This is a genomic window from Saccharopolyspora sp. NPDC045941 (genome assembly GCF_056431445.1).
The window spans coordinates 7,017-64,687 of record NZ_JBWKKU010000046.1; the positions used below are offsets into that span (position 1 = coordinate 7,017).

The 57,671-nt window shown below is 71.1% G+C and carries 4 protein-coding genes and 1 pseudogene (1 of these 5 only partly in view); all 5 read right to left on the bottom strand.

Annotated features, from left to right (window positions below; translation table 11 throughout):
• Positions 1–133: 133 nt before the first annotated feature.
• Positions 134–1,471: an aminotransferase class III-fold pyridoxal phosphate-dependent enzyme gene (locus AC07FN_RS30855; protein ID WP_478398765.1), complete on the bottom strand. Its 1,338-nt coding sequence runs from the start codon at positions 1,469–1,471 to the stop codon at positions 134–136.
• A 16-nt stretch (positions 1,472–1,487) separates the two neighbouring features.
• Positions 1,488–28,292 (bottom strand): type I polyketide synthase, encoded by a 26,805-nt coding sequence (locus AC07FN_RS30860; RefSeq protein ID WP_478398766.1) that lies wholly within the window; start codon positions 28,290–28,292, stop codon positions 1,488–1,490.
• A 23-nt stretch (positions 28,293–28,315) separates the two neighbouring features.
• Positions 28,316–43,711, bottom strand: coding sequence for an SDR family NAD(P)-dependent oxidoreductase (locus AC07FN_RS30865; protein WP_478398767.1), 15,396 nt, complete (start codon positions 43,709–43,711; stop codon positions 28,316–28,318).
• A gap of 272 nt (positions 43,712–43,983) precedes the next feature.
• Positions 43,984–48,141 (bottom strand): annotated as a pseudogene (locus tag AC07FN_RS30870) (beta-ketoacyl synthase N-terminal-like domain-containing protein); the annotation flags it as partial.
• Positions 48,142–48,166: 25 nt separating this feature from the next.
• Positions 48,167–57,671, bottom strand: partial view of a type I polyketide synthase gene (locus tag AC07FN_RS30875; protein ID WP_478398774.1) — the 3' portion only. The gene runs 8,639 nt beyond the window's last position; only the last 9,505 of its 18,144 coding nucleotides appear in the window; its start codon lies beyond the right edge, outside the window — the gene reads right to left on this strand; its stop codon occupies positions 48,167–48,169.

A 57,671-nucleotide genomic window follows, 5' to 3' on the forward strand; every position in this document is an offset into this window, starting at 1 on the left:
GGGAGGGGGGGGGGGGGGGGGCGGGGAGGAGGGGGGGGGGGGGAGGACCTTTGGGGGTGGGGGAACCCGATGGGAGAGGCCCACCTTTGGGGGGGGGGGGGGGGGGGCCCCCCCCCCCCCCCCCCCGCGGCCCTCAGACCCAGGCCGACAGCCGGGGCAGCACGGACCGCAGCACCTCCGCGATCTCGTCGAACTCCGGCTGGTCGCAGATCAGCGGCGGCGCCAGGTGGATGTAGGGCTTGTCGTGGTCCCCGCACCGGATGTGCAGGCCCGCTTCGAACAGCTCGCGGCGCAGCCGCCGGTCGATGAGTTGCTCGCACTCCTCCGGCGAGAACGGCTCCTGCGTCGCCTTGTCCTTGATCAGCTCCAGGGAGAACAGGAATCCGGCACCCTGCACGTCGTTGACCACCGGCAGTTTCCGCAGACCCTCCAACGTGTTGCGCAGCGCCGCCTCCTTGTGCAGCACGTGCTCGTAGACGCGCTCCTGCTCCAGGACGTCCATGTTCGCCATGGCCACGGAGGTCGACACCGGGTGGCCGCTGAAGGTGTAGCCGTGGGCGAACATGACGTGCTCCGGCAGGAACGGTTCCAGCAGCCGCTCGGACGCGATCGTCGCGCCGAGCGGCGCGTAGCCGCTGGTGATCCCCTTGGCGCAGCAGATGATGTCGGGCTGGAAGCCGAAGCGGTCACAGCCGAAGAGGTGACCGAGCCTGCCGAAGGAGTCCACGATGTCGTCGGAGATCAGCAGCACGTCGTACTGGTCGCAGATCTCGCGGACGCGGGCGAAGTAGCCCTCCGGCGGCACCACGCAGGCGCTCGGGTGGGGCAGCGGCTCCAGGATCACCGCGGCGACCGACTCCGGGCCCTCCTGCTCGATGGCCGCCCGGATCTCCTCGGCGTCGTACGGGTCGGCCACGTTGCGGCTGACCGGCCCGCGCGGCTCGAAGATCTGGTGCAGCAGCGCGAAACCGCCCATCGCCACGGCCGCGTAGGTGCTGCCGTGGAAGGACCACTCGCGGCTGATCACCTTGTGCTTGCCGGTCCTCCCGGTCAGCGCGAAGTACTGGCGGGCCAGCTTCCACGCGCTGTCGACGGCTTCGCTGCCGCCGCAGGTGAAGAACACGCGGTTGAGGTCGCCGGGCGCCGCGGCGGCGAGCCGCTCGGCGAGCTCCACGGCGGGGCGGGGCGCGTGCTCCATCGCCGGGAAGTAGGCGAGCTCGGCTGCCTGCCGCGCCGCGGTGGCGGCGAGGTCCGGCCGCCCGTACCCCACCTGCACGACGAACGCGCCGGCGACCGCGTCGAGGTAGCGGCGCCCCTGTTCGTCCCAGACGTAGGGCCCCTCACCGCGGGTGATGATGGACACCGGCCCGTCCGTCGGCTCGCCGTAGCCCCGCATGAGGTGATCGCGGGCGGCGAGCCCGAGGCGGCTGTCGGCGGGCTGCGCGGTGGTGGATTCGGAGGTCAGAGTCATCGGCGATCCTTTTCTCTCAGCGGACTTTCGGGCACTCGTCGCGGTGCTCGAAATTCGTGGTGATCCAACCGTCCACGAGCGACGCGGTCTGCTCGGCGTAGCGGTCGATCATGGTGAAGTGGTCTCCCGGCACGAAGAGCACGTGGTCATCGGGCGCGGCGTCGGCGGACAGGTTCCGCGGGAAGTCGGGCGTTTCCCGCTCCGGGTGGACGAACAGCAGCGGTGTGGACACCGGGCCGGGCGTCCAGTCCTCGAACAGCCGCAGGTACGCGCCCATCGCGGTCAGCTGCGCCTGGTCGGTGCGCAGGTTCGGGAGCGTGCCGTCGAGCCGGTGGGCGACCCGGGCCATCTGCGCGAAGCAGCCGCCTCCCGGCGCGGGGCTGTCGAGCAGCACCAGTGCCGCCGGGGCGGCGCCTCGCTGTTCCAGCAATGCGGTGACGGCGTAGGCGAACCAGCCGCCTGACGAATAGCCGACGAGCACGACGGGTTCGCCACCGGCGCAGTCGAGGACCTTGTCGGCCTGCGTCTCGATGGCGGCGGTGAGCGTCGCGGGCAGCGGTTCGTCGTTCTGGTAGCCGGGGGTCGGCAGCACCTGGGCCGGCCGCTGGTCGCGGAACACCGACGCGAACCTGGCGAATTGGTAGGGGCTGGTCGGCGCGACGAGGGACGGGAAGCAGATCAGCCCCGGCCCGGTCCCGCCGCGCGTGAGCGCCACGGGCTCCACGGCCGCGCTCGGGTCTCCCGCTTCGAAGGTCGGGCGCAGCCGCGACATGATCTTCAGCAGCTCGATGCCCTCGTCGAACCGGTCCAGGTCGCCGAGCTGCCGGTAGGAGCGGACGAGTTCGTCGTCGACCGGGCCGGACTCTTCGCCGGAGCGCTGCCGCGGGGCCGGGCTTTCCGGGGTTTCCAGGGATTTCCGGAGGAATTCGGCCAGTTCGGCGGGGGTGGCGTGGTCGAAGACCAGCGTCGTCGGCAGGTGGCGGCCGGTGGCGGTGGCGAGCCGGTTGCGCAGCTCCACCGCGGTGAGGGAGTCGAAACCGAGCTCCAGGAACGGCCGGTCCGCGGTGATCGCCCCGGCGTCCCCGTGGCCCAGGACGACGGCGGCGCGGGAGCAGACCAGCTCCAGCAGGGTTCGGCGCTGCTCGGCCTCGGGCAGGCTCGCGAGCCGTTGGAGGAGCGCTTCGCGCTCCGGGCCGTTGCTGCGGCGAGCGTCCTGGGCACGGCGCCGGATGACCTCGCCGAACAGCGGCGGGAGCGCATCGCCGTGGGAGCGAAGGGCCTTGCCGTCGAGGCGGAGCGGCACGACGTGCGGATCGGGCAGGTCGCGGGCCGCGTCGAAGGCGGCCATGCCGTCACCGGGGCCGAAGGGCAGCACGCCGCCGGCGGCCATGCGGTCCCAGTCGGTGCTGGTGAGGTGCTCCGTCATGCCACTGGTGGTGTCCCAGGGGCCCCAGGCCAGGGACTGGGCGGGAAGTCCGCGGGCGTGGCGGTGCCGGGCGAAGGCGTCGAGGAAGGTGTTGGCGGCGGCGTAGTTGGCCTGGCCGGGGTTGCCGAGGATTCCCGCGGCGGACGAGTAGACGGTGAAGTACGCCAAGTCGTGGTGCCGGGTGGCGTGGTGCAGGTGCCACGTCGAGTCCACTTTGGATTCCAGCACTGCGGCGAGTTGTCCGGCGGTCAGCGCGTGGAGCGCGCTGTCGCGGAGCGCGCCGACGGTGTGGACGACGCCGGTCAGCGGGTGCTCGGCGGGGATGCCGTCGATCAGCTCGGCGAGTTGGCGGGGGTCGGTGGTGTCGCAGGCGGTGATGGTGACCTTCGCGCCCAGGGCGGTCAGCTCGTCGCGGAGGCTCTTGGCGTTGGGTGCGGCTGGGCCTTGGCGGCTGGCGAGGAGGAGGTGTGCGGGGTGTTGTCCGGCGAGGTGGCGGGCGAGGGTGGTGCCGAGTGAGCCGGTGCCGCCGGTGATGAGGATGGTGCCGCGCGGATCTGGTGTGGTGGGGATGGTGAGTGCGAGTTTGCCGGTGTGGCGGGCGTTGCTGAGGTGCCGGAAGGCCTCCGGGGCTCGCCGGATGTCCCACGCGGTCACCGGCAGCGGGCGGATGTGTTCTTGATCGAACAGCGTGGTGAGGTCGCCGAGCATGGTCTGGAGGCGGGCCGGGTCGACTTCGGTGAGGTCGAAGGCGTGGTAGCGCAACCCGGGGTGTTCGGCGGGGTCGCGGGGGTCGGTCTTGCCGAGTTCGACGAAGTGCCCGCCGGGTGTGAGCAGCTTCAGCGAGGCGTCGAGGAGTGCTCCGGTGAGGGAGTTGAGGACGACGTCCACAGCGGGGAACTGGGTTGCGAAGTCCGTGGTGCGGGACGAGGCGATGTGGTCCTCGGGGATGCCGAGTTCTCGTAGGGTTGCCCATTTGGTGGGGTGTGCGGTGGCGTAGATGCCGGCGCCGTAGTGCTGGAGCAGTTGGATGGCGGCCATGCCGACACCGCCTGCTGCGGCGTGCACGAGGACCTTCTGTCCTGGTTGGACCTGGGCCAGGCCGTGCAGCGCGTGATAGGCGGTGAGGAACACCGCGGGCGTGGCGGCGGCCTGGGCGAACGTCCAGTCCCGCGGTACGCGGGCGAGCAGCCGGTGGTCGGTGATCGCGAGCGGGCCCATCGCGCCGGGCAGGATGCCCCACACCCGGTCTCCGACCCGCAGACCGGTGACGTCGCCGGCGATCTCAGCGATGACGCCGGCACCTTCCGCGCCGAGCGGCGGGGTGCCGGGGTACATGCCGAGGGTGTTGAGGACGTCGCGGAAGTTCAGCCCGACGGCCCGCACCGCGACCCGGACCTGACCGGCTTCCAGCGGTCCTGCGACCTGCGGGAACGAGGCGAGGTGCAGGTTGTCGACGCTGCCGCGCTCGGTCACGTCCAGCCGCCACGCACGCCCCTCGGGCGGGGTGAGGACCTCCTGGGCACGGGTCAGACGCGGCACGAGCATCGCGTCACCCCGCACCGCGAGCTGCCACTCGCCGTGACGCAGCGCCATGCCGACGGCCCGCCCCAGCACATCGTCGAGATCGGCGCCGAGGTCGATGTCGACGAGCAGGATGCGATCGGGGTGCTCGTTCTGCGCCACGCGCAGCAGGCCCCACAGCGGGCCGGTGACCAGGTCCGGAACCTCTCCCGGCTGCGCCGCGACCGCGTTCCGGGTCAGCAGGACCAGCCGGGTCGATGCGAATTCCTCGCGGGCCAGCCACGACTGCACCAGATCCACCGCTTGCTGCGCCGTGCGCGCCACCGCGTCCGGAACACCGGAGTCGCGCCGCTCGTCGGTGCGGAAGTCGGCGACCAGCACATCCGGCACCGGCTGACGGCAGAGCTCGTCCAGGTCCGCGCCCGGTTCGATGCGCACCCACTGCGCCGCAGCGGCTTCCTCCGCGAGGCCGTGCGGTAGCCAGGAGAGGCGGAACAGCGGGTCGTGGGCTGGGCCGGTCACCGGGCGCAGGGTCAGCGAGTCGATACCGGCGACGAACCGGCCGCTGTCATCGGCGGTGACGACCTGCAGCGCATCGCCGGTCCGGCGCAGCCGAACCCGGATCCGGGTGGCGCCGCGGTGCGCGCGAACTCCCTTCCAGGAGAAGGGCAACCGGAGACCGGTGTCCCAACCGATCAGGAAGGCGGTGTGCAGAGCGGCGTCGAGCAGCGCCGGGTGAACGACCCAGTCGCCCCGGTGGTCCTCGTCGAGACCGACCTCGGCGTAGATGTCGTCCCCGTGTTGCCACGCGCTGCGCAGCCCTTGGAACGCGGGCCCGTACTCGAAGCCGTGGTCGGCCAGATCGTCGTAGAGACCGACGACGTCGACCGGGGTTGCACCGCGCGGCGGCCAGCTCTCGAAGACCGGTTCCTCGTCGGGGGATTCGCCTTGTGCGACGAGCGTTCCCGTGGCGTGGCAGACCCAGTCGTCGTCGCCGGACCGGGAGTGGATCGTGATGGCGTGGCGGCCCGACTCGTCGCAGGCGACGACGAGGTTCAGGGTGGCCTGATCGTCGCCGGACAGCGTCAACGGGCTCTGCAGGACCAGCTCGTCGACCTCGTGGCCGCCGAGGTACCCGGCCGCGAGCAGCGCCATCTCGGCGAACACCGTGCCGGGGAGGACCACTCGGCCCTGGACCACGTGCTCGGCCAGCCACGGGTGCGTCCGAGCGGAAACCCTGCCGGTGAACAGGATTTCGCCGGTGCCGGGCACGTCGGTGCGGGCCGTGAGCAGCGGATGCCCGGTGGCCGTCAGGCCGAGGTCGTCGGGATCGCCGGCGGACGAGCGCGGCGACAGCCAGAAGTCCTGGTGCTGGAAGGCGTAGGTGGGCAGGTCGATGTGCCGGGGATTCGGGAAGTGCGAGGTCCAGTCGACGGCGACGTGGTGGGTGTGCGCGAGCGCGACGTTGGTGAGCAGCTGGTGCACGCTGTCGTGGTCCCGGCGAAGGGTCGTGATGGTGATCGCGTCGGGGTGGTTGATGTGGTGGGTGAGCGTGGGGTGCGGGCTGGGTTCGAGGTAGACCCGATGTCCGGTGGTGTGGAGCCGGGTGGTGGTGTCGTGGAAGTTCACGGTGGTGGCGAGGTTGGTGTACCAGTAGTCGGCGTCGAGTCCGGTGGTGTCGAGTGCCTCGCCGGTGACGGTGGAGTGGAACGGGATTTCGCTGGTCTTCGGGGTGAGTCCGGCGAGTTGTTCCAGCAGCGGTTGCCGGAGGTCCTCGACGTGGTGGCTGTGGGAGGCGTAGTCCACGGGCAAGATTCGCGACCGGATTCCCCGTTCGCTCAGGGAACGGTGGAGATCGTGGATCGCGTCGGTGTCGCCGGAGAGGACGGTGGCGGCGGGGCTGTTGATCGCGGCGACCGAAACCCGTTCGTCGAGATGGGGCTTGAGGTCATCGACCGGGAGCGCGGCGGAGAGCATGCTGCCGTGTCCGGCGAGGTGGGTGCGGATCAGCTGTGATCGCAAGGCGACGACGCGTGCGGCCTGGTCGAGGTCGAGTGCGCCCGCGATGTGCGCGGCGGCGATTTCTCCTTGCGAGTGCCCGACGACGGCGGCGGGCCGGACCCCGTAGGACTGCCAGACCCTGGCCAGGGACACCATGACGGCGAACAGGGCCGGTTGGATGACATCCACTCGTTCCAAGGCGTCGCCGTCGCGGAGCAGGTCGGCTACGGACCAGTCCTGGTGCCGCGATAGCGCCTGATCGCATTCGGCCATGGCTGCGGCGAAAACGGGGTTGGTGTCGAGCAGTTGGTGGCCCATGCCGGGCCATTGGCCGCCCTGACCGGGGAAGACCATGACGATGCGGTCGGTGCTGCGAGTGGGGATCTGCGTCGGCCGGATGATGCCCGGTGCCTCGGTGCCACTGGCGAGATCGGCCAGGTGTCGCAGCAGGTTCTGGCGGTCCTCGCCGAGCAGGACGGCGCGGTGCGGGAAGTCACTGCGCTTGCTCAGAGCCGCCCCGACATCCACCGGTTCCCAGCCGTCCTGGCCGCTGAGGTGGGCGTGCAGGCGCTTCGCGTGCGCTTCGAGAGCCTCCGGCGTCTTGGCGGAAACCATCCACGGAACCAACGTGCTGCCGGCATCCCGGGTCTCGGCAGAACCGTCTCTTGTGGACTTGCCGAGTGATGGCTGTTCCAGGATGACGTGGGCGTTCGTGCCGGAGACGCCGAAGGACGACACGGCGGCCCGGCGAGGCCGGCCGGCATCCGGCCAGGGCTGAGGTCGCGATAGGAGAGCGACGGTGCCGTCGCTCCAGTCGACGTGCGTCGAAGGCGTCTCGGCGTGCAGCGTGGCGGGCAGTTCGTCGTGGTGGAGCGCCTGGACCATCTTGATGATCCCGGCGACGCCTGCGGCGGCTTGGGTGTGACCGATGTTGGACTTCAGCGACCCCAGCCACAGGGGGCGGTCCTTGGTGTGGTGCCGGCCGTAGGTGGCGAGAAGTGCCTGGGCCTCGATCGGATCGCCGAGAGCCGTCCCGGTTCCGTGCGCTTCGACGGTGTCGATGTCGGCGGGTGCGAGCCCGGCGTTGGCGAGCGCTTGCTGGATGACGCGTTCCTGCGACGGACCGTTGGGCGCGGTCAGGCCGTTGCTGGCGCCGTCCTGGTTGATCGCGCTGCCACGGATCACCGCCAGGACGCGGTGACCGTTGCGTTCGGCGTCGGAGAGCCGTTCCAGCACCACCACGCCAACGCCCTCGGAGAACACCGTGCCGTCCGCGCCGGATCCGAACGCCTTGCACTTGCCGTCCCGCGCCACGCCTTGCTGGCGGCTGAACTCCAGGAAGATGCCGGGCGTGGCCATCACTGTCGCGCCCCCGGCCAGGGCCAGGCCCGACTCGCCCGACCGCAGCGATTGGCACGCCAGGTGCATCGCCACCAGCGACGACGAGCACGCGGTGTCGACCGTGACCGCCGGGCCTTCCAGGCCGAGCGCGTAGGAGATGCGGCCCGACATGACGCTCGCGGTGTTTCCGGTCGCGACGAATCCCTCGAACTGCTCGTGGTCCTGGCGCAGCACGGCCGCGTAGTCCTGCCCGTTGGTGCCGGTGAACACGCCGGCGTTCGCGCCGCGGAGGGAGTCGGGGTCGATCCCGGCGTTCTCGACCGCTTCCCAGGTGGTTTCGAGCAGCAGCCGCTGCTGGGGGTCCATGGCGAGTGCTTCGCGCGGGCTGATGTTGAAGAAGGCCGCGTCGAATCCCGCCGGGTTGTCGAGGAATCCGCCGTGCCGCGAGTACGACTTCCCGACGGCGTCGGGGTCCGGGTCGAAGAGGGCGTCGAGGTTCCAGCCGCGGTTGGTGGGGAACCCGGTGATCGCGTCGGTGCCGGAACTCACCAGTTCCCACAGGTGCTCGGGCGTGTTCACGCCGCCGGGGAAGTGGCATGCCATGCCGACGATCGCGATCGGCTCGTCCGCCGCGGTCGTCCGTGACGCCGCCTGGACGGTCGACTGTGGACTTTCGGGAATCAGCTGGGACAGGACGAACGTCGCCAGCTGGGCGGGCGTCGGGTGGTCGTAGATGAGGGTGGTGGGGAGGGGCACCTGGGTGGTGGCGGTGAGCTGGTTGCGGAGCTGGATCGCGGTGACGGAGTCGTAGCCGAGCTGGTGGAAGGTGTGGTGGGTGGGGATGGCGTTGGGGTCGGAGTGGTTGAGGATCTCGGCGGTGTGGTGGGTGATGTGGTCGAGCAGGTGGGCGTGTCGATGCTGCTGCGGGAGCCCTTCGAGCTCTTGGCGGAGGGTGTTGGTGGGCCGGGTGCTTTCGGCGGCGGGGGCGAAGTGCGCGAGGAGCGGGCTGGGACGGGTGGCGGTGTAGGCGTCGTGGAACCGGTCCCAGTTGACGTCGGTGATGATCTGCGCGGTGTGCCGGTGGGTGAGGGCGGTGTGGAGGCCGTGCAGGGCGGTCTCGGGCGCCATGGGCTGGATGCCGTGGCGGATGCCGGTGTTGTGGATCTCGCCCATGCCCTGGTCGTGCCACAGGCCCCAGTTGATGCTGATCGTGTTGTGGCGGTGGTGTTCGGCGAACGCGGTGAGGTAGGCGTGCGCGGGCGAGTAGTTGCCCTGCCCGGGGGCGCCGAAGGTGGCGGCGATGGAGGAGAACAGGACGATCAGCGGGTCCTGGCGCCGGGTCAGTTCGTGGAGGTGGGCGGTGCTGTCGATGCGGTGGCGGAGGATGTGGGCGATCTGCTCGGGCCGGATGGTGTTGATGGTGGCGTCGTCGAGGGTGCCCGCGGTGTGGAACACCGCCGACAGCGGGAACTCCTCTGGCACGGATTCGAGCAGCTCCGCCACGGCGGCGCGATCGGTGACGTCGCAGCCGGCGATCGTGACGCGGCTGCCCAGTTCGGCCAGTTCCGCCCGGAGCTCGCGAGCGCCGGGCGCGTTCTCGCCGCGACGGCTGGCGAGCACGATGTTCGGTGCGCCCATCCTGGCCAGCCAGCGCGCCACCTGGCTTCCGATGCCGCCCGTGCCGCCGGTGACCAGGGTGGTGCCGGTCGGCTTCCACGGCGCGGTGCCGCTGCTGGGCTTGGGGGTGCGGGCGAGCCTCGCGGTGTGGGTGCCGGTCGGCCGGATGGCGGCTTGGTCCTGGGTCCGGTCGTGGAGGAGCGCGGCGAGCCGGGTGGCAGTGCGGTGGTCGGGCGTGTGGGGGAGGTCGATGAGCCCGCCCCAGCGGTGGGGGTGTTCGAGCGCGGTGACGCGGCCGATCCCCCAGACGGTGCTGTGCGCGGGATGGGTGAGCGGGTCGTGCGGACCGGTGGTGACGGCGCCCCGGGTGAGGCACCACAGCGGAGCGGTGACGTCGAGGTCGCCCAGGGCCTGGACGAGGGCCACGGTGGAGGTGACCGCGCGAACGGCGGTTTCGGCCGTTGTGTCCTCTGTGGATCCCTCGCCGGGGGCGGCGAGGAGCGAGATGATGCCGGCCAGTGGTGCGATGTCCTCGAGTTCACGGCGGATGAGCTCCGCGAAGGAGTCGCGGTCGAGCGGCTCGATGGCGTCGAGGACCAGTTCGTGCGCTTGCGCGCCGTGTGCGTTGATCGCGTCGGTCACGACTTGTGCCGCATCGGGCGGCGTGATGACGAGCCAGGTGCCGGTGAGGGTCGCGGCGGGCGGTTCGGGGAGCGCTTCCCAGGTGATGTCGTAGCGCCAGGTGTGGGCCGTGGTGTCGTGCCGTTGTTGGTCTCGCCAGGCGGCGAGCGCGGGCAGCGCGTCGCGGAGCGGTGTGGTCTCGTCGATGTCGAGGGCGGCGGCGAGTGCGGTCGCGTCGCGGCTCTCGACGGTCTCCCAGAACCCGGTGTCGTCCTGGGCTTCCGCTGCCGTCGCGTGGTCGGCGGCCGGTTCGAGCCAGAAGCGCTCGCGCTGGAAGGGATACGTGGGGAGCGCGACGCGTTCGCGGCCGGGCACGACCGCTTCCCAGACGATGGGTGTGCCGTGCGCCCACAGGTGAGCGGCGTTGGTCAGGAGCGTGTCCGTGCTGGGGTGGTCGCGGTGGAGGCTGGTCGCGGTGACGACATCGGCGGCGGTGGTGTTGATGTGGTGCGTGAGCGTGGGCTGCGGGCTGGGCTCCAGGTAGACGCGGTGCCCGGTGGTGTGGAGCCGGGTGATGGTGTCGTGGAAGTTCACCGTGGTGGCGAGGTTGGTGTACCAGTACTCGGCGCCGAGTCCGGTGGTGTCCAGCACATCGCCGGTGACGGTCGAGTGGAACGGGATTTCGGCTTCGTGGGGGGAGAGCCCGGCGAGTTGCTCCAGGAGCGGCTGCCGGAGGCTCTGGACGTGGTGGCTGTGGGACGCGTAGTCCACGGGCAGCAGCCGCGAACGGACGCCCTCGTCGGTCAGCGTGGCGTGGAGGTGGTGGATGGCGTCGATGTCGCCGGAGAGCACGGTGGCGGTGGGGCTGTTGATCGCGGCCACCGAGACCCGTTCGTCGAGGTAGGGCTTGAGGTCGTCGAGGGACAACGGGGCGGAGAGCATGCCGCCGTGTCCGGCCAGATGAGTGTGGATGAGCTGGGATCGCAGGGCGACGACGCGTGCGGCTTGGTCGAGTTCGAGTGCGCCGGCGATGTGCGCGGCGGCGATTTCTCCTTGGGAGTGACCGACGACGGCCGCCGGCTGAACTCCGAGTGCCTGCCACAGCCGGGCCAGGGAGACCATGACGGCGAACAGCGTCGGTTGGACGATGTCCACGCGTTCCAGGGAAGCCCCGTTGCGGAGCAGGTCGGTGACCGACCAGTCCTGGTACCTCGACAGCGCCTGGTCGCATTCGGCCATGGCGGCGGCGAACACCGGGCTGGTGTCGAGCAGTTGGCGGCCCATGCCGGGCCATTGGCCGCCCTGGCCGGGGAAGACCAGCACCACGCGGTCGGCATCGGCCGCCACGGGGTCCGCGTTGCGCACCAGGCGCGGCGACGATTCGCCACCGGCGAACGCGTGCAGCCGGGTCAGGAACTCGTCGGCGCTGCCGCCGAGCACCACGGCGCGGTATTCGAACGCGGCCCGGGTGGTGGCCAGCGACCACGCCACATCCGATGGATTCCAGTCGTCCTGATCGCGGAGGTAGGTGTGCAGGCGCGCCGCCTGGTCGCCCAGGGCGTCCGGTGTCTTGGCGGAAATCACCCACGGCACCAGCACATCGCCGAGCCCCTCGGTGGTGTCCACGAACACGACCTCACCAGAGACGTCCTTTGTGGACCCCATGGCCGGTTGTTCGAGGATGAGGTGCGCGTTGGTGCCGGAGACGCCGAAGGAGGAGACGGCGGCGCGGCGTGGCCGGTCGTTTTCCGGCCAGGGCTGGGGTTCGGTGAGCAGCGCGAGAGTGCCGCTGCTCCAGTCGATGTGCGCCGATGGTTCGTCGGCGTGCAGCGTGACGGGCAGCTCGTCGTGGTGGAGGGCCTGGATCATCTTGATGACGCCCGCGACGCCTGCCGCTGCTTGGGTGTGCCCGATGTTGGACTTCAGCGATCCCAGCCACAACGGTCGTTCGGCGCTGTGGTGCCGACCGTAGGTCGCCAGCAGCGCCTGGGCCTCGATCGGATCGCCCAGCGACGTCCCCGTGCCGTGTGCTTCGACGGCATCGACGTCGGCGGCCGTGAGCCCGGCGTTGGCCAGCGCCTGCAGGATCACGCGTTCCTGCGACGGGCCGTTCGGCGCACTGAGCCCGTTGCTGGTGCCGTCCTGGTTGACCGCGCTGCCGCGGATCACGGCCAGGACCTGGTGGCCGTTCCGCTCGGCATCGGAGAGGCGTTCCAGCACCACCACGCCCGCTCCTTCGGCCCAGCCGGTGCCGTCGGCGTCCGCGGAGAACGCCTTGCAGCGCCCGTCCTGCGCGAGCCCGCGCTGGCGGCTGAACTCGATGAACATCCCGGGAGTCGCCATGATCGTGGCCCCGCCGGCCAGCGCGAGCGCGGATTCGCCCGATCGCAGCGACTGGCACGCCAGGTGCATCGCCACCAGCGACGACGAGCACGCGGTGTCGACGGTCACCGCCGGTCCCTCCAGGCCCAGCAGGTAGGAGATCCGGCCGGACGCGACGCTGCCCGCGTTGCCGAGGTATCCCTCCGCCTCCGGCGGCGCCTGCCCGGCGAACCGGATCGCGTAGTCCTGGTACATCAGCCCGGTGAAGACACCGGTGGCACTGGTGCGCAGACCGGTCGGGTCGATTCCCGCGCGCTCCAACGCCTCCCAGGTGGTCTCCAGCAGGAGCCGCTGCTGCGGGTCCATGGCCAGCGCTTCGCGCGGGCTGATCCCGAAGAACGCCGGGTCGAACTGGTCGGCGTCGTGCAGGAACCCGCCGTGCCGGACGTACGACTTCCCCGACGCGTCGGGATCCGGGTCGAAGATCGCGTCCAGATCCCAGCCGCGACCGGTGGGGAAACCGGAGATCGCATCGGTCCCCGAGGCCACCAGCTCCCACAGGCGTTCCGGCGAATCCACGCCACCCGGCAGGCGGCAGGCCATGCCGACCACGGCGATCGGTTCGTCGGCGGCCGCGCGTGTCACCACCGCGCGCGAACGGCGGGTGAGCAGCTCGCCGTGCAGGAACGCGGCGAGCGCGCCGGGCGTGGGGTGGTCGAAGACGAGGGTGGTGGGCAGCCGCAGGCCGGTGGCCGCCCCGAGCCGGTTGCGCAGCTCCACCGCGGTGAGCGAGTCGAAGCCGAGCTCGGCGAACGCGCGGTCGGCGGGAATCCCCTCCGGGCTGCCGTGACCGAGCACGGTCGCGACGTTTTCGCGCACCAGAGCCACGAGGACGCGCATGCCGTCCTTTTCGGACATTCCGGCCAGCCGTCCCGCGAGGGAGCGGGAGTTGGTGCCCCGACGCCGGTGCGGAACCAGATCGCTCAGCAGCGGCGGCAGGGTGGACGACCGCGCAAAGGCGCGCAGCGCCCCGGTGTCCAGCCGCAGCGGCACCAAAGCAGGCAGTGCCGTGCCGCAGGCCGCGTCGAACAGCCGCATGCCTTCCTCGGGTTCGAGCGGGAGGACACCCGAGCGGACCAGGCGATCGCGGTCGGCGGCGGACAGGTGCTCGGTCATGCTCTGGCCGGTGTTCCACGTGCCCCACGCCAGGGAGCGGGCCGGAGCGCCGTGGGCGACCCGGTGCTGGGCGAGGGCGTCGAGGAAGGCGTTGGCCGCCGCGTAGTTGGCCTGGCCCGGAGCGCCGAAAACCCCGGCTGCGGACGAGAACAGCACGAACATCGCCAGGTCGTGGTCGCGAGTGGCCTGGTGCAGGTGCCACGCGGCGGTGACCTTCGGGGCCAGGACGGCCGCCAGCTGCTCCGGGCGCAGGGCGTGCACCGGCGCGTCGTCGAGGACACCGGCGGTGTGGATGACGCCGGTGAGGGGGTGCTCGGCCGGGACGTTGCCGAGGAGCTCCCGCACGGCATCGGCGTCGGTGAAGTCGCAGGCTGCGATGCTGACGCTCGCTCCCATGGCCTGCAGCTCGTCGTGGAGTTCGGCGGCTCCCGGTGCGGCTGGGCCCTGCCGGCTCGCCAGGAGCAGGTGCCCGGTGTGCCGTGCGGCGAGGTGTCTGGCGAGGGCGCTGCCGAGGCCGCCGGTGCCGCCCGTGATCAGAATGGTGCCGTTGCCGGGCAGGGCGACGTCGTCCTGCGGATCGATGGACGTCAAGCGCGGAGCGGCAATCGTGGTGCCGCGCAAGGCGATCTGCGGTTCGTCGTGCCGCAACGCGATTGCGATCGCCCGGTGCACCGCGTCGTCGTCACCGAGTCGATCGGTGTCGACGAGCAGGAAGCGGTCCGGGTGCTCGGTCTGCGCTGAGCGCAGCAGCCCCCACAACGCGGCGGCCGCCGGATCAGGAGCTTCGGACTCGTCGACCGCGACCGCGCCGCGGGTGAGCAGCACCAGTCGAGCGGCAGTGGTCTCGGCGCGGCTCAGGAAGTCCTGCACCGCTTCGAGGACCTGCAGGGTCAGCCGTTCCACCAGCTCCGGCGGGGCTTCGCCGTCGCCGGGAGCCCGGTGGTCGAGCAGGACGAGCTCCGGGAGTCCGGCGTTGTCGGCCGTTTCGGCCACGGGCGTCCAGGTGACCTGGAACAGGCCGCCCGGTGCTTCGGTCCGCACGGCGGGCAGCGGGCGCAGCGTCAACGACTCGACGGTCGCCACCAGACGGCCGGTGTCGTCCGCGGTGCTGATCCGGATGGTGTCGGCGCCGGTGCGGGTCATGCGGACACGCGCCGGTGCCGCACCGTGCTGGTGCAGGCGCACACCGGACCAGGAGTAGGGCACTCGGGGCTCGGCGTCCTCGGCCTGGCCGACGAACGCGGTGTGGAGGGCGGCGTCGAGCAGGGCTGGATGGACCGCCCACTCGCCCGCGCCGCGGAGGGCGTCAGCCCCGATCTCGGCGTAGACGCGATCGCCGAGCTGCCAGGCGGTGTGGAGCCCTTGGAACGCCGGGCCGTAGTCGAAGCCGTGCTCGGACACTGCGTCGTAGAGATCGCCGACGTCGATCGGTGTCGCGCCCGGCGGCGGCCACGCGGTGAACACGTCTTCTTCGTCGGCGAGCGCGTTTTCGAGAAGCACGCCCGTGGCATGGCGCGTCCAGGAACCGTCGCTCTCGTCCCTCGAATGCAGGCTCAAGGCGGGCTCGCCGGACGCGATGGTCAGATGCACGGTGAGCCGGCCGTCCACGGGCAGCACGAGCGGAGCGTGGAGGGTGAGCTCCTCGACGCCTTCGCATCCGAGCTGCGCGGCGGCATGCAGCGCCATGTCGAGGAACGCCGTGCCGGGGAGCAGGACCGTCCCATTCACCGCGTGATCGGCCAGCCACGGCTGCGTGTCGAGCGAGAAGCTCCCGGTGAACACGGTCTCCCCGGTGTCCGGCACCTCCGTCCGCGCGGCGAGCAGCGGGTGGCCCGTGCCCGTCAGCCCCAGCTGCGCCGGTTCGCCCGCGGCGCTGGGCACGGTCAGCCAGAAGTCCTCGCGCTGGAACGGATACGTGGGGAGCGCGATGTGCCGCTCGGTGGGCAGGACCTCGGCCCAGGCGATCGGCGTGCCGTGGGTCCAGAGGCGGGCGGCGTTGGCCAGCAGGGTGTCGATGTCGGACCGGTCGCGCTGCAGGGTGTTGGCGGTGATCGCGTCGGGGTGGTCGATGTGGTGGGTGAGCGTGGGGTGTGGGCTCGGTTCGAGGTACACCCGGTGCCCGGCGGCGTTCAGCCGGGTGATGGTGTCGTGGAAGTTCACGGTGGTGGCGAGGTTGGTGTACCAGTACTCGGCGCCGAGTCCGGTGGTGTCCAGCACGTCGCCGGTGACGGTGGAGTGGAACGGGATCTCGCTGGCCTGCGGGGTGAGTCCGGCCAGCTTTTCCAGCAGGTGCTGTTGGAGGGTGTGGACGTGGTGGCTGTGCGAGGCGTAGTCCACCGGTAGCAGCCGCGCGCGAATGCCCTGTTCGATCAGCACCGGGTGGAGACGGCGGATGGCGTCGGTGTCGCCGGAGAGCACGGTCGCGCTCGGGCCGTTGATCGCCGCGACCGAGACCCGCTCCGAGTCGAGGTACGGCTTGAGGTCGTCGACGGACAGTGCGGTGGAGAGCATGCTGCCGTGTCCGGCCAGGTGCGCGTGGATCAGCTGCGACCGCAACGCGATCACCCGGGCGGCCTGGTCGAGGTCGAGCGCGCCCGCGATGTGCGCGGCGGCGATCTCGCCTTGGGAATGGCCGACGACGGCGGCGGGCCGGACCCCGTAGGACTGCCAGACCCGGGCCAGGGACACCATGACGGCGAACAGCGCGGGCTGGATGACGTCCACCCGTTCCAGCTCGTCCCCGCTGCGCAGCAGCTCCGCGACCGACCAGTCCTGGTATCGCGATAGCGCTTGGTCGCACTCGTCGAGGGCGGCGGTGAAAACAGGGCTGGTGTCGAGCAGTTCGCGGCCCATGCCGGGCCATTGGCCGCCCTGGCCGGGGAAGACCAGCACCACGCGGTCCGGGTCCGGTGTCGCGGCCCCGGTACGTCGGACGATCCGGGGGGAGTCGCTGCCGCGGGACATGGTGTGGAGTTCCGCCAGCAGCTCGGCCCGGCCGCGCGCGAGGATCACGGCTCGGTGTTCGAGCGCGGCACGGGTGGTGGCCAGCGACCACGCCACCTTCGACGGGGTCCAGCCGGAATCGAGCGCCAAGCGACCGTGCAGTCGTTCTGCTTGTGCTGCAAGGGCTTCCGGACTTCGGGCGGAGATCACCCACGGAACGATGTCGTCACCGGTGCGATCCACCGTCGTGATCTCGGGCGAACCGGGCCCTGAATTGTCCTGTGTGGACTCCCGTTGTTCGAGGATGAGGTGTGCGTTGGTGCCGGAGACGCCGAAGGCGGAGACGGCGGCGCGGCGTGGCCGCTCGGTTTCCGGCCACGGCTGCGGCTCGGTGAGCAGCGCGAGAGTGCCGCTGCTCCAGTCGATGTGCGGTGAGGGCTCGTCGGCGTGCAGCGTCGCGGGCAGTTCGCGGTGCTGGAGTGCCTGGACCATCTTGATGACGCCCGCAACGCCTGCGGCGGCTTGGGTGTGGCCGGTGTTGGACTTCAGCGAGCCCAACCACAACGGGCGTTCGGTGGTGTGGTGCTGCCCGTAGGTGGCGAGGAGCGCCTGAGCTTCGATGGGGTCGCCCAGCGAGGTCCCGGTGCCGTGGGCCTCGACCACGTCGATGTCCGATGGGGTGAGCCCCGCGTTCGCGAGCGCCTGGTGGATGACGCGTTCCTGCGATGGTCCGTTGGGTGCGGTGAGCCCGTTGCTGGCGCCGTCCTGGTTGACCGCGCTGCCGCGGATCACCGCCAGGACGTGATGCCCGTTGCGCTTGGCGTCCGACAAGCGTTCCAGCACGATGACGCCGGCGCCTTCGGCCCAGCCGGTGCCGTCGGCGTTGGCGGAGAACGCCTTGCAACGCCCGTCTTTCGCCAGGCCGCGTTGGCGGCTGAATTCGATGAAGATCCCGGGCGATGCCATGACGGTCACTCCGCCTGCCAGGGCGAGCGTCGATTCCCCGGATCGCAGCGATTGGCAGGCGAGGTGCATGGCCACCAGCGAGGACGAGCAGGCGGTGTCCACGGTGACCGCCGGCCCCTCCAACCCGAAGGTGTAGGAAATGCGGCCAGAGGCGACGCTGCCCGCGCTGCCGTTGCCGAGGAACCCTTCCAGCTCCCCGAGCGAACGACCGGCCAGCCGGGTGGCGTAGTCCTGGTACATCATGCCCAGGAACACCCCGGCGCTGGTACCGCGCAGCGCCTCGGGGTCGATCCCGGCGCGTTCGAGCGCTTCCCAGGTGGTCTCCAGCAGCAGCCGCTGCTGCGGGTCCATCGCCAGCGCTTCGCGCGGGCTGATCCCGAAGAACGCGGCGTCGAAAGCCGCCGGGGAGTCCAGGAATCCGCCGTGCCGGGCGTAGGACTTGCCGACCGCGCCCGGGTCCGGGTCGAAGAGGTCGTCCAGGTTCCAGCCGCGGTCGGCGGGGAATCCGGAGACGGCGTCGGTGCCGGAGCTCACCAGCTCCCACAGCTCGTCCGGCGAGCTCACGTTCCCGGGGAGCCGGCACGCCATGCCGACGATCGCCACCGGTTCGGCGTCGGAGCCCCGGGACGCGACGACGGTGCGCCGGGTGCCCGCGTTCGTCAGGACGCCCTGGATGTGCTCGGCCAGCCGGGCGGGAGTCGGGTGGTCGAAGACGGCGGTGGTCGGCAGGCTCAGCCCGGTGGCGGCCATGAGGCGGCTGCGCAGCTCGACGGCGGTGAGCGAGTCGAAACCGAGCTCCAGGAACTGCTTGTCGCCCGGGATGTCCTGGCTCCCGCCGTGGCCGAGCACGGCGGCGGCCTGGCCGCGCACGAGATCCAGCACCGCGCGCGCCCGCTCATGTTCCGGCAGGTTCGCCAGCCGGTGGATGGGCGCTTCCGTCTTCCGGCGCCGCTGCGGGACCAGCTCCTGCAACAGCGGCGGAACGCCTCGGGTTCGGGCGTGGACGCGCAGGCTCGTCATGTCCAGCCCGAGCGGCACGAGGTAGGGCAGCGGCGTGCGGCACGCGTCGTCGAACAGGCGAAGCCCCTCATCGAGGTCGAACGCCCGCAGGCCCGCGCGTTCCGCTGCGGTCCGGGCGAGCTGCCCCGCCATGCCCTCCGGCGAGGCCCACGCGCCCCACGCGAGGGACTGAGCCGGCAGGCCGTGGGCCCACCGGTACTCGGCGAGTGCGTCGAGGAAGGAGTTCGCGGCGGCGTAGTTCGCCTGCCCCGGGTTCCCGAGCACAGCGCCCGCGGAGGAGAACAGCACGAAGAGAGCGAGGTCGTGGCCGAGCGTGGCTCGGTGCAGGTTCCACGCGGCGTCCACCTTGGGCCGCAGCACCGAGGTCAACTGCTCCTCGCGCAGGGCGTGGACGGGTGCGTCGTCGAGCACGCCCGCCGTGTGGATGACGCCGGTCAGCGGCTCATCGTCGGGAATGCCGCCCAGGAGCCGGTCCAGGGCCTCGGGATCGGTGACATCGCAGGCCACGATGTCGGCCGACGCGCCCAGCTCGCGGCCGAGCGCCTCGGCTCCGGGGGCGGCAGGACCCTGCCTGCTGACGAGCAGCAGACGCCCGGTGTGCCGGGCGGCCAGGTGCCGGGCCAGGGCGCTGCCGAGGGCGCCCGTGCCGCCGGTGATGAGGATCGTGCCGTTCGGGTCCGGCGCGGCCGCCTCGCCGGGCTCCGGCGCGGGCCGCAAGCGCGGCACGAACATCGCACCGTCGCGGACCGCGATCTGCGGCTCGTCGTGGTGCAGCGCGTCGGAGATCGCCTGCTCCACGGCCTCGTTCTCCGACGCGGCATCCACGTCGAGAAGGAGGATGCGGCCGGGGTGTTCGTTCTGCGCCGGGCGCAAGAGACCCCACACCGCCGCCGCGGCCGGATCGGGGACGTCACCCGGGTGCACCGCCACCGCGCCCTCGGTGAGCAGCGCGAGGTGGGCGGACGACTCCCGGGCGAGCCACGACTGCACTTGCGCGAGCGCCTCGTGCGTCAATCTCGTTGCCGCGCAAGCAACATCGTCGTCCGTCGACCGGAAGTCCAGGACCACGACCTCGGAGTCCGGGGCCAACTCGTCGCCGGGGCGGTGGAACGCGCATCGCTGGGTCGCAGTGGCGGAGTTCCACGTGCGCGGGGACCAGGCCAGCTGGAACAGGCTGCCCTGCCGGTCGGGATCGACCGGCATCGTCAGCTGCCGCAGGGCCAGGGATTCGATCGCGGCGACGGGCTGTCCGGTTTCGTCGGCGAGGTCGACGCGCAGGCTTTCAGGACCGGTGCGGCGCAGGTGCACCCGCAGCCGCGAGGTTCCGACGTGGTGGAAGCGGACACCGCTCCAGGAGAAGGGCAGTGCGCCTTCGCCGTCTTCGGCGAGGAACGCGGTGTGCAGGGCCGCGTCCAGCAGCGCCGGGTGGATGCCCCACGTGCCCGTGCCTTGGTCCTCCGGAAGCGCGACCTCGGAGTAGAGGTCGTCGCCGAGCCGCCAGGCGGAGTGGAGCCCCTGGAAGGCGGGCCCGTAGTCGAAGCCGAGGTCGGCGAGGCGGTCGTAGAGATCGCCGACGTCGATCGGCTCCGCCTCCGCCGGCGGCCAGCTGGTGAGGTCCGGTTCCGGCGCCGGATCGATCGCACCGAGGGTTCCGGCGGCGTGGCTGGTCCACGGCCCGTCGTCGCGACGGGAGAACACGTTCAGCGCGGAACGGCCGGTGTCGCCGTCCGGTTTGACGGTCAGGCGCAGCGTGATGTGGTCGTGCCGGGGAAGCGGGAGTGCAGTGTGGACGGTGAGGTCTTCGAGCTCCTGGTCCAGTTCCGCGGCGGCGTGGACGGCCATGTCGAGGAAGGCCGCGCCGGGCAGCAGCACGGTGCCCTGCACGGCGTGGTCGGCCAGCCAGGGGTGGGTGTCGAGCGAGACCCGACCGGTGAAGACGATCTCGTCGGTGTCCGGCGACTCGACCCGGGCCGGGAGCAGCGGGTGCGCCGCGGTGGTCATGCCCAGGTGCTCCGCCGCGCCACCGGGCGGCGCTTCCAGCCAGAAGCGCTGGCGCTGGAACGCGTAGGTGGGCAGGTCGAGGACCCGGCCTTGCGGCAGCAGCGCCGCCCAGCGGGGCGACAGGCCGGTGGTGTGGGCGCGGGCGAGGGCGTCGAGGTACGCGGTGGCGTCGTCGGTGCCGGCCTGCAGGGTGGGGTGTGCGGGCGTGTCGCGAGCGGACCGGGCGAGGGTGGTGAGGGTGGCGTCGGGCCCCAGCTCCAGGTGGTGCGTGACGGCGTGGTTCTCGTGCAGCCAGGTGAGCGCCGGGTGGAAGCGGACCGGCCGGCGGATCTGCCGGGCCCAGTAGCCCGGGGTGGCGATGTCGTCGGTGGGGGTCCCGGTGACGGTCGAGACGATCGGGATCGCCGGCGGGTGGTAGGTCAGCTGCTCGGCGATCCGCACCAGCTCGTCGACGAGCGGATCGCAGTGCGCGGAGTGGAACGCCCGGCTGGTGTGCAGTTCCCGGACCGTGCGGCCCCGGCCGCGCCAGTGGTCGGCGATGGCCCGCACCGGGCCGGGGTCGCCGGAGATGACGGTGGACCGGGGCGCGTTGATCGCGGCGATGCCGACGCCGCTGCGCGGGTCGAGGAGCTCGGGATGCGCCTCGGTGAGCTCGTCCTCACCGGCCTGGATCCCGGCCATCACACCGGTGCCGGGCAGGGTGTGCATCAGCCGGGCCCGCCCGGCCAGCAGTGCCGCCGCGTCCGGCAGGGAGAACACCCCGGCCAGGTGGGCGGCTGTCAGCTCGCCGACGGAGTGGCCGATGAGGTGGTCCGGGGTGATGCCGTGGTGTTCCAGCAACCGGAACAGCGCCACTTGCAGCACGAACAGCGCGGGCTGCGCGACGAGCGTCTGCTCGACCTCTTCGTCCCGGCCGTGGAACACGATCTCCGACAGCGGCCGGTCCAGTCCCAGCAGCCGGTCCAGGTGCGCGCACGCCTCGTCCCAGGCCTGCGCGAACACCGGGAACGCCTGGTGCAGCCCGCGGCCCATGCCGGGCCGCTGGCTTCCCTGGCCGGACAACAACATCGCGGCGCTCGGATCGCCCACCGCGATACCGCGCACGACACCGGGGTCCTGTCCGGCGCAGGCGATGGACTCCAGCCCGGCCAGCAATTCCTCGCGGTCGCCGCCCAAGACCGCTGCCCGGCAGTCAAAGCTCGCCCGCGAGCTCAGCGACGAGCCGACCGCCTGCGGTGTCCAGTCGGCGTCCTCCCGGAGACGAGCGAGCAGCCGCGCCGCCTGTTCCTGAAGCGCTTCGGGGCTCTGCGTGGAGACGATCCACGGAACGGGGAGCGATGATTCGTCCTGTGCGGACTCTTCTTGCGGTGCCTGCTCGATGATCAGGTGGGCGTTGGTGCCGGAGACGCCGAAGGAGGACACGGCGGCGCGGCGGGGCTGGTCGCCTTCGGGCCACGGCTGCGCTTCGGTGAGCAGCGCGACCCTGCCACTGCTCCAGTCGACGTGTGGTGACGGTTCGCCGGCGTGCAGCGTGGCGGGCAGTTCTTCGTGGTGCAGGGCCTGGATCATCTTGATGACGCCCGCGACGCCCGCGGCGGCCTGGCTGTGGCCGATGTTGGACTTCAGCGATCCCAGCCACAAGGGCTTCTCGGCGGTGTGGTGCTGTCCGTAGGTCGCCAGCACGGCTTGGGCCTCGACGGGGTCGCCCAACGACGTCCCGGTGCCGTGCGCTTCGACCACGTCGACGTCGGCCGGGCGGAGCCCCGCGTTGGCCAGCGCCTGCAGGATCACGCGTTCCTGCGATGGCCCGTTGGGTGCGGTGAGCCCGTTGCTCGCGCCGTCCTGATTCACCGCGCTACCGCGCACCAGCGCCAGCACGCGGTGGCCGTTTCGCCGGGCGTCGGAGAGCCGCTCCAGCACCACCACGCCTGCGCCTTCGGCCCAGCTCGTCCCGTCCGCAGCCGCGGCGAAGGACTTGCAGCGGCCGTCCTGCGCGAGCCCGCGCTGACGGCTGAACTCCACGAACACCGTGGGCGTGGACATGACCGTGGCGCCGCCGGCCAGGGCGAGGGTCGATTCGCCGGCGCGGAGGGACTGGCAGGCCAGGTGGATCGTGACCAGGGACGACGAGCAGGCGGTGTCGACGGTGATGGCGGGGCCCTGCAGCCCGAAGGTGTAGGCGATGCGGCCGGAGGCGATGCTGCCCGCGCTGCCGTTGCCCACGTAGCCCTCGAACTCCGGCGGGATGTGGTGGACCAGCCGGGCCCCGTAGTCCTGGTACATGATCCCGGTGAACACGCCGGTGCTGGTGGTGCGGAGGGCTCGCGGGTCGATGCCCGCGCGTTCGAGCGCTTCCCACGACGTTTCGAGCAGCAGCCGCTGCTGCGGGTCGATCGCGGCCGCCTCGCGGGGGCTGATGTTGAAGGGCGCGGGGTCGAACCGGTCGGCCTCGTGGAGGAATCCGCCGTGGCGGGTGTAGCTGGTGCCGGGGTTGTCCGGGTCGGGGTCGAAGAGGGTGGCGAGGTTCCAGCCGCGGTTGGTGGGGAAGCCGGTGATGGCATCGGTGCCGGAGGCGACCAGCTGCCACAGCTCGTCCGGCGAGTGCACGCCGCCGGGCAGGCGGCACGCCATGCCGACGATCGCGATGGGCTCGTCGGTGGCGGCGGTGCGGGCGGGCGCGGCGGCGGCCTGCCGAGCTCGGGGGAGGAGCTGGCGGTCCAGGTAGGTGGCGAGCGCTTCCGGGGTGGGGTGGTCGAAGGCGAGGGTGGTGGGGAGTTGCAGGCCGGCGGCGGTGGCGAGCCGGTTGCGCAGTTCGACCGAGGTGAGGGAGTCGAACCCGAGGTCCAGGAACGGACCGTCGGCGGGAATCGCGGCCGCACCGGCATGGCCCAGCACCGCCGCCGCCTGCGTCCGGACCAGATCCAGCAGGGCCTTGTGCCGCTGCCGGTCGGGCATGGCCGCGAGCTGCTGGGTGAGTGCGCCGGATTGGCCGGCGGTGCGCCGGGACACCAGTTCGCTGAACAGCGGCGGGAGGGACGCCGAGCGCGAGTAGCGCCTGAGCGCCGCGCGGTCCAGGTCCAGGGGCACCGGATTCGGCCGCGCAGAACGAAGTGCGCCGTCGAACAGCGCGAGACCGTCGGCCTCCGCCAGCGGCATGACCCCGGCCCGGGTGAGGCGTTCCACGTCGCCCCGGTCCAGGCCGCTCGTCATGCCGTCGCTGGTGTTCCAGGGGCCCCAGGCGAGGGAATGCGCGGGTTGCCCGTTGGCATGGCGGTGTTGGGCCAGCGCGTCGAGGAAGGTGTTGGCGGCGGCGTAGTTGGCCTGGCCGGGATTGCCGAAGATCCCCGCGATGGACGAGTAGAGGACGAAGAACGCCAGGTCGTGGTGCTGCGTGGCGACGTGGAGGTGCCAGGCTGAGTCCACTTTGGATTTTAGAACGGCGGCGAGCTGTTCAGGTGTGAGCGCGTGGACCGGGCTGTCGTCGAGAACTCCGGCGGTGTGGACGACGCCGATCAACGGTCGTTCGGCGGGGACGTCGTCGATCAGGTCGGAGAGCTGGTGCGGGTCGGTGACGTCGCAGGCGGCGATGGTGACCGCCGCGCCGAGTTCGTCCTGAAGTGCTTGGGCGTTGGGGGCGGCCGGGCCTTGGCGGCTGGCCAGGAGGAGGTGGCAGTCGGGGTGCTGTGCGGCGAGGTGCCGGGCCAGTGCGCCGCCGAGGGCGCCAGTGCCGCCGGTGATGAGCACGGTCCCGCCGGAGAGCTCCACTGATCCGGTCGCCGGTGCTGAGGCCGTCAACCGCGGCACGAACACCGCGTCGCCTCGCGCGGCGAGCTGCGGTTCATCGTGGCTCACGGCCGTGGCGATCAACCGCTCGACGGTACCGGCGTCGGCGCCGGAATCGACGTCGACCAGCAGGATCCGGCCCGGGTGCTCGGACTGGGCGGACCGCAGCAGCCCCCACAGCGGCGCGGTCGCCAGATCCGGGGCCTCGTCGGCGCTGACGGCGACCGCACGATCGGTGAGCACCACCAGCAGCTCACCGGCCGTTTCGCCCTCGCGCAGCCAGTTCTGGACGCGGACCAACAGCTCGTCGGCCAGCCGCCCGGCCAGCGCCGGGATGTCTTCGTCCGCGTCGGCCCCGGTGTTCCGGTAGTCGAGCAGCACGACATCGGCGTCGAGATCGGCCGCCCGGTCGTCGGCGATCGGCAGCCAGTCGAGCTCGAACAGGCGGCCCGATTCGGCGCGCCGCGGCGCCCCGGCCAGCGGCCGCAGCGTCAGCGACTCGACCTCCACCACCGGATGCCCGGACTCGTCCGCGGCGTTGATCCGCACCGCGTCGGCGCCGGTGCGGGACGTCCGCACCCGCAGTCGCGACGGGCACCGGCCCCGAAGCCGGACGTCCGCCCACGAGAACGGCAGCCGGATCCGGTCGTCGTCGCCGCTCCAGTCCAGCAGGAACGTGGTGTGCAGGACCCCGTCGAACAGCGCCGGGTGCACCGCCCACTCCCGGGTGTCGAGCTGCTCGGAGAGTTCGATCTCGGCGAAGACCTCGCCATCGCGTTCCCAGGCGGCGTGCAGCCCCCGGAAGGCCGGGCCGTAGTCGAATCCGAGGTCGGTCAGCCGGTCGTAGAGGTCGGCGGTGCCAACGGGAATCGCGCCTTCCGGCGGCCACGACGCGAACGCGTCGTCCGCGTGCGGGACGTCGTCGGGCACGAGGGTGCCGGTGGCGTGGCGCGTCCAGAACTCCTCGGGATGGACCTCGTCGGCCGAGACGTCCTGCGACCGGCAGTAGAGGGTGAACGTCCGCCGGCCGGAGTCGCCGTCGGCGGTGATGGCCATGTGCAGCGCGACGTGCCCGTGGTCGGGCAGCGCGAGCGGCGCGTGGATGCTCAGGTCGGCGAGCCGGCACCCGACCTGCGCGGCGGCGTGGAGCGACATGTCGAGGAACGCGGTTCCGGGGAGCAGGACGTTGTTCTGCACGGTGTGGTCGGCGAGCCAGGGGTGGGCGTCGAGCGAGATCCGCCCGGTGAGGATCGTTTCGCCGGTGTGGGGTGTGGTGATCCGTGCGGTGAGGAAGGGATGGCCGGTGGTGGCCATGCCGAGTTGTTCGGGCCGTTCGGTGGTCGGCGGGTTGAGCCAGAAGCGCTGGCGCTGGAACGCGTAGGTCGGCAGGTCGAGCGTCCGGGCCGGTGGCAGGAGCGCGGCCCAGTCGGGGCTGAGCCCGGTGGTGTGCGCGCTGACGAGCGCGGTGAGATACGCGGTGGTGTCGTCGGTGCCGGGATTCAGCGTGGCGTAGCCCGGTGTGTCGTGGGTGGTGCCCGCCAGGGTGGTCAGGGTGGTGTCGGGTCCTAGTTCCAGGTGGTGGGTGACGCCGTGGTTCTGGTGGAGCCAGGCGAGAGCGGGTGCGAAGCGCACGGGCTGGCGTACTTGGCGGGCCCAGTAGGCCGGGGTGGTGATGTCGTCGGTGGGGTTTCCGGTGACGGTGGAGATGATCGGGATCTTCGGTGGGTGGTAGGTCAGCTGGTCGGCGGTGTGTTCCAGTTCGTTGAGGATGGGCTCGCAGTGGGGTGAGTGGAAGGCGCGGCTGGTGTGCAGCTCTCGGGTGGTGCGGCCCTGGTTCCGCCAGTGTTCGGTGAGGGCTCGCACGGGATCGGGGTCGCCGGAGATGACGGTGGACTGCGGGGTGTTGATCGCGGCGATGGACACGCCGCTGTGCGGGTCCAGGAGCTCGGGATGAGCGTCGGTGAGCTCGCGTTCGCCGGCGTTGATGCTGGCCATGACGCCGTGTGGGGGGAGGTTTTGCATCAGGCGGGCGCGGGTGGCCAGCAAGACGGCCGCGTCTGCCAGGGTGAGTATTCCGGCGAGGTGGGCGGCGGTGAGTTCGCCGATGGAGTGGCCGATGAGGTAGTCGGGCCGGATCCCGTGGTGTTCGAGTAGTCGGAACAGGGCGACTTGCAGTGCGAACAGCGCAGGTTGCGCGATGAGTGTCTGCTCGACCTCATCGGGTTGCCCGTGGAAGACGATGTCGGTGAGTGGCCGGTCCAGTCCGAGCAGCGGGTCGAGGTGCGAGCATGCTTCGTCCCAGGCTTGCGCGAAGGCCGGGTACGTCTCGTGCAGGCCGTGTCCCATGCCAGGCCGCTGGCTGCCCTGCCCGGACAGCAGCATGGCCACGCGGCTGCGGCGGCTGCTTGCCAGACCGCGGGTGATCCCGTCCCGCCCCCGGGCCAGATCATCGAGACCGGACAGCAGTTCCCGGCGATCACCGACGATCGCAGCCCGGTGCGGGAAGTGGGTGCGGGTGGTGGCCAGCGACCGGGCCACCTCGACAGGCGCCCAGTCATCCCGTTCGCCGAGGCCGGAAAGCAGTCGTTCTGCTTGCGATGCGAGAGCTTCCGGTGTCTTCGCGGAGATCACCCACGGCACCGGGCCGTCGGAGGTTCCCCCGGCGACCTCGGCGTCCTGTGTGGACTCGTCTCCTGATGCCTGTTCGAGGATGAGGTGGGCGTTGGTGCCCGAAACGCCGAAGGAGGAGACGGCGGCGCGGCGCGGACGCTCGGCCTCGGGCCACGCCTGCGGCTCGGTAAGCAGCGCGAGGCTGCCGCTGCTCCAGTCGACGTGGGGAGAGGGCACCTCGGCGTGCAGGGTGGAAGGCAGCCGGCCGTGCTGGAGGGCCTGCACCATCTTGATGACGCCCGCCACCCCGGACGCGGCCTGGGTGTGGCCGATGTTGGACTTCAGCGATGCCAGCCACACCGGCCGCTCGGAACTGTGGTGCTGGCCGTAGGTCGCCAGCAACGCCTGCGCCTCGATGGGATCGCCCAACGACGTCCCGGTGCCGTGGGCCTCCACCGCGTCGACATCGGCCGGGGTGAGTCCGGCGTTGGCGAGCGCTTGCTGGATGACGCGTTCCTGCGACGGACCGTTGGGCGCGGTCAGGCCGTTGCTGGCGCCGTCCTGGTTGATCGCGCTGCCGCGGATCACGGCCAGCACGCGGTGGCCGTTGCGCACGGCCTCCGACAGCCGCTCCAGCACGACGATACCGACGCCTTCGGCCCAGCTCGTTCCGTCGGCGTCGGCGGAGAACGCCTTGCAGCGCCCGTCCCGAGCCAGCCCGCGCTGGCGGCTGAATTCGATGAACGGGGTCGGCGTCGCCATGATCGTGACGCCGCCCGCCAGCGCGAGGGTCGATTCGCCCGACCGCAGCGATTGGCACGCCAGGTGCATCGCCACCAGCGACGACGAGCACGCGGTGTCCACTGTGACCGCCGGGCCTTCCAGCCCGAGGGTGTAGGACACGCGGCCGGACGCGATGCTGCCCGCGCTGCCGTGGCCGAGGTACCCCTCGAACTCCTCCGGGATGCACAGCGCGAGGCGACCGCCGTAATCCTGGTAGTTCACGCCTGCGAACACACCGGTCCGGCTGCCCTGCAGCGTCGCCGGAGCGATCCCGGCGTGCTCCAGGGCCTCCCACGACGTCTCCAGCAGCAGCCGCTGCTGCGGGTCGATCGCCACCGCTTCGCGGGGGCTGATGCCGAAGAACGCGGCATCGAACTCGTCGGCCTCGTGCAGGAAGCCGCCGTGGCGGGCGTAGGACTTCCCGGCGGCATCGGGATCGGGGTCGAACAGCGCGTCCAGGTCCCAGCCGCGGTTGACCGGGAAGCCGGAGATCGCGTCCGCGCCGGAGCTCACCAGCCGCCAGAGCTGCTCCGGTGAGCGGACGCCGCCCGGCAGCCGGCACGCCATGCCGACGATCGCCACCGGTTCCTTGGCGGCCGCTGTGACCTGCTGGTGCCGTTGGCGCAGCGACTCGTTCTCCTTGAGCGACAGCCGCAGCGCTTCGACGAGCTTGTCCCGTGAGGTTTCCATTTCGGTCCCTTGGTTCCCGGGGGCTAGCGCCCGCTACTCTCGAATGCCTTCTGCACCAGGCTTTCCACGTCCATGGCGTCGATGTCCGCCGCGGGCTCCGCGGCGGGTCGGCCGCCTTGTGGCGGGATGTCGGTCGGCTCGCCGAAGAACTTCCGGTGCAGGAGGGCGGCGACCTTGGCGGGCGTCGGGTGGTCGAAGACGAGGGTCGTGGCCAGCGGCAGATCCGTGGCGGCGGTGATCCGGTTGCGGAGTTCGACGGCGGTCAGCGAGTCGAAGCCGAGGTCCAGGAACGGCCGTTCCTCGGGCACGTCGTCCCGGCCGGCGTGGCCGAGCACGCCCGCCACCTGATCCCGCACCAGGTCCAGCAGCGCCTCCGACTGCTGCGTCGCCGACATCCCGGCCAGCCGCCGGTGCAGCGGCTCGGCAGCGGAGCGTTGTGCTCGTTGCTGCGGGAGGAACTCGGTCAGCAGCGGCGGCACGGGGTTCGCGCGGGCGTAGGCGCGCAGGGTCGTCGCATCGAGGTGCAGGGGGAGCAGGTGCGTGCTGGGAGTCCCGCAGGCCTCGTCGAACAGCCGGAGGCCGTCGTCGGGTTGCAGCGGCACGATGCCGGCCTGCGTCATCCTCGCCAGGTTGACCTCGCTCAGGTCGGTGGACATGCCGCTGGAGACCTGCCACGGTCCCCAGGCCAGGGCGTGCGCGGGCAAACCGAGATCGCCCCGGTGCTGGGCGAGGGCGTCGAGGAACGCGTTCGCCGCGGCGTAGTTCGCCTGCCCCGGGTTGCCGAAGATCGCCACGGCGGAGGAGAACAGGACGAACACGTCCGGCTCGTAACGCCGCGTGGCCTCGTGCAGGTTCCACGCCGCCGTGACCTTGGGGGCCAGCACTGCCGCCAGGTCGTCGGGCCGGAGGGCGTGCACCGGGGCGTCCCGCAGGACGCCGGCGGTGTGGATGACCCCGGTCAGCGGGTGCTCATCGGGGATGCCTTCGAGCAACCCGGCCAGGGCCGCCGGATCGGTGAGGTCGCAGGCGGCGATCTCCACCTCGGCGCCGAGCGCGGCCAGGTCGGCGAGGAGTTGCTCGGCGCCGGAGGCGGCCGGTCCCCGGCGGCTGACCAGCAGCAGCGGCCCCCGGTGCGCCGCCGCGAGGTGACGGGCGACGAGGCTGCCCAGCGCGCCGGTGCCGCCGGTGATGAGCACGGTGCCGTGCGGGTCGAGTCCGCGGGCGGAGCCGTCGCCGGTCGGTTCGGTGGGCGCCAGGCGCTGGGCGAACAGCTCGCCGCCTCGGAGCGCGACCTGCTGTTCCCCGTGGTGCAGCGCGGTTGCGACGGCGCGGCCGACGGTTTCGGGTGCCGCATCCGGATCGTCGACGTCCATCAGCAGGATCCGGTCGGGGTGCTCGGTCTGCGCGGGGCGCAGCAGCCCCCACAGCGGGGCGGTGCCGAGGTCCGGTGCTTCGCCGGGGTGGACGGTGACCGCGTTGCGGGTGAGCAGCACGAGCCGCGACCCCGATTCTCGGCCCAGCCAGGCTTGCACGAGGTCGAGGAGCTGCTGGGTCCGCCGGCCCACGAGCGCCGGGATGTCGGCCGCATCCGGGTGATCGCGCTGGTCGATCACGATGACGTCGTTGTCGGGCACCAGGTCCTGCCCGGATGCGATCCAGCCCAGGTCCACCGCTTCGGCCTGCTGGGCGAGGGGCCGCCAGACGAGCTGGAACAGGCGGTCGGGGTCGGCCGGGCCCGCGGCGAGGGCCTTCAGGCCGAGCCGCACGGCCGCCACCGGAAGGCCGGACTCGTCCACGACGTCGAGCTGCACTTCGGTGGGGAAGTCGTAGCGCCACGCGGCTCGCAAGCCCGCAGTTCCGGCCTGGTGGGCTTCGCCGTCGGCGATCTCATCGTAGAAGTCCTGGAGATCGACCGGAGCGATGTCCGCTGCGGTGGGAGCGGCGCTGCGAAGGCGGCCGGATGCGTGCAGGGTCCAATCGCCGTCACCGCAGCGCGAGTGGAGGGTCAGCGCGAGGTTGTCGTCGTCGCCTGGCGTGGTGGCCAGTTGCAGCACGGTGCGGTCCTGCGGATATCCATTGTGGATGGTCAACTCGTCGAGCATGTGACCGAGCCGGTTGGCTGCGTGCAGCGCCATGTCGAGGACGGCGGTGCCCGTCAGCGGCGCGTCTGGCGTGATCTGGCCCGTGAAGATGGTCTGGCCGGTCTGCGGCACGTCGATGCGCGCGCTGAGCAGCGGATGGCCGGTGCTCTCGAAGCCCAGGTCCTCGGCGCGGCTCGACGGCTCCGGCGTCGCCCAGAAGTCCCGCCGCTGGAAGGGATAGGTGGGCAGGTCGAGGGTTCGGGCCGGGATGAGGGCCGCGGTCCAGTCGGGGTTGAGTCCGGTGGCGTGGGCGTGGGTGATGGCGGTGAGGTACGCGGTGGCGTCGTCGGTGCCGGGTTCGAGGGTGGCGTGGCTGGGTGTGTCGTGGGTGGTTCGCGCGAGGGTGGTGAGGGTGGTGTCGGGCCCGAGTTCGAGGTGGTGGGTGATGGTGTGGTGCTGGTGGAGCCAGGCGAGGGCGGGCGCGAAGCGGACGGCTTGGCGTACTTGGCGGGCCCAGTAGGCCGGGGTGGTGATGTTGTCGGTGGGGTTTCCGGTGACGGTGGAGATGATCGGGATTTTCGGCGGGTGGAAGGTGAGGTCCTGGGCGGTTCGTTCGAGTTCGTCGAGCAGTGGCTCGCAGTGGGGTGAATGGAATGCCCTGCTGGTGTGGAGTTTCCGGACGGTGCGGCCTTGGTCCTGCCAGTGGTCGGCGATGGTCTGCACTGGGTCTGGGTCGCCGGAGATCACTGTGGACTGTGGGCTGTTGATGGCGGCGATGGAAACGCCGCTGTTCGGGTCGAGGAGTTCGGGATGTGCTTCGGTGAGTTCTTGCTCGCTGGCGTTGATCCCGGCCATGACGCCGTGTGCGGGGAGGTTTTGCATCAGGCGGGCGCGTGTGGCCAGCAGGCGTGCTGCGTCGGGCAACGTGAGTACGCCTGCGAGGTGGGCGGCGGTGAGTTCGCCGATGGAGTGGCCGATGAGGTAGTCGGGGGTGATGCCGTGGTGTTCGAGCAGCCGGAACAAGGCGACTTGCAGCACGAACAGTGCGGGTTGTGCGACGAGTGTCTGCTCGACCTCATCGGGCTGCCCGTGGAAGACGATGTCGGTGAGCGGCCGATCCAAGCCCAGCAGGGGGTCCAGGTGTGCGCAGGCTTCGTCCCAGGCTTGGGAGAACACGGGGAACGTCTCGTGCAGGCCCTGTCCCATGCCGGGCCGTTGGCTGCCCTGACCGGACAACAACATGGCCACAGCGGTCTCGTCAACCGCGATACCCCGTGCTACGCCGGGGTGTTCTCCTGAATGAGCCAGGCTCTTCAGCCCTGTCAGCAGTTCCTCGTGGTCGTTGGCGAAGATCGCGGCGCGGTGCGCGAAGGCGGTCCGCGCGGTGGCCAGCGACCACGCCACGTCGGCGGGCGACCAGTCCGGGTTCTCCATCAGCCGGGAGTGCAGCTGTTCTGCTTGTGCTTCAAGAGCTTCCGGAGTCTTCGCGGAGATGACCCACGGCATGAGCGCGCCGCCAGGGTCCACGACGACCGTGCGTTCCGCGGCCTGGGACGGCTGTTCGAGGATGAGGTGTGCGTTGGTGCCGGAGACGCCGAAGGCGGAGACGGCGGCGCGCCGTGGCCGATCGCTTTCCGGCCAGGGCTGGGGTTCGGTGAGCAGCGCGAGAGTGCCGCTGCTCCAGTCGATGTGCGGTGAGGGTTCGTCGGCGTGCAGCGTTGCGGGCAGTTCGTCGTGGTTGAGCGCCTGCACCGTCTTGATGACACCTGCGACGCCTGCGGCGGCTTGGGCGTGGCCGATGTTGGACTTCAACGACCCCAGCAGCAGGGGCTTCTCGGCGGTGTGGTGCCGGCCGTAGGTCGCCAGCAGTGCTTGGGCTTCGATGGGATCGCCCAACGACGTCCCGGTGCCGTGGGCCTCCACCGCGTCGACATCGGCCGGGGTGAGCCCCGCATTGGCGAGCGCTTGCAGGATGACGCGTTCCTGCGACGGTCCGTTGGGCGCGGTGAGTCCGTTGCTTGCGCCGTCCTGGTTCACCGCGCTGCCGCGAACCACCGCGAGCACGCGGTGACCGTTGCGCTCGGCGTCGGAGAGCCGTTCCAGTACAACGACCCCGACGCCCTCGGACCAGCTCGTGCCGTCGGCCGAGGCCGAGAACGCCTTGCAGCGGCCGTCCTGGGCGAGCCCGCGCTGGCGGCTGAACTCGATGAACACGTCCGGCGTGGCCATGATGCTGGCGCCTCCGGCGAGAGCCATGCTCGACTCGCCGGAGCGCAGCGACTGGCAGGCCAGGTGGATCGCCACCAGCGACGACGAGCAGGCGGTGTCCACGGTCACCGCCGGGCCTTCCAGCCCCAGGATGTAGGCGACGCGGCCCGACAGGACGCTGGCCGTGGTGCCGGTGCCGACGAACGGCTCCAGCTCGCCCGGCGTCGGCTTGCGCCGCAGCACCGCCGCGTAGTCCTGGCCGTTCGTTCCCGCGAAGACGCCGGTCGGCGTGCTCCGCAGCGTCGCCGGGTCGATTCCCGCGCGCTCCAACGCCTCCCAGGAGGTCTCCAGCAGCAGCCGCTGCTGCGGGTCCATGGCGAGCGCTTCGCGCGGGCTGATGCTGAAGAACTCCGGGTCGAACGCCGCCGCGTCGTGCAGGAATCCGCCGCTGCGGACGTAGGTCCGGCCGACGGCGTCCGGGTCGGGGTCGAAGATCCCGGCGAGGTCCCAGCCGCGGTTCGCCGGGAACGGCGTGATCGCGTCGGTCCGGGAGCCGACCAGCTCCCACAACCCCTCCGGCGAATCCACGCCGCTGGGCAACCGGCACGCCATGCCCACGATCGCGATGGCCTCGCCAGCGGCCGGCTGCGCGGCAACGGGCGCGGCGGTCGGCTCCTCGGGCGTGAGCCGACAGAGGACGTGGTCGGCGAGTGCCGCGAGTGTCGGGTGGTCGAAGGCCAGCGTCGCCGACAACCGCAACCCGGTGCTCTTGGCGAGGCGGTTGCGCAACTGGACGGCGGTGAGCGACTCGAAGCCGAGCTCCTGCAGCGGCCTGCTCGCCGGGACCGCCGCCGGATCGGCATGCCCCAGCACGGCGGCGACCTCGCCGCGCACCAGCTCCACCACGGCCCGGCGCCGTTCCTTCCCGGGAAGACCGGTGATCCGCTCGCGCAGCGCGGCGTGCGGCTCGTCGGAGCTTGCGGCCGCGTCGTGGCCGGTTTCGGAGAGGCCGGCGAAGCAGCGGGACGCGTTCGACGCGACGAACCGGTTCCAGTCGACGTCCGCGACGGCGACGACGTGGTCGTCGTTGCCGATGGCCTGCCGCAACGAGGCGATGGCCAGCTCCGGGGACATCCCGAGCAGACCCCGCCGGGCGGCCTCGGCGTCGTCCGAGTCGTCCCACGGGCCCCACTCGACCGAGACCGCGCGCAGCCCGGCGGCCCTGCGCCGACGCACCAGCGCGTCGACCCAGGCGCTGGTCGCGGCCCCGGCCGCGTAGCCCTCGGCGCCCCAGGCGTCGGTCACGGCGGAGAGGAGGACCAGCGCTTCGATCCGACCGTTGACGAGCAGTTCATCGAGTTGGGCGAGCTCGGTGATCGAGCGCCGCATCGCCGCTTCGACGTCCGCCGCGTCCGTGGCGGCCAGGAGCCCGGTGGCCGTTTCGCCGGGAACGATGTGGAACACAGTGCGCGCGGGGTCCGGGGTCGTGGCGATGCCGTGCTCGCCCAGCAGCTCGGTCAGGCGATCCACACCGGGCGAAGCCCCGGTCACCAGGACGGCTTCGTCGGGCTGCCAGGGGGAATCGGTCGTTGCGGGCACCCGGGCCAGCCGCGCGACGCGGGTGCCGGCCGGCCGGATCGCGACCTGGTCCTCCGCGCGCTCGGCGAGGATCGCGGCGAGGGACGCGGCGGCCCGGCGGTCGGGGCGCAGCGGCAGGTCGACCAGCCCGCCCCAGCGGTCCGGGTGTTCCAGCGCGATCACCCGGCCCAGGCCCCACAGCGCCGCGAGCTCGGAGTTGGGCGGCTCGTCGTGCTCGTCGACCGCGACCGCGCCGCGCGTCAGGCACCACAACGGGGCCGCGACACCTGCGTCGCCGAGCGCCTGGACGAGCGTGATCGTGGCGGTGACCGTGCCGAGCAGCGAGACGATGCCAGTCGGGGCTTCGTCCCGGAGGAGATCGGCCAACTCGCTTCGGGAAGCCTGATCGTCGATCCGGATCGGGTGCGCCTCGGCCACGGCCATGGCCTGCGCGGCGGTGTCGAGCACGTCCCGCTCGGTGTCGGGTGCGCTGATGATGAGCCAATTTCCGCGTGGGGCAGGAGGATTCTCCGGTGCAGGGGCCGGGTGCCACTGGACCTCGTAGCGCCAGGAGTTCAACGTGACCTCGGCGCGCTGGCGCCGTCGCCACGCCGACAGGGCGGGCACGACGTCGTGCAGCGGGGTCTCGGGGGCGATGTCGAGGGCCTTCGCGACCGCGCCCGGGTCGTTGTCCTCCACGGCGGTCCAGAAGCTCGCATCGGAGCCGGTCTCGGCGCCGCGGTCGGCCGGCGGGTCGAGCCAGAAGGACTGGCGCTGGAAGGCGTAGGTGGGCAGGTCGACGGTCCGCGTCGGGGTGAGGACCGCGGGCCAGTGCGGCGAGAGTCCGGTGGTGTGGGCGTGGGTGAGGGCGCTGAGGTAGCCGGCGGCGCCGTCGACGCCGGGTTGCTGCGTTGGGAGGCTCGGCGTCTCGTCGTGGCTGGTCAGGGCATGGGTGGTGAGGGTGGTGTCGGGCCCGAGCTCCAGGTGGTGGGTGACGCCGTGGTTCTGGTGGAGCCAGGCGAGGGCGGGTGCGAAGCGCACGGGCTGGCGTACCTGCCGGGCCCAGTAGGCGGGCGTCGCGATCTCGTCGGTGGCGGTCCCGGTGACGGTGGAGATGATCGGGATCTTCGGTGGGTGGTAGGTCAGCTGGTCGGCGGTGCGTTCCAGTTCATCGAGGATCTGCTCGCAGTGGGGGGAGTGGAAGGCGCGGCTGGTGTGCAGCTCTCGGGTGGTGCGGCCCTGGTTCCGCCAGTGCTCGGTGATGGCGCGCGCTGGCTCGGGGTCGCCGGAGATGACGGTGGACAGCGGGCCGTTGATCGTCGCGATCGAAACGCCGCTTCGCGCATCGAGGAGTTCGGGATGCGTCTCGATGAGTTCCTGCTCGCTGGCGTTGATGCTGGCCATGACGCCGTGTGGGGGGAGGCTTTGCATCAGGCGGGCGCGGGTGGTCAGCAGTCGTGCTGCGTCGGGGAGGGTGAGTGCGCCTGCGAGGTGGGCGGCGGTGAGTTCGCCGATGGAGTGGCCGATGAGGTAGTCGGGCCGGATCCCGTGGTGTTCGAGCAGTCGGAACAGGGCGATCTGCAGTGCGAACAGCGCTGGCTGTGCGATCAGTGTGTCTTCGACTTCGTCGGGGGTGCCGTGGAAGACGATGTCGGTGAGTGGCCGGTCCAGTCCGAGCAGCGGGTCGAGGTGTGCGCATGCTTCGTCCCAGGCTTCGGCGAACACGGGGTACGCCTCGTGTAGGCCGTGTCCCATGCCGGGGCGTTGGCTGCCTTGCCCGGACAGCAGCATCGCCACGCCCAGATCGCCTGCTGCTACGCCTCTTGCCACGAACGCGCTTTCCCCGGCGCGGGCGAGGGTTTCCAGTCCGGCCAGAAGTTTCTCGCGGTCATCTGCGAGAACGGCGGCGCGGTGCTCGAAGGTGGCCCGGGTGGTGGCCAGTGACCAGGCGACCTCGGCGGGCGTCCAGTCGTCCCGGTCGCGGAGCTGGTCGTGCAGCCGTTGTGCTTGCGCTGTCAGCGCTTCCGGTGTCTTCGCGGAGAACACCCACGGAACGATCGACGAGACAGGATCGTCCTGTGTGGACTCATCTGGTGGTGCCTGTTCGAGGATGAGGTGTGCGTTGGTGCCGGAAACGCCGAAGGATGAGACGGCGGCGCGGCGCGGATGGTCGGCTTCGGGCCAGGGCTGGGGTTCGGTGAGCAGCGCGAGAGTGCCGCTGCTCCAGTCGATGTGGGTCGATGGTTGGTCGGCGTGGAGTGTGGCGGGCAGCTGGTTGTGGTGGAGGGCCTGGATCATCTTGATGACGCCTGCGACTCCGGCGGCGGCTTGGGTGTGGCCGATGTTGGATTTCAGCGACCCGAGCCACACCGGTCGTTCGGCGGTGTGGTGCTGGCCGTAGGTGGCCAGCAGTGCTTGGGCTTCGATGGGGTCGCCCAGCGATGTCCCGGTGCCGTGGGCTTCGACGGCGTCGACATCCGCGGGCGTGAGCCCGGCGTTGTTGAGCGCTTCCAGGATGACGCGTTCCTGCGACGGACCGTTGGGTGCGGTGAGGCCGTTGCTGGCACCGTCCTGGTTGACGGCGCTTCCCCGGATCACGGCCAGGATGCGATGACCGTTGCGCTGGGCGTCGGACAGCCGCTCCAGCACCACGACCCCGGCGCCTTCGGCCCAGCTCGTTCCGTCGGCGTCGGCAGAGAACGCCTTGCAGCGCCCGTCCTGTGCCAGCCCGCGCTGGCGGCTGAACTCGATGAACGGGGTCGGCGTCGCCATGACGCTGGCGCCGCCGGCCAGCGCCAAGCTCGACTCGCCGGACCGCAGCGATTGGCACGCGAGGTGCATCGCTACCAGCGACGACGAGCACGCGGTGTCCACCGTGACCGCTGGGCCTTCGAGGCCGAAGGTGTAGGACACCCGGCCCGAGGCGATGCTGCCCGCGCTGCCGTTGCCGAGGTAGCCTTCGAACTCCGGGAGCACCCGGCCGGCGAGCCGCCCCGCGTAGTCCTGGTAGATCACGCCGGTGAACACCCCGGTCCGGCTACCCGGCAGCGAGCCCGGGTTGATGCGCGCGTGTTCGAGCGCTTCCCACGACGTTTCGAGTAGCAGCCGTTGCTGCGGGTCGATCGTCGCGGCTTCCCGGGGGCTGATGCCGAAGAACGCGGCGTCGAACTCGTCGGCCTCGTGCAGGAATCCGCCGCGCCGGGCGTAGCTGGTTCCCGGGTTGTCGGGGTCGGCGTTGAAGAGCGTGGCGAGGTTCCAGCCTCGGTTGGTCGGGAAGCCGGTGATGGCGTCCGCGTTGTCGGCGAGGAGCTGCCACAGCTCGTCTGGCGAGTGGACACCGCCGGGCAGGCGGCACGCCATGCCGACGATGGCGATGGGCTCGTCGGACACCGAGGCACGAGCCGGGGTGGCGACCTGCTGCGCTCGGGGGAGGAGACGCTGGCGGAGGTGGGCGGCGAGCGCTTCGGGCGTGGGGTGGTCGAAGGCCAGCGTGGTGGGCAGCCGCAGGCCGGTCGCCGCGGCGAGCCGGTTGCGCAGTTCGACCGAGGTGAGCGAATCGAACCCGAGGTCCAGGAACACGCGGCCGGCCGGAATCGACTCGGCCCCGGAATGCCCGAGAACGGCGGCGGCTTCGCGCCGGACCACCTGCAGGAGGGCCTGCTCGCGCTGGTTCTCGTCGAGGCCGTCGAGGAGCTGTTCCAAGGGCCGGTTCGGACGCCGTTCGGCGGCCTGCCGGGGTTTGAGATCGCCGAGAATCGCCGGGGCGTTCCGAAGCCGTGACGTGTCGAGGCGCAGCGGGACGAGCCACGGTGCCGGCCGCCTGCAGGCAGCGTCGAAAGCAGCCGCGCCGCCGTCCGGATCGAAGGGCAGGGCGCCGGTGCCCGCCATGCGCTGGTGGTCGGCATGCGCGAGGTGCTGGGTCATGCCGTCGCCGGTGTTCCAGGGCCCCCAGGCCAGGGAGTGCGCGGGGAGTCCGCGGGTGTGGCGGTGTTGGGCGAGCGCGTCGAGGAAGGTGTTGGCGGCGGCGTAGTTGGCTTGGCCGGGGCTGCCGAAGATTCCTGCCGCTGACGAGTAGAGGACGAAGAACGCCAGGTCGTGGTGTTGCGTGGCGAGGTGGAGGTGCCAGGCGGAGTCCACTTTGGATTCCGCAACGGTGGACAGCTGCTCCGCGGTGAGGGCGTGCAGCGGCGCGTCGCGGAGCACGCCGGCGGTGTGGACGACGCCGGTCAGCGGGCGTTCGGCGGGGATGCTGCCGATCAGTTCGGAGAGCTGGTGCTGGTCGGTGACGTCGCAGGTGGAGATGGTGACCCGGGAGCCGAGCTCATCGAGTAGAGCTTCGGCGTTGGGTGCGGCTGGGCCATGGCGGCTGGCCAGGAGGAGGTGGCAATCGGGGTGTTGCGCGGCGAGGTGCCGGGCGAGAACGCTGCCCAGCGCGCCGGTGCCGCCGGTGATCAGGATGGTGCCGCGTGGATCGGGCGCTGCGGGCACGGTGAGCACGAGCTTGCCGGTGTGACGCGCGTTGGCGAGGTAGCGGAACGCCTCCGGGGTCTGCCGGATGTCCCATGCCGTGACCGGCAGCGCGGTGAGCCGTCCGCGTTCGAAGAGGCCGGTGAGATCGGCCAGCATGCCCTGCTGGTGAGCGGGATCGATCTCGGAGAGGTCGAAGGCGTGGAAGTGCAACCCGGGATGGTCGCCGGGGTCGCGGAGGTCGGTCTTGCCGAGCTCGATGAAGTGCCCGCCCTCGTTGAGCAGGTCCAGCGAGGCGTCGAGGAGTTCCCCGGTGAGCGAGTTCAGCACGACGTCGACCGAGGGGAATTGCGTCGCGAAGTCCGGCGTGCGGGACGAGGCGATGTGATCTGCGGGAATGCCGAGCTCGCGCAGGAGGGCCCACTTGGTGGGGTGTGCGGTGGCGTAGATGTCGGCGCCGCAGTCCTGGAGGAGCTGGACGGCGGCCATCCCGACCCCACCCGCGGCGGCGTGCACCAGGACCTTCTGCCCGGGCTGGACGGTCGTGAGGTGACGCAGGGCGTAGTAGGCGGTCAAGAACACCGCAGGAGTTGCGGCGGCCTGGGCGAAGCTCCACCCGTCGGGAACCGGCGCCAACAGCCGGTGGTCGGTGACCGCGAGCGGGCCCATCGCGCCGGGCAGGATGCCCCACACCCGGTCGCCGACCCGCAGGCCGGGCACGTCGCCGGCGATCTCGGTGATCACCCCGGCGCCCTCGACGCCGAGCGGCGGGGTGCCGGGGTACATGCCGAGGGTGTTGAGGACGTCGCGGAAGTTCACGCCGACCGCCCGCACGGCGACCCGGACCTGACCGGCCGCGAGCGGTGCCTGCGCCTCCGGGAACTCCGCGAGGTGCAGGTTGTCGATGCTGCCCCGCTCGGACACGTCCAATCGCCACGACATCGAGTCCGGGGCCGCCAGCTCGTTCCGCGCGTCGGCGCGGACCAGCCGGGGCACGAACACGGCATCGCCGCGCACCGCGATCTGCGCCTCACCGTGCCGCAGAGCTGCTTCGACGGTGCGCCGCAGCTCCTCGTCATCGCCGCTGGAGTCGGTGTCGACGAGCGCGAAGCGGTCGGGGTGCTCGTTCTGCGCCACCCGCAGCAGGCCCCACAGCGGCCCCGTGACCAGGTCCGGGACTTCGCCCGGCTGCACGGCCACCGCACCGCGGGTCACCAGCACGAGGCGCGTTCCGGCGAGGTGCGGTGCCGCCAGCCAGGTCTGCAGTTCCGCCACCACCCGCTGCGATGCCTCGCCGACGAGCCGCGCGATGTCGTCGCCGGCGGCGAGGCCACACTGGTCGAGCACCGCGATGTCCGGAGCCGGCTCGCCGGATGCGACGGCATCGCTCAGCGCGGTCACGCCCGAGTCGATCAGCGCCCAGCGCGACTGCGGAGCGTCGGTGTCGTCGAACGCCTGCGGCACCCAGTCCAGGCGGAGCAGGCCGTTGTCCTCCGGGACCGCGTTCGGCACCCGCCGAAGTGCGAGCGATTCGATGGTGGCGACCGGAAGTCCATCGTGGTCGGCCAGGTCGAGCTGGAACGCGTCGGCCCCGGAGTGCCGGAGGCGGACCCGGAGACCGGTCGTCGCGGAGCCGTGGATGCGCACGCCCGACCACGAGAAGACCAGGCGGGTTCGGCGGTCCTGCGAATCGCCCCCGATCAGCCCGGCGTGCTGCGCGGCGTCGAGGAGAGCGGGATGGACCGCCCAACCGCTGGGGCTGTGATCGTCGGGGAGCGCGACTTCGGCGTAGACGTCGTCGCCGTGCCGCCAGGCGGTGTGGAGCCCTTGGAAGGTCGGCCCGTAACCGAAACCGTGGTCGGCGAGGCGGTCGTAGAGGTCGCCGACGTCGACCGGTGTCGCACCCGCCGGTGGCCAAGCAGCGAGATCCGCAGTGGACGGGTTCTCGGGAGCGGCGACGAGCGTGCCGGTGGCGTGGCGCGTCCAGACCTCTTCCGCCCCCGGAGCACGGGAGTAGAGCGTGACGGTTCGCCGACCGTCGTCCTCGGCGGTGATGGCCATGTGGAGCGCGACGTGCCCGTGGTCGGGGAGTCCGAGCGGCGTGTGGAGGGTGAGTTCATCGACGGCGCAGCCGAGTTGTGCGGCCGCGTGGAGCGTCATGTCGAGGAACGCGGTGCCGGGGAGCAGGACGTTGCCTTGGACGGCGTGGTCGGCGAGCCAGGGGTGCGAGTCGAGCGAGACGCGTCCGGTGAGGGTGGTTTCGCCGGTGTGGGGCGTGGTGATTCGTGCGGTGAGCAGGGGATGGCCGGTGGTGGCCATGCCGAGCTGTTCCGGGCGTCCCGCCGCCGGCGGGTTGAGCCAGTACCTCTCGTGCTGGAACGCGTAGGTCGGCAGGTCGAGAACCCGGTTTTGCGGGAGGAGTGCGGCCCAGTCGGGGCTGAGTCCGGTGGTGTGCGCGTGGGCGAGTGCGGTGACGTAGCTGGTGGCCTCGTCGGTGCCGGGGTTCAGCGTGGCGTGGCTGGGCGTGTTGTGAGTGGCACGCGCGAGGGTGGTGAGGGTGGTGTCGGGCCCGAGTTCGAGGTGGTGGGTGACGCCGCGGTGCTGGTGCAGCCAGGCGAGGGCGGGCGCGAAGCGGACGGCCTGGCGAGCCTGGCGGGGCCAGTAGGCCGGGGTGGTGATGTCGTCGGTGGGGCTTCCGGTGACGGTGGAGATGATCGGGATTTTCGGCGGGTGGAAGGTCAGACCCCGGGCGGTTCGTTCGAGTTCGTCGAGCAGCGGCTCGCAGTGGGGTGAGTGGAATGCCCTGCTGGTGTGCAGTTTCCGGACGGTGCGGCCTTGGTTCTGCCAGTGGTCGGCGATGGCGCGAACCGGATCTGGGTCTCCGGAGACCACTGTGGACTGTAGGCTGTTGATCGCGGCGATGGAAACGCCGCTTCGTATATCGAGGAGTTCGGGATGTGCCTCGGTGAGTTCTTGCTCGCTGGCGTTGATCCCGGCCATGACGCCGTGCGCGGGAAGGTTCTGCATCAGCCGGGCGCGTGCAGCCAGCAAGACGGCCGCGTCTGCCAGGGTGAGCACACCGGCGACGTGGGCGGCGGTGAGTTCGCCGACGGAGTGGCCGATGAGGTAGTCGGGCCTGATGCCGTGGTGTTCCAACAACCGGAACAACGCCACCTGCAGCACGAACAGCGCTGGCTGCGCGATGAGCGTCTGCTCGACCTCATCGGGCTGCCCGCGGAAGACGATGTCGGTGAGCGGTCGATCCAGTCCCAGCAGCGGGTCCAGGTGTGCGCATGCTTCGTCCCAGGCTTGGGCGAAGACCGGGTACGCCTCGTACAGTCCGCGTCCCATGCCGGGCCGTTGGCTGCCCTGACCGGACAACAGCATGACGATGCCCGGGTTGTCCACCGCAGCGCCGAGCGTCACCGCATCGCTCGTCTCGGCACGGGCGATGGCGGCCAGCCCTGACAGCAATTCCTGCCGTTCAGCGCCGATGATCGAGGCGCGGTGCGGGAAGTGGGTGCGGGTCGTGGCCAGCGACCGGGAGACCTCGGCAGGCGTCCACGCGTCCCGGCCGCGGAGGTGGGAGTGCAAGCGTTCGGCCTGCGCTTCAAGGGCCTCTGGCGTTTTCGCCGAGATCACCCACGGCACCACTCCAGCGCCCGCGTCGGCCTCTCCTTCGCCCTGTTCGACGGCACCTCGGGATGCCTGTTCGAGGATGAGGTGTGCGTTGGTGCCGGAGACGCCGAAGGCCGAGACGGCGGCGCGGCGCGGGCGGTCGCCTTCGGGCCAGGGCCGGGATCGGGTGAGCAGCGCAAGGCTGCCGCTGCTCCAGTCGACGTGGGTCGCGGGTTCGTCGGCGTGGAGCGTGGCGGGCAGCTCTTCGTTGTTGAGCGCCTGCACTACTTTGATGACGCCTGCGACGCCTGCGGCGGCCTGGGTGTGGCCGATGTTGGACTTCAGTGATCCCAGCCACAAGGGACGTTCGGCGGTGTGGTGCCTGCCGTAGGTCGCCAGGAGCGCTTGCGCTTCGATCGGGTCGCCGAGCGAGGTCCCGGTCCCATGGGCTTCGACGGCGTCGACGTCGGCGGGCGTCAGTCCGGCGTTGGTGAGCGCCTCTTGGATGACGCGCACTTGCGACGGTCCGTTCGGTGCTGTGAGGCCGTTGCTGGCACCGTCCTGGTTCACCGCGCTACCGCGGATCATGGCAAGCACGCGATGTCCGTTGCGCTGCGCGTCGGAGAGGCGCTCCAGCACCACGACGCCGGCGCCTTCGGCCCAGCCGGTGCCGTCGGCGTTGGCGGAGAACGCCTTGCAGCGACCATCGCGAGAAAGCCCCCGTTGGCGACTGAACTCGACGAAGATCCCCGGCGATGCCATGACGGTCACCCCGCCCGCCAGGGCGAGCGTCGATTCCCCGGATCGCAGCGATTGGCAGGCGAGGTGCATGGCCACCAGCGACGACGAGCAGGCGGTGTCCACGGTGACAGCCGGGCCCTCCAGCCCGAGCGAGTAGGCGACCCGGCCGGACACCACGCTCAGCGCCTTTCCGGTGAGGAAGTAGCCCTCGAAACCCTCCAGCGGTTCGCGCAGCGGCGGGCCGTACTCCGGCAGCACCGTTCCCGCGAACACCCCGGTGCGGCTGCCGCGAAGGCCACCGGGGGCGATGCCGGCGTTCTCGACGGCCTCCCACGAGGTCTCCAGCAGGAGCCGCTGCTGCGGATCCATCGCCGTCGCCTCGCGCGGGCTGATCCCGAAGAACGCGGCATCGAAAGCCGATGCGTCCCGGAGGAATCCGCCGTGCCGCACGTACGACTTCCCGGCGGCGTCCGCATCCGCGTCGTACAGCTCGTCCACGTCCCAGCCGCGATCGGCGGGGAACTCCGAGATCGCGTCGGTGCCGGTGCGAACCAGCTCCCAGAGCTCGTCCGGAGAGGTGACGCTGCCGGGGAAGCGGCATGCCATGCCCACGATCGCGATCGGCTCGGCCGCGTCGTCCTCCGCCGCGCGCAGCCGGTTGCGCGTGTCGTGCAGCTCAGCGGTGACCCGAGCGAGCAGGTGTCGCATCTGATCGTCGGTCGTCATGCGCAGCAACCTCTTTCTGCCGGTCAGCTGATGCCGAGCTCGCGGTTGATGAATTCGACGATTTCCTCGTTCGACGCGGATTCGAGCCGCGCGGCGACCCCGTCCCGTCGCGGAGCACCGGGCAGCCAGGAGTCGGCGATCGCCGCCAGCCGTCTACTGTCCACTTCGGACATGGCTTGCCCGGACAGCGCGGATTCCAGGCCGTCGAGCGCCGCCGAGATCGAGGGTGCCGGGACGAGGTCGGCGTGCACCCGCTCGACCAGCGCTTCCGCCGTGGGATGGTCGAACAGGACGGTGACCGGCAGCTGGAGGCCGGTGAACGAGTTCAGCCGGTTGCGGAACTCCACCGCGGTGATCGAGTCGAAGCCGAGTTCCTTGAACGGCTGACCGGGCGCGATCCGCTGCGGCTCCGAGTGCCGAAGCACGACGGCGGCCAGGGATTGCACGGCCTCCAAGAGGATCTTCCGCTTCTCGCCGCCCGGCGCGGCGGCGAGCCGTGCGGCGAGGTCGCTCGCCCGGCCTTCCGCACCGCCGACCGGCTCCGCGGACTGCTCGCGCCGGAACAGCACGATCGAGGTCTCGTCGTGATCGAGGGCCTGCTTCAGAGCGCCCGAAACGGGAGCCGCGCCGGGACTCCAGGTCATCGAGACCGCCGTTAGCCCGTGCTCCCGTCGCCGCCGGGCGACCGAGTCCAACACCTCGCCGACGGCGCTGCCGGTGATCGAGAGGAGCACGAAGGCATCGAGATCGTGGCCGCGAGTCAGCTCGTCCAGGTTCAGCGCACCGCGAGGTTCGGCGAGCGGCGACCCCGCGATGTGCAGGACCGTCCGCAGCGGATAGTGCTGCGGGATCGAGGCCAGCACTTCATCGAGCCCGGCGCGATCGGTCGGGGCGCAGCGGGCGACGGTCACCTTGGCGCCCCGCTCGGCCAGCGCGGCTTCGAGCTCGATCGGGTCGGGCTGCTCGGGGTCGACGAGCAGCACCAGGTGCTCCGCTCCGCGCCGGGCCAGCCATTCCGCGAGGTGCAGACCGCTCTCGGACGTGCAGTCGGTGACAAGAGCGGTATCTCGCGGGCACCAGTCGCGAACGGGCCGGGCGCTGTCGACCGGCGCGTGGACCAGCCGCCGGGCGAGGAGTCCGGCCTCGCGAAGGGCGAACTCGCCGCCGGGCTGCGACAGGCAGCCGGCCAGATCGGCGGGCGAGAGCTCGTCCGGACCTGCGGGGAGGTCCAACAGGCCGATGCCCGGGCGCTCGCCGACGGCCTCCCGCGTCAGCCCGAGCAGGAGCGCCCGGTCGAGATCGGCCGCAGGTTCGGACGGGCCCGTCGAGGCAGCCCCGCTCGTCAGGAACCACAACGGCGTGCGGAAACCGGCCTGCACCAGAGCATCGGCAGCGACCACGTGGCGTGCGGGCTGCGGTCGCTCGGTCAGGGCGAGCAGGGACACGACACCGTCGAAAGGCCCCCGCGTGGCAAGCACTTCCGGAAGATTCCGCTCGGCGGCTCCATCGATCGCCAGGTGCCGCACGGTCGCGCCGCCAGCGGTCAACGCGTCGGACACGACCTCCTGCCATCGGTGCGCGACATCGGGCGGCGAAACGACCAGCCAGGTCCCACCGGGTCGCCGGGGCGGCGTGGGAACGGGATGCCAAGCGACAAGATGCCGAACCTCGTTCAGGCCGTCGTGCTGCGGCCCGTCGAGCCAGTAGCGCTCACGCTGGAAGGGATATGCCGGGAGCTCGACGTGGTTGCGGGCGGGCAGGACGGCCTGCCAGGTGATCGGCGCGCCGTGGACCCACAGGTGTGCGGCGTTGGTGAGGAGAGTGCCGGTGCTGGGGTGGTCGCGGTGCAGCGTGCTGGCGGTGACCACGTCCGGCAAGGCGGTGATGTGGTGGGTGAGCGTGGGGTGTGGGCTGGGTTCGAGGTAGACGTGGTGTCCGGTGGTGTGGAGTCGGGTGGTGGTGTCGTGGAAGTTCACGGTGGTGGCGAGGTTGGTGTACCAGTAGTCGGCGTCGAGTCCGGTGGTGTCGAGTGCTTTGCCGGTGACGGTGGAGTGGAACGGGATTTTGGCGGTCTTCGGGGTGAGTCCGGCGAGTTGTTCCAGTAGCGGTTGCCGGAGGGTTTCGACGTGGTGGCTGTGGGAGGCGTAGTCCACGGGCAAGATCCGCGAGCGCACTCCTTGGTCGGTCAGAGTGTTGTGCAGTGCGCGGATGGCGTCGGTGTCGCCGGAGAGCACGGTGGCGGTGGGGCTGTTGATCGCGGCGATCGAAACGCGTTCCGGGTCGAGATGAGGTCGGAGATCTTCGACGGAGAGCGGGACCGACAGCATGCTGCCGTGTCCGGCGAGGTGGGTGCGGATCAGCTGCGATCGCAAGGCGACGACGCGTGCGGCCTGGTCGAGGTCGAGTGCGCCCGCGATGTGCGCGGCGGCGATTTCTCCTTGGGAGTGGCCGACGACGGCGGCGGGTTGAACTCCCAGTGCCTGCCAGACCCGGGTCAGGGACACCATGACGGCGAACAGCGCCGGTTGGATGATGTCGACGCGGTCCAGCGGGGATCCCTTGCGCAGCAGATCGGTGACCGACCAGCTCTGGTACGCCGATAGCGCCTGATCGCATTCGGCCATGGCTGCGGCGAAAACGGGGTTGGCGTCGAGAAGTTGGCGGCCCATGCCGGGCCATTGGCCGCCCTGCCCGGGGAAGACCATGACGATGCGATCGGTGTCGTGGGCCGGTGGCTGTGTGCGCCGGATGATGCCCGGTGCCTCGGTGCCGCCGGCGAGATCGCGCAGATGTTGCAGCAGGCCGTGCCGATCCTTGCCGAGGAGGACGGCGCGGTGCGCGAAGCCGCTGCGCTTGCTCAGCGCCGCTCCGACATCTACAGGCGCCCAGTCCTCGCTCGTGGACAAATGCTCGTGCAGCCGCGCCGCGAATGCCTCAAGCGCCTCCGGCGTCTTCCCGGAGATCACCCACGGCACCGGATCGTCTCCAGCAACAGAAACACGATCCACAACCACCGCACGTGGTCTGTCCCGTGTGGACTCGTTATCGCGAGTCGGCAGTTCGAGGACGAGGTGCGAGTTGGTACCCGAGACACCGAAGGACGACACGGCGGCCCGGCGCGGCCGGTCGTTTTCCGGCCACGGCCGGGATTCGGTGAGCAGCGCGAGCGCACCGCTGCTCCAGTCGACGTGCGGCGACAGTGCCTCGACGTGCAGCGATGCGGGCAGCTCGCCGTGCCGGAGGGCCTGGACCATCTTGATGACGCCGCCGACCCCGGCCGCGGCCTGGGTGTGGCCGACGTTGGACTTCAGCGACCCCAACCACAACGGGCGTTCGGCGGTGCGGTGCTTCCCATAAGTCGCCAGCAGCGCTTGGGCCTCGATCGGATCCCCCAGCGAAGTGCCGGTGCCGTGGGCTTCGACGGCATCGACATCGGCGGGCCCCAAACCCGCGGCCGCCAGCGCCTTCAAGATCACCCGCTGCTGCGAAGACCCGTTGGGCGCGGTCAACCCGTTGCTCGCACCGTCCTGGTTGACCGCGCTGCCCCGGATCACCGCCAGCACGGGATGGCCGTTGCGCTCGGCGTCCGAGAGCCGTTCCAGCACCACGACTCCGACGCCCTCGGCCCAGCTGGTGCCGTCCGCCGCCGCGGCGAACGGCTTGCACCGGCCATCCGGGGACAGGGCGCGCTGCCTGCTGAACTCCACGAACATGGTGGGCGTGGCCATGAGGGTGGCCCCACCGGCCAACGCGAGCGTCGACTCCCCGGCCCGCAGCGACTGGCAGGCGAGGTGGATCGCCACCAACGACGACGAACACGCGGTGTCCACGGTGACCGCCGGGCCTTCCAGCCCGAGCGTGTAGGACACGCGGCCGGACGCCACGCTGCCCGCGCTGCCGTGGCCCACGTACCCCTCGAACTCGGCCGGGATGAGCGGCGCCAGCCGCGACCCGTAGTCCTGGTACATGACGCCGGTGAACACTCCGGTCGGGCTGCCGTCCAGCGACAGGGGATCGATGCCCGCGTGTTCGAGCGCCTCCCAGGAGGTTTCCAGCAGCAACCGCTGCTGCGGGTCGATGGCCGGGGCTTCGCGCGGGCTGATGCCGAAGAACGCGGCGTCGAATTCCGCTGCGTCGTGCAGGAATCCGCCCTCCCGGACATAGCTCGTCCCGCGGTGCTCCGGGTCCGGGTGGTACAGCGCGTCGAGGTTCCAGCCCCGGTCGGCGGGGAAGCCTGAGATCGCGTCCCGGCCGGCCGCCACGAGCTCCCACAACTGCGCGGGCGAGGCGACACCGCCCGGGAACCGGCACCCCATCCCGACGATGGCGATCGGCTCGGGGAGCGCGCTCAACCGCTGCCGCGCCTGCCGCAGCTCGGCGGTGACGCGCTTGAGGTAGCTGCGGAGCTTCTCCTCGTTCGACATCGCGATGTCCTCCTCCTTCGGGGCGCTCGGGTCAGGACTGTTCGAGGTCGCGGTCGATGAGTTCGAAGATCTCCTCGTCGGACGCCGAGTCGATCGAGTCGTCGGCGGTGCCGCGTTCGCCGTGGTGCGTCCCGAGCAGCGCGGTCAGCCTCGCCACGACCTCGTTCCGCGAATCGGCGTGCAAGGGGATCGTCGCCAGGACGTCTTCGAGATGGCTGAGCGCGGACAGCACGGACGTGGCGTCGCCATCCCCGTCGATCAGCTCGGCGCGCAGGTGCGCGGCCATCTTGTGCGGCGTCGGGTGCTCGAAGACGAGGGTGGTGGGCAGCCGCAGGTCGGTCGCGGTGGCGAGCCGGTTGCGCAGCTCCACCGAGGTGAGCGAGTCGAAACCGAGCTCCAGGAACGGGCGATCGGCGGGGATGTCGTCGAAGCCGGTGTGCCCGAGAACGGCGGCGGCGTGCATCCGGACGACTTCCAGCACGGTGCGGTGCTGGTGCTGCTCGGGCATCCCCTGCAGCAGGGCGGTGAGCGGCTCGGTGTTCCGCGGCTGCGCCTCCCTGCGCTGCTCGGGGATTCGGCCGGCGAGCGACGCGGGGATCTGCTGGCGCCGGAGCGCCCTCGGGTCGAGCTTGATGGGCAGCAGCATCGACTCGGAACTGCCGAGTGCCTCCTCGAACAGGCGGATCCCGTCCTCCGGCTCGAACGGCAAGGCGCCGCTGTTCGCCATGCGTTGCTGGTCGGCATGCGTGAGGTGCTGCGTCATGCCGTCGCCGGTGTTCCAGGGGCCCCACGCGAGCGAGTGCGCGGGAAGCCCTTGGACGCGGCGGTATCGGACGAAGACGTCGAGGAAGGTGTTGGCGGCGGCGTAGTTGGCCTGGCCGGGGTTGCCGAGGAATCCGGCGGCGGAGGAGTAGAGGGCGAAGAACGCGAGATCGTGCTGCTGCGTGGCGTGATGCAGGTTCCAGGCGGAGTCCACTTTGGATTGCAAGACCAAGGTGAGCTGATCGGCGGTGAGCGCGTGCACTGGTGCGTCGCGGAGGACGCCTGCGGTGTGGACGACGCCGGTCAGCGGCCGCTCGGCGGGGATGCCGTCGACCAGCTCGGTGAGTTGGCGGGCATCGGTGACATCGCAGGCCGCGATGGTGACGGCGGCTCCGAGCGCGGTCAGCTCGCCGCGGAGGCTCTCGGCGTTGGACGCGGCCGGGCCTTGGCGGCCGGCGAGCAGGAGGTGGCAGCCGGGGTAGCGGGTGGCCAGGTGCCGGGCCACGACGCTGCCGAGGGAGCCGGTGCCGCCGGTGATGAGGATGGTGCCGCGCGGATCGGGTGCGGTGGGGATGGTGAGCGCGAGTTTGCCGGTGTGGCGGGCGTTGCTGAGGTGCCGGAAGGCTTCCGGGGCTCGGCGGATGTCCCACGTGGTCAGCGGCAGCGGAGTCAGGCGGCGTTGATCGAACAGAGCGGTGAGATCGGCGAGCATGGTCTGCAGGTGGGCCGGGTCGACTTCGGTGAGGTCGAAGGTGTGGTAGTGCAGCCCGGGGTGTTCGGCGGGATCTCGGGGGTCGGTCTTGCCGAGCTCGATGAAGTATCCGCCGGGTGTGAGTAGTTCCAGCGAGGCGTCGAGGAGTTCTCCGGTGAGTGAGTTGAGGACGACGTCGACTGAGGGGAATTGCGTGGCGAAGTCCGGTGTGCGGGAGGAGGCGATGTGATCTGCGGGGATGCCGAGTTCTCGTAGGGTTGCCCATTTGGTGGGGTGGGCGGTGGCGTAGATGTCGGCGCCGTAGTGCTGGAGCAGTTGGATGGCGGCCATGCCGACACCGCCTGCTGCGGCGTGCACGAGGACCTTCTGTCCTGGTTGGACTCCCACCAGGTGGTGGAGGGCGTGGTAGGTGGTGAGGAAGACCGCAGGAGCGGTGGCGGCCTGGGCGAAGCTCCACCCGTCGGGCACCGGCGCCAGGAGCCGGTGGTCGGTGATCGCGAGCGGGCCCATCGCGCCGGGCAGGACGCCCCACACCCGGTCGCCGACCGACAAGTCACCGACATCCCCGGCGACGTCGGTGATCACCCCGGCGCCCTCGATGCCCAGCGGCGGAGTGCCGGGGTACATGCCGAGGGTGTTGAGGACGTCGCGGAAGTTCACGCCGACGGCCCGAACGGCGACCCGGACCTGACCGGCCGCGAGCGGCTCCTCGGCTTCCTCGAATGCCGCGAGGTGGAGGTTGTCGATGCTGCCGCGCTCGGTGACGTCCAGCCGCCAAGCACCGCTGTCGGGCGGCGTCAGCTCCTGCCGGGAATCGGCGCGGCTCAAGTGGGGTGCGAACATCGCACCTCCCCGCAGCGCGAGCTGCCACGAGCCCGAGGCGATGGCCCTCCGCAGCAGATCCGGCACGTCCTGCTGGGAAAGATCGTCGGTGTCGACGAGCAGGATGCGATCCGGGTGCTCGTTCTGGGCCACCCGCAGCAGGCCCCACAACGGCCCCGTGACCAGGTCCGGCGTCTCACCCGGGTGCACCGCCACGGCGCCTCGGGTCACCGCCACCAGGTGGGTCGCCGACTGCTCCGGATCCGACAGCCACTCCTGCACCCGCCCCAGGACCTCCTGCGCCAGGCTCGCCACCCGGGACGGAACGGACCCGCTGCCCGCAGGCGACCGGTAGTCGAGCACCAGCGCCCCGGGGGCCGCGTCGCCGGGTTCGGCGGAGTGCGGCACCCAGTCGACGTGGAACAGCTCGCCGCTGCGCCCGCCGGTCGACCGCCGAAGGGTCAACGACCCGATGGTCGCCACCGGACGCCCGGTGTGGTCGGCCACGGCGAGCGCCATGGTGTCCTCGCCGGTGTGGCGCAGCCGGACGCGAAGCCGCGAGGAACCGGCGAGGCGGAGGCGGACATTCGCCCAGGAGAAGACCAGTCGGGTTCGGCCGTCGCCCCGGTCGTCGCCGATGACGGCGGCGTGCTGCGCGGCGTCGAGTAGCGCGGGATGGACCGTCCAGCCCTGCGCGCTGTTCTCGTCGGGCAATGCGACCTCGGCGTAGATGTCGTCGCCGAGCCGCCACGCGGAGTGCAGGCCGCGGAACGCCGGGCCGTAATCGAAGCCCTGCCCGGCGAGCACGTCGTACAGATCGCCGACGTCGACGGCGACCGCACCCTCCGGAGGCCAGACCGTCAGGTCCGGGGCGTCCTCGCCCTCGGCGCTGCTGGCGGTGGCGGTCGCGTGGCGGGTCCACGACTCGCCCTCGCCGCGTGAATGGATCGACAGGCTCCGCCGGCCGTCGTCGTCAACGGCCGTGGCGGTCACGTGGAGCGCGATGTGGCCGTGCTCCCGGAGTTCGAGGGGTGTGAGGACGGTGAGGTCGTCCAGCTGATGCCCGAGCTCGGTGGCGACGTGGAGCGCCATGTCGAGGAACGCGGTGCCGGGCAGCAGGACGGCGCCCTGGACGACGTGGTCGGCGAGCCAGGGGTGGTCGTCGAGCGAGACGCGCCCGGTGAAGATCACCTCGCCGGTGTCGGGGACATCGGTGCGCGCGGACAGCAGCGGGTGCCCGCTGCTCTCCAGCCCGAGCATCTCGGGCCTTCCGGCGGAAGCCGTCGGGCTGAGCCAGTACCGCTGGCGCTGGAAGGCGTAGGTGGGCAGGTCGAAGGTCCGGGCCGGGCGCAGGAGAGTGGCCCAGCGCGGGCTGAGTCCGGTGGTGTGCGCGCAGGTCAGGGCCGCGAGGTACGCGGTGGTGTCGTCCGTGCCGGGTTTGAGGGTGGCGTGGCTGGGCGCGTCCTGGGTGGTCCGGGCGAGGGTGGAGAGCGTGGTGTCCGGCCCGAGCTCGATGTGGTGCGTGACGGTGTGGTTCTGGTGCAGCCAGGTGAGCGCGGGGTGGAACCGGACGGCCCGCCGGATCTGCCGGGCCCAGTAGGCCGGTGTCGCGATGTCGTCGGTGGTCGTCCCGGTGACGGTGGAGATGATCGGGATCGTCGGCGGGTGGAAGGTCAGCGCCTGGGCTGTCTGTTCGAGCGCGTCGATCAGCGGCTCGCAGTGGGGCGAGTGGAAGGCGCGGCTGGTGTGCAATTCCCGGGTGGTGCGGCCTTGATCCCGCCAGTGATCGGTGATGGCCCGCACCGGTCTGGGGTCGCCGGAGATCACGGTGGACTGCGGGGTGTTGATCGCGGCGATGGACACGCCGCTGTCCGGGGCGAGGAGTTCCGGGTGGGCAGCGGCGAGCTCGTCTTCGCCGGCCTGGATGCTCGCCATGACCCCGGTGCTGGGCAGGCTGCGCATCAGCTGAGCCCGCGCGGCCAGCAGGCGCGCTGCGTCAGGCAACGTGAGTACGCCTGCGAGGTGGGCGGCGGTGAGTTCGCCGATGGAGTGGCCGATGAGGTAGTCGGGCCGGATCCCGTGGTGTTCGAGTAGTCGGAACAGGGCGATCTGCAGTGCGAACAGCGCTGGCTGTGCGATCAGTGTGTCTTCGACTTCGTCGGGGGTGCCGTGGAAGACGATGTCGGTGAGTGGCCGGTCCAGTCCGAGTAGCGGGTCGAGGTGTGCGCATGCTTCGTCCCAGGCTTCGGCGAACACGGGGAACGCCTCGTGTAGGCCGTGTCCCATGCCGGGGCGTTGGCTGCCTTGCCCGGACAGCAGCATCGCCACGTGGTTGCGGCGGGTCGTCGCCAAACCGCGGATGATCCCGTCCGTGTCCCGGCCACGGGCCAGATCATCCAGCCCTGTCAGCAATTCCTCGCGGTCGGCGCCCAGGATCGCGGCGCGGTGTTCGAAGGCTGCCCGGGTGGTGGCCAGTGACCAGGCGACCTCGGCGGGCGTCCAGTCGTCCCGTTCGTGGAGCTGGGCGTGCAGCCGCTGTGCTTGCGCTGCCAGGGCGTCCGGTGTCTTCGCGGAGATCATCCACGGGACCTGAACCGAGTCCGTGATGTCCCTTGTGGACTCGTTCGGTGGTGCCTGTTCGAGGATGAGGTGCGCGTTGGTGCCGGAAACGCCGAAGGACGAGACCGCGGCCCGGCGCGGCCGGTCGCCTTCCGGCCAAGACCGGGACTCCGTGAGCAGCGCGAGCGCGCCGCTGCTCCAGTCGACGTGGTTTGAGGGTTCGTCGGCGTGGAGCGTGGCGGGCAGCTGGTCGTGCCGGAGGGCCTGGATCATCTTGATGACGCCTGCGACTCCGGCGGCGGCTTGGGTGTGGCCGATGTTGGACTTCAACGACCCCAGCAGCAGGGGCTTCTCGGCGGTGTGGTGCTGTCCGTAGGTGGCCAGTAGTGCTTGGGCTTCGATGGGGTCGCCCAGCGATGTCCCGGTGCCGTGGGCTTCGACGGCGTCGATGTCGGCGGGTGCGAGCCCGGCGTTGGCGAGCGCCTGCCGGATGACGCGTTCCTGCGATGGTCCGTTGGGCGCGGTCAGTCCGTTGCTGGCGCCGTCCTGGTTGATCGCACTGCCGCGGATCACGGCGAGAACGCGGTGACCGTTGCGCTGCGCGTCCGAGAGCCGCTCCAGCATCACGACCCCGACGCCTTCCGACCAGGTGGTGCCGTCGGCGTCGGCGGAAAACGCCTTGCAGCGGCCATCCCGCGCCAGGCCCCGTTGCCGGCTGAACTCAAGGAAGATGCCCGGAGCCGCCATGATCGTCACCCCGCCGGCCAGCGCCAGTCTCGCCTCGCCGGAGCGCAGCGACTGGCAGGCGAGGTGCATCGCCACCAGCGACGACGAGCAGGCGGTGTCCACTGTGACCGCTGGGCCTTCCAGCCCGAGGGTGTAGGCGACCCGCCCCGACATGACGCTCGGCGTCGTGCCCGTGAGCGCGTGCCCGGAGGAATCCGGCGCCACCTGGTGCAGCGGCGGACCGTAGTCCTGCGCGGTCGCACCAACGAAAGTGCCAGTGGCGGTGCCGCGGAGCGTTGCTGGATCGATTCCGGCGTTCTCGATCGCTTCCCACGTGGTTTCGAGGAGCAGGCGCTGCTGGGGATCCATGGCGAGCGCCTCGCGCGGGCTGATGCCGAAGAACGCCGGATCGAACTCCGCCGCGTCCAGCAGGAATCCGCCCTGCCGGCAGTACGTCGTCCCCGGGTTGTCGGGATCGGGGTGGAAGAGGCGCTGGAGGTCCCAGCCGCGGTTCGCCGGGAAGTCCGAGATCGCGTCCGTGGCGGAGGCGACCAGGTCCCAGAGCTGGTCCGGCGATGCGACACCGCCCGGCAGCCGGCACGCCATGCCGACGACCGCGATCGGCTCGCGCTCGTCGACCGGCGCGGAGTCCGGTGTGGACCGGGCGCTCGGCTCGCCCAGCAGCAGTTCCAGCAGGTGGTCCGCGAGCTGGGTGGGCGTGGGGTGGTCGTAGACGAGGGTGGCGGGGAGGGAGAGCCGGGTGGTGGCGGCGAGTTGGTTGCGGAGCTGGATCGCCGTGACGGAGTCGTAGCCGATCTGCTGGAACGTGTGGTGGGTGGGGATCGAGTCGGGATCGGCGTAGTCGAGGACGGCGGCGGCGTGCCGGATGACGTGGTCGACGAGGTGGGTGTGCCGTTGGTGCGCGGGAATCCGGGCGAGCTCCTGGCGGAGCTTGGCGGTCGATGTCGTATCGCCCTTGGGGCGGCGGGTGCCCTCGCTCTCCGCCATGCGGGTGGTGGTCGGTGCGAGCCAGAACCGTTCGCGCTGGAAGGGATAGGTGGGGAGGGCGATGCGCTCGCTGGCGGGCAGGACGGCCTGCCATGCGATGGGTGTGCCGTTGGCCCAGAGGTGCGCGGCGTTGGCGAGGAGCGTGTCCCGGCCGGGGTGGTCGCGGTGCAGCGTGGTCGCGCTGGTCGCGTCGGCGGCGATGGTGTTGATGTGGTGCGTCAGCGTGGGGTGCGGGCTGGGTTCGAGGTAGGTGTGGTGCCCGGAGGCGTTCAGCCGCGTGATGGTGCGGTGGAATTCGACGGTGGTGGCGAGGTTGGTGTACCAGTACTCGGCGTCGAGTCCGGTGGTGTCGTGCGCCTCGCCGGTGACGGTGGAGTGGAACGGGATTTCGGCGGCTTTCGGGGTGAGTCCGGCGAGTTGTTCCAGCAGTGGCTGTCGGAGGGTTTCGACGTGGTGGCTGTGGGAGGCGTAGTCCACCGGTAGCACGCGGGATCGCACACCTCGGTCGGTGAGCGTGGCGTGGAGGCTGTGGATGGCGTCGGTGTCGCCGGAGAGCACCGTGGCGGTGGGGCTGTTGATCGCGGCGATCGAGACCCGCTGGTCGAGATGGGGCTGGAGGTCGTCGACGGACAGCGCGGTGGAGAGCATGCTGCCGTGTCCGGCGAGGTGGGTGCGGATGAGTTGGGATCGCAGGGCGACGACGCGTGCGGCTTGGTCGAGGTCGAGCGCGCCGGCGATGTGCGCGGCGGCGATTTCTCCTTGGGAGTGGCCGACGACGGCGGCGGGCCGGACCCCAAGGGATTGCCAGACCCGGGTCAGGGAGACCATGACGGCGAACAGCGCGGGTTGGATGACATCGACCCGGTCCAAGGCGTCGCCGTTGCGGAGCAGGTCGGTCACCGACCAGTCCTGATATCTCGACAACGCTTGGTCGCATTCGGTCATGGCGGCGGCGAACACCGGGCTGGTGTCGAGCAGTTCGCGGCCCATGCCGGGCCATTGGCCGCCCTGTCCGGGGAAGACCAGCACCACGCGGTCCGGGTCCGGCGTCATGGGGCCGGTGCGCTGCATGATCCGGGGGGAGACCTCGCCGCGGGCACAGGCGTGCAGCTCGTTCAGCAGCTCGTCCTTGTCGCGCCCGAGGATCACTGCTCGGTGTTCGAGCGCGGCACGGGTGGTGGCCAGCGACCACGCCACGTTCGAAGGTGTCCAACCGGAGTCCCGCGCCAAGTGGTCGTGCAGCCGTGCTGCTTGCGCCGCGAGGGCCTCGGGCGTCCTGGCGGAGACCACCCACGGAACCCGATCACCAGTACCGACGACGATCTCCGCAGGACGATTGTCCTGTGTGGACTCTTCTGGTGGTGCCTGTTCGAGGATGAGATGTGCGTTGGTGCCGGAGACGCCGAAGGAGGAGACGGCGGCGCGGCGCGGATGGTCGGCTTCGGGCCAGGGCTGGGGTTCGGTGAGCAGCGCGAGAGTGCCGCTGCTCCAGTCGATGTGGGTCGATGGTTGGTCGGCGTGGAGTGTGGCGGGCAGCTGGTTGTGGTGGAGGGCCTGGATCATCTTGATGACGCCTGCGACTCCGGCGGCGGCTTGGGTGTGGCCGATGTTGGATTTCAGCGACCCGAGCCACACCGGTCGTTCGGCGGTGTGGTGCTGGCCGTAGGTGGCCAGCAGTGCTTGGGCTTCGATGGGGTCGCCCAGCGATGTCCCCGTGCCGTGTGCTTCGACGGCGTCGATGTCGGCGGGGGTGAGTCCGGAGTTGGCCAGTGCTTGCAGGATGACGCGTTCCTGCGACGGTCCGTTGGGTGCGGTGAGTCCGTTGCTCGCGCCGTCCTGGTTCACCGCGCTACCCCGGATCACGGCGAGAACGCGGTGACCGTTGCGCTGCGCATCGGAGAGGCGTTCCAGCGCTACGACCCCGGCGCCTTCGGCCCAGCTCGTGCCGTCGGCGTCGGCGGAGAACGCCTTGCAGCGGCCGTCCTGGGCGAGCCCGCGCTGGCGGCTGAACTCGATGAACATGCCGGGCGTGGCCATCACGGTCACCCCGCCGGCCAGCGCCAGGCCCGACTCGCCCGACCGCAGCGACTGGCAGGCCAGGTGCATCGCCACCAGCGACGACGAGCACGCGGTGTCCACGGTCACCGCCGGGCCTTCCAAGCCCAGCAGATACGCCACGCGCCCCGAGATCGCGCTGGAGGTCGTGCCGGTCAGGACGTGCCCTTCCACGTCCTTCGCCGCGTTGTGCAGTCGTGCCCCGTAGTCCTGCGGGATCGCTCCGACGAAAACGCCCGTCGGGCTGCCGCGCAGTTCGTCGGGGTCGATTCCCGCGTTTTCCAGGACTTCCCAAGTGGTTTCCAGCAGGAGCCGCTGCTGGGGGTCCATGGCGAGCGCTTCGCGCGGGCTGATGCCGAAGAACGCCGGGTCGAACTGGTCGGCGTCGTGCAGGAACCCGCCATGGCGCGCGTACGACTTCCCCGACGCGTCGGGGTCGGGGTCGAAGAGGTCGTCCAGGTTCCAGCCGCGGTTGGTGGGGAAGCCGGAGATGACGTCGGCACCGGACGCGACCAGCTGCCACAGCTCGTCCGGCGAATGCACGCTGCCGGGAAGCCGGCAGGCCATGCCGACGATGGCGATCGGCTCGTCGTCGGCGCGCCGCGTCGTCCTCGGACCGGACCGGGCCTTCGGGCGATCGGCCAGCAGGAGGGTGCACAGCCGGTCGGACAGCGCCCAGGGCGTGGGGTGGTCGAAGATCAGCCCGGGCGGCAGGGAAAGCCCGGTGGCGGCGGCGAGCCGGTTCCGCAGCTCCACCGAGGTCAACGAGTCGAATCCCAGGCTCTTGAAGCTCGACCGCGAGTCGATGCTCGCCGGATCGGAGTGACCCAGAACCGCAGCGGCGTGGGCTTGGACGAGCTCCAGCACCACGCGGTGGCGCTGCGCCTCGGGA

Bases quoted from the DNA above. Each gene is read 5' to 3' on its own strand.
- AC07FN_RS30855 (WP_478398765.1), bottom strand. From the start codon at position 1,471: ATGACTCTGACCTCCGAATCCACCACCGCGCAGCCCGCCGACAGCCGC.
- AC07FN_RS30860 (WP_478398766.1), bottom strand. From the start codon at position 28,292: ATGGAAACCTCACGGGACAAGCTCGTCGAAGCGCTGCGGCTGTCGCTC.
- AC07FN_RS30865 (WP_478398767.1), bottom strand. From the start codon at position 43,711: ATGACGACCGACGATCAGATGCGACACCTGCTCGCTCGGGTCACCGCT.